56 protein-coding genes (2 of these 56 cut by a window edge) are annotated in these 56,058 nt (G+C 58.3%); 31 read left to right on the top strand and 25 right to left on the bottom strand.

Features of this window, described 5'->3' with window-relative positions; genetic code table 11:
- Together arsB and ACRY08_RS11900 are read right to left on the bottom strand one after the other, a co-directional pair.
- Positions 1-14: the 5' portion of an ACR3 family arsenite efflux transporter gene (gene arsB / locus ACRY08_RS11905; protein ID WP_432450145.1), read on the bottom strand. Its footprint begins 1,006 nt before the window's first position; only the first 14 of its 1,020 coding nucleotides appear in the window; the start codon lies at positions 12-14; the stop codon falls past the left edge of the window.
- Between the two features lie 63 nt (positions 15-77).
- Positions 78-1,901, bottom strand: coding sequence for an extracellular solute-binding protein (locus ACRY08_RS11900; protein ID WP_432450144.1), 1,824 nt, complete (start codon positions 1,899-1,901; stop codon positions 78-80).
- Positions 1,902-2,254: 353 nt separating this feature from the next.
- Here ACRY08_RS11900 and ACRY08_RS11895 point away from each other — a divergent pair, with 353 nt between their 5' ends.
- Positions 2,255-3,040: a 3-hydroxybutyrate dehydrogenase gene (locus ACRY08_RS11895; protein ID WP_432450143.1), complete on the top strand. Its 786-nt coding sequence runs from the start codon at positions 2,255-2,257 to the stop codon at positions 3,038-3,040.
- Here ACRY08_RS11895 and ACRY08_RS11890 read toward each other — a convergent pair.
- Together ACRY08_RS11890 and ACRY08_RS11885 are read right to left on the bottom strand one after the other, a co-directional pair.
- Positions 3,037-3,666, bottom strand: coding sequence for a LysE/ArgO family amino acid transporter (locus ACRY08_RS11890; RefSeq protein WP_432450142.1), 630 nt, complete (start codon positions 3,664-3,666; stop codon positions 3,037-3,039). The genes ACRY08_RS11895 and ACRY08_RS11890 overlap by 4 nt on opposite strands.
- Positions 3,663-4,406, bottom strand: a complete 744-nt coding sequence (locus tag ACRY08_RS11885) for a DUF502 domain-containing protein (protein WP_432450141.1) — start codon at positions 4,404-4,406, stop codon at positions 3,663-3,665. Before ACRY08_RS11885 ends, ACRY08_RS11890 begins: the two co-directional genes overlap by 4 nt.
- 188 nt (positions 4,407-4,594) lie before the next feature.
- On the opposite strand from ACRY08_RS11885, the gene ligA reads away from it, so the two are divergent.
- The 4 genes from ligA to ACRY08_RS11865 all read left to right on the top strand — a co-directional run bounded on the left by ligA (position 4,595) and on the right by ACRY08_RS11865 (position 9,235).
- On the top strand, positions 4,595-6,724 hold the full coding sequence (gene ligA / locus ACRY08_RS11880) for an NAD-dependent DNA ligase LigA (RefSeq protein WP_432450140.1): 2,130 nt from the start codon (positions 4,595-4,597) through the stop codon (positions 6,722-6,724).
- Entirely contained in the window at positions 6,724-8,814 is a 2,091-nt protein-coding gene (gene recG / locus ACRY08_RS11875) for an ATP-dependent DNA helicase RecG (RefSeq protein WP_432450139.1), read from the top strand. Before ligA ends, recG begins: the two co-directional genes overlap by 1 nt.
- A 130-nt stretch (positions 8,815-8,944) precedes the next feature.
- On the top strand, positions 8,945-9,067 hold the full coding sequence (locus ACRY08_RS11870; protein WP_432450138.1) for a hypothetical protein: 123 nt from the start codon (positions 8,945-8,947) through the stop codon (positions 9,065-9,067).
- A gap of 42 nt (positions 9,068-9,109) precedes the next feature.
- Positions 9,110-9,235, top strand: a complete 126-nt coding sequence (locus tag ACRY08_RS11865; protein ID WP_432450137.1) for a hypothetical protein — start codon at positions 9,110-9,112, stop codon at positions 9,233-9,235.
- Between the two features lie 86 nt (positions 9,236-9,321).
- On the opposite strand, the gene ACRY08_RS11860 is transcribed toward ACRY08_RS11865, so the two are convergent.
- Together ACRY08_RS11860 and ACRY08_RS11855 are read right to left on the bottom strand one after the other, a co-directional pair.
- Positions 9,322-10,740 (bottom strand): methyl-accepting chemotaxis protein, encoded by a 1,419-nt coding sequence (locus ACRY08_RS11860; RefSeq protein WP_432450136.1) that lies wholly within the window; start codon positions 10,738-10,740, stop codon positions 9,322-9,324.
- 48 nt (positions 10,741-10,788) lie between these two features.
- A complete protein-coding gene (locus tag ACRY08_RS11855; protein WP_432450135.1) occupies positions 10,789-11,229 on the bottom strand; it encodes an iron-sulfur cluster assembly scaffold protein in 441 nt (146 codons plus the stop codon).
- Between the two features lie 71 nt (positions 11,230-11,300).
- Between ACRY08_RS11855 and hisI the strand changes: the two genes are divergently transcribed.
- Positions 11,301-11,660 carry a phosphoribosyl-AMP cyclohydrolase gene (gene hisI / locus ACRY08_RS11850; protein ID WP_432450134.1) on the top strand — a complete coding sequence of 120 codons (360 nt, stop codon included), beginning with the start codon at positions 11,301-11,303 and terminating at the stop codon, positions 11,658-11,660.
- Between the two features lie 176 nt (positions 11,661-11,836).
- On the opposite strand, the gene gluQRS is transcribed toward hisI, so the two are convergent.
- From gluQRS to gyrA, 4 genes are all read right to left on the bottom strand, one after another.
- Complete coding sequence (gene gluQRS / locus ACRY08_RS11845) at positions 11,837-12,676, bottom strand: tRNA glutamyl-Q(34) synthetase GluQRS (protein ID WP_432450133.1); 840 nt, start codon at positions 12,674-12,676, stop codon at positions 11,837-11,839.
- 14 nt (positions 12,677-12,690) lie between these two features.
- Positions 12,691-14,037 (bottom strand): methylenetetrahydrofolate--tRNA-(uracil(54)-C(5))-methyltransferase (FADH(2)-oxidizing) TrmFO, encoded by a 1,347-nt coding sequence (trmFO, locus tag ACRY08_RS11840; RefSeq protein WP_432450132.1) that lies wholly within the window; start codon positions 14,035-14,037, stop codon positions 12,691-12,693.
- A 116-nt stretch (positions 14,038-14,153) separates the two neighbouring features.
- Positions 14,154-14,630: a hypothetical protein gene (locus ACRY08_RS11835; protein WP_432450131.1), complete on the bottom strand. Its 477-nt coding sequence runs from the start codon at positions 14,628-14,630 to the stop codon at positions 14,154-14,156.
- A 706-nt stretch (positions 14,631-15,336) separates the two neighbouring features.
- Positions 15,337-18,093 (bottom strand): DNA gyrase subunit A, encoded by a 2,757-nt coding sequence (gyrA, locus tag ACRY08_RS11830; protein WP_432450130.1) that lies wholly within the window; start codon positions 18,091-18,093, stop codon positions 15,337-15,339.
- 196 nt (positions 18,094-18,289) lie between these two features.
- Here gyrA and ctaA point away from each other — a divergent pair, with 196 nt between their 5' ends.
- The 3 genes from ctaA to ACRY08_RS11815 all read left to right on the top strand — a co-directional run bounded on the left by ctaA (position 18,290) and on the right by ACRY08_RS11815 (position 21,776).
- Positions 18,290-19,438, top strand: a complete 1,149-nt coding sequence (gene ctaA / locus ACRY08_RS11825) for a heme A synthase (RefSeq protein WP_432450129.1) — start codon at positions 18,290-18,292, stop codon at positions 19,436-19,438.
- Between the two features lies 1 nt (position 19,439).
- A complete protein-coding gene (locus ACRY08_RS11820; RefSeq protein ID WP_432450128.1) occupies positions 19,440-20,918 on the top strand; it encodes a carboxypeptidase M32 in 1,479 nt (492 codons plus the stop codon).
- 243 nt (positions 20,919-21,161) lie between these two features.
- Positions 21,162-21,776 carry a transglutaminase-like cysteine peptidase gene (locus ACRY08_RS11815; RefSeq protein ID WP_432450127.1) on the top strand — a complete coding sequence of 205 codons (615 nt, stop codon included), beginning with the start codon at positions 21,162-21,164 and terminating at the stop codon, positions 21,774-21,776.
- A 95-nt stretch (positions 21,777-21,871) separates the two neighbouring features.
- Here ACRY08_RS11815 and ACRY08_RS11810 read toward each other — a convergent pair whose 3' ends face one another.
- The 3 genes from ACRY08_RS11810 to ACRY08_RS11800 form a co-directional block, all read right to left on the bottom strand.
- The gene (locus tag ACRY08_RS11810; protein WP_432450126.1) at positions 21,872-22,759 is read right to left on the bottom strand and encodes a hypothetical protein; all 888 of its coding nucleotides are present in this window, start codon (positions 22,757-22,759) and stop codon (positions 21,872-21,874) included.
- A 294-nt stretch (positions 22,760-23,053) separates the two neighbouring features.
- Positions 23,054-23,296 carry a hypothetical protein gene (locus ACRY08_RS11805; RefSeq protein WP_432450125.1) on the bottom strand — a complete coding sequence of 81 codons (243 nt, stop codon included), beginning with the start codon at positions 23,294-23,296 and terminating at the stop codon, positions 23,054-23,056.
- 9 nt (positions 23,297-23,305) lie between these two features.
- On the bottom strand, positions 23,306-23,959 hold the full coding sequence (locus ACRY08_RS11800) for an alpha/beta hydrolase (RefSeq protein WP_432450124.1): 654 nt from the start codon (positions 23,957-23,959) through the stop codon (positions 23,306-23,308).
- Between the two features lie 186 nt (positions 23,960-24,145).
- Here ACRY08_RS11800 and ACRY08_RS11795 point away from each other — a divergent pair, with 186 nt between their 5' ends.
- The 10 genes from ACRY08_RS11795 (at position 24,146) to ACRY08_RS11750 (ending at position 32,194) form a co-directional block, all read left to right on the top strand.
- Positions 24,146-24,607, top strand: a complete 462-nt coding sequence (locus ACRY08_RS11795; RefSeq protein WP_432450123.1) for an Rrf2 family transcriptional regulator — start codon at positions 24,146-24,148, stop codon at positions 24,605-24,607.
- A gap of 69 nt (positions 24,608-24,676) precedes the next feature.
- Positions 24,677-25,720 (top strand): cysteine desulfurase family protein, encoded by a 1,044-nt coding sequence (locus tag ACRY08_RS11790; RefSeq protein WP_432450122.1) that lies wholly within the window; start codon positions 24,677-24,679, stop codon positions 25,718-25,720.
- 27 nt (positions 25,721-25,747) lie between these two features.
- Positions 25,748-27,271 (top strand): Fe-S cluster assembly protein SufB, encoded by a 1,524-nt coding sequence (gene sufB, locus ACRY08_RS11785; protein WP_432450121.1) that lies wholly within the window; start codon positions 25,748-25,750, stop codon positions 27,269-27,271.
- Complete coding sequence (locus tag ACRY08_RS11780; protein WP_432450120.1) at positions 27,271-27,462, top strand: hypothetical protein; 192 nt, start codon at positions 27,271-27,273, stop codon at positions 27,460-27,462. Before sufB ends, ACRY08_RS11780 begins: the two co-directional genes overlap by 1 nt.
- A 9-nt stretch (positions 27,463-27,471) precedes the next feature.
- Positions 27,472-27,783 (top strand): heavy metal-binding domain-containing protein, encoded by a 312-nt coding sequence (locus ACRY08_RS11775; RefSeq protein WP_432450119.1) that lies wholly within the window; start codon positions 27,472-27,474, stop codon positions 27,781-27,783.
- A gap of 11 nt (positions 27,784-27,794) precedes the next feature.
- Positions 27,795-28,553: a Fe-S cluster assembly ATPase SufC gene (gene sufC / locus ACRY08_RS11770; protein WP_432450118.1), complete on the top strand. Its 759-nt coding sequence runs from the start codon at positions 27,795-27,797 to the stop codon at positions 28,551-28,553.
- On the top strand, positions 28,550-29,839 hold the full coding sequence (locus ACRY08_RS11765) for a SufB/SufD family protein (RefSeq protein ID WP_432450117.1): 1,290 nt from the start codon (positions 28,550-28,552) through the stop codon (positions 29,837-29,839). The genes sufC and ACRY08_RS11765 overlap by 4 nt, the downstream gene beginning before the upstream one ends.
- An 18-nt stretch (positions 29,840-29,857) precedes the next feature.
- Complete coding sequence (locus ACRY08_RS11760) at positions 29,858-30,361, top strand: YIP1 family protein (RefSeq protein ID WP_432450116.1); 504 nt, start codon at positions 29,858-29,860, stop codon at positions 30,359-30,361.
- A 29-nt stretch (positions 30,362-30,390) separates the two neighbouring features.
- Entirely contained in the window at positions 30,391-30,960 is a 570-nt protein-coding gene (locus ACRY08_RS11755) for a YIP1 family protein (protein WP_432450115.1), read from the top strand.
- Positions 30,961-30,973: 13 nt separating this feature from the next.
- Complete coding sequence (locus ACRY08_RS11750) at positions 30,974-32,194, top strand: cysteine desulfurase (RefSeq protein WP_432450114.1); 1,221 nt, start codon at positions 30,974-30,976, stop codon at positions 32,192-32,194.
- A 12-nt stretch (positions 32,195-32,206) separates the two neighbouring features.
- Here the strand turns inward: ACRY08_RS11750 and ACRY08_RS11745 are convergent, their stop codons facing one another.
- The 8 genes from ACRY08_RS11745 to guaA form a co-directional block, all read right to left on the bottom strand.
- A complete protein-coding gene (locus ACRY08_RS11745) occupies positions 32,207-32,824 on the bottom strand; it encodes a TetR/AcrR family transcriptional regulator (protein ID WP_432450113.1) in 618 nt (205 codons plus the stop codon).
- On the bottom strand, positions 32,817-33,698 hold the full coding sequence (ppk2, locus tag ACRY08_RS11740) for a polyphosphate kinase 2 (RefSeq protein ID WP_432450112.1): 882 nt from the start codon (positions 33,696-33,698) through the stop codon (positions 32,817-32,819). Before ppk2 ends, ACRY08_RS11745 begins: the two co-directional genes overlap by 8 nt.
- A gap of 57 nt (positions 33,699-33,755) precedes the next feature.
- On the bottom strand, positions 33,756-34,694 hold the full coding sequence (gene metA / locus ACRY08_RS11735) for a homoserine O-acetyltransferase MetA (protein ID WP_432450111.1): 939 nt from the start codon (positions 34,692-34,694) through the stop codon (positions 33,756-33,758).
- Between the two features lie 46 nt (positions 34,695-34,740).
- Entirely contained in the window at positions 34,741-35,601 is an 861-nt protein-coding gene (locus tag ACRY08_RS11730) for an ATPase (protein WP_432450110.1), read from the bottom strand.
- A gap of 122 nt (positions 35,602-35,723) precedes the next feature.
- Positions 35,724-36,779, bottom strand: a complete 1,056-nt coding sequence (locus ACRY08_RS11725; RefSeq protein WP_432450109.1) for an OmpP1/FadL family transporter — start codon at positions 36,777-36,779, stop codon at positions 35,724-35,726.
- Between the two features lie 297 nt (positions 36,780-37,076).
- On the bottom strand, positions 37,077-37,928 hold the full coding sequence (locus ACRY08_RS11720) for a DMT family transporter (RefSeq protein ID WP_432450108.1): 852 nt from the start codon (positions 37,926-37,928) through the stop codon (positions 37,077-37,079).
- Positions 37,929-37,930: 2 nt separating this feature from the next.
- Complete coding sequence (locus tag ACRY08_RS11715) at positions 37,931-38,218, bottom strand: putative quinol monooxygenase (RefSeq protein WP_432450107.1); 288 nt, start codon at positions 38,216-38,218, stop codon at positions 37,931-37,933.
- A gap of 250 nt (positions 38,219-38,468) precedes the next feature.
- Positions 38,469-40,028 (bottom strand): glutamine-hydrolyzing GMP synthase, encoded by a 1,560-nt coding sequence (gene guaA / locus ACRY08_RS11710; RefSeq protein ID WP_432450106.1) that lies wholly within the window; start codon positions 40,026-40,028, stop codon positions 38,469-38,471.
- 183 nt (positions 40,029-40,211) lie between these two features.
- Here guaA and ACRY08_RS11705 point away from each other — a divergent pair, with 183 nt between their 5' ends.
- Entirely contained in the window at positions 40,212-41,750 is a 1,539-nt protein-coding gene (locus tag ACRY08_RS11705) for a trimethylamine methyltransferase family protein (protein WP_432450105.1), read from the top strand.
- A gap of 104 nt (positions 41,751-41,854) precedes the next feature.
- On the opposite strand, the gene ACRY08_RS11700 is transcribed toward ACRY08_RS11705, so the two are convergent.
- Positions 41,855-42,148, bottom strand: coding sequence for a DUF6477 family protein (locus ACRY08_RS11700; RefSeq protein ID WP_432450104.1), 294 nt, complete (start codon positions 42,146-42,148; stop codon positions 41,855-41,857).
- Positions 42,149-42,408: 260 nt separating this feature from the next.
- Here ACRY08_RS11700 and ACRY08_RS11695 point away from each other — a divergent pair, with 260 nt between their 5' ends.
- The gene (locus tag ACRY08_RS11695; RefSeq protein WP_432450103.1) at positions 42,409-43,527 is read left to right on the top strand and encodes a DUF6456 domain-containing protein; all 1,119 of its coding nucleotides are present in this window, start codon (positions 42,409-42,411) and stop codon (positions 43,525-43,527) included.
- Here ACRY08_RS11695 and ACRY08_RS11690 read toward each other — a convergent pair.
- Positions 43,524-43,892, bottom strand: a complete 369-nt coding sequence (locus ACRY08_RS11690; RefSeq protein ID WP_432450102.1) for a hypothetical protein — start codon at positions 43,890-43,892, stop codon at positions 43,524-43,526. The two genes, ACRY08_RS11695 and ACRY08_RS11690, sit on opposite strands and share 4 nt — an antisense overlap.
- A gap of 218 nt (positions 43,893-44,110) precedes the next feature.
- Here ACRY08_RS11690 and ACRY08_RS11685 point away from each other — a divergent pair, with 218 nt between their 5' ends.
- The 9 genes from ACRY08_RS11685 to ACRY08_RS11645 all read left to right on the top strand — a co-directional run bounded on the left by ACRY08_RS11685 (position 44,111) and on the right by ACRY08_RS11645 (position 53,033).
- Positions 44,111-45,160, top strand: coding sequence for an ATP-binding protein (locus ACRY08_RS11685; RefSeq protein WP_432450101.1), 1,050 nt, complete (start codon positions 44,111-44,113; stop codon positions 45,158-45,160).
- 172 nt (positions 45,161-45,332) lie between these two features.
- On the top strand, positions 45,333-46,385 hold the full coding sequence (locus ACRY08_RS11680; RefSeq protein WP_432450100.1) for a substrate-binding domain-containing protein: 1,053 nt from the start codon (positions 45,333-45,335) through the stop codon (positions 46,383-46,385).
- Between the two features lie 88 nt (positions 46,386-46,473).
- Positions 46,474-47,940: a phosphate ABC transporter permease subunit PstC gene (pstC, locus tag ACRY08_RS11675; RefSeq protein ID WP_432450099.1), complete on the top strand. Its 1,467-nt coding sequence runs from the start codon at positions 46,474-46,476 to the stop codon at positions 47,938-47,940.
- The gene (gene pstA, locus ACRY08_RS11670; protein WP_432450098.1) at positions 47,937-49,292 is read left to right on the top strand and encodes a phosphate ABC transporter permease PstA; all 1,356 of its coding nucleotides are present in this window, start codon (positions 47,937-47,939) and stop codon (positions 49,290-49,292) included. Before pstC ends, pstA begins: the two co-directional genes overlap by 4 nt.
- 26 nt (positions 49,293-49,318) lie before the next feature.
- Entirely contained in the window at positions 49,319-50,107 is a 789-nt protein-coding gene (gene pstB / locus ACRY08_RS11665; protein ID WP_432450283.1) for a phosphate ABC transporter ATP-binding protein PstB, read from the top strand.
- A 34-nt stretch (positions 50,108-50,141) separates the two neighbouring features.
- A complete protein-coding gene (gene phoU / locus ACRY08_RS11660; RefSeq protein ID WP_432450097.1) occupies positions 50,142-50,867 on the top strand; it encodes a phosphate signaling complex protein PhoU in 726 nt (241 codons plus the stop codon).
- Positions 50,864-51,556 carry a phosphate regulon transcriptional regulator PhoB gene (gene phoB / locus ACRY08_RS11655; RefSeq protein WP_432450096.1) on the top strand — a complete coding sequence of 231 codons (693 nt, stop codon included), beginning with the start codon at positions 50,864-50,866 and terminating at the stop codon, positions 51,554-51,556. The genes phoU and phoB overlap by 4 nt, the downstream gene beginning before the upstream one ends.
- Before the next feature lie 281 nt (positions 51,557-51,837).
- On the top strand, positions 51,838-52,290 hold the full coding sequence (gene aroQ, locus ACRY08_RS11650; RefSeq protein WP_432450095.1) for a type II 3-dehydroquinate dehydratase: 453 nt from the start codon (positions 51,838-51,840) through the stop codon (positions 52,288-52,290).
- Positions 52,290-53,033, top strand: coding sequence for a helix-turn-helix transcriptional regulator (locus ACRY08_RS11645; protein ID WP_432450094.1), 744 nt, complete (start codon positions 52,290-52,292; stop codon positions 53,031-53,033). Before aroQ ends, ACRY08_RS11645 begins: the two co-directional genes overlap by 1 nt.
- A 356-nt stretch (positions 53,034-53,389) precedes the next feature.
- Here the strand turns inward: ACRY08_RS11645 and tsf are convergent, their stop codons facing one another.
- Positions 53,390-54,265 (bottom strand): translation elongation factor Ts, encoded by an 876-nt coding sequence (gene tsf, locus ACRY08_RS11640; RefSeq protein ID WP_432450093.1) that lies wholly within the window; start codon positions 54,263-54,265, stop codon positions 53,390-53,392.
- A 101-nt stretch (positions 54,266-54,366) separates the two neighbouring features.
- The gene (gene rpsB, locus ACRY08_RS11635) at positions 54,367-55,140 is read right to left on the bottom strand and encodes a 30S ribosomal protein S2 (protein WP_432450092.1); all 774 of its coding nucleotides are present in this window, start codon (positions 55,138-55,140) and stop codon (positions 54,367-54,369) included.
- A 211-nt stretch (positions 55,141-55,351) separates the two neighbouring features.
- On the opposite strand from rpsB, the gene ACRY08_RS11630 reads away from it, so the two are divergent.
- Positions 55,352-56,058, top strand: the 5' portion of a protein-coding gene (locus ACRY08_RS11630) for a PfkB family carbohydrate kinase (protein ID WP_432450091.1). 181 nt of this gene lie beyond the right edge of the window; only the first 707 of its 888 coding nucleotides appear in the window; its start codon is at positions 55,352-55,354; its stop codon lies beyond the right edge, outside the window.

Raw genomic sequence — 56,058 nt, 5'->3', positions numbered from 1 at the left:
TCGAAAAGACCCATGGTGACCTCCGGGCGGGAAAGGGCGTTGTCTACGCGCTACACCCCGCCCGAAATCAGATCAAGTTATTCTTCCCACCACCACAGGTCAGGCTGGAAGCCCAGCCAGTCGCCATACATGGGCGGGGTGTCGGTGGGGTATTTCAACTCTTTTGCATGGGCGATGTTCGATGTTGCCGAATACCAGATCGGGATCACATAGCGCCCGGCGGTCAGGACCCGGTCCAGCGCCTTGGTGGCGGCATGGAAGTCTTCCTGACTTGTGGCGGTCAGCAGCTTGTCGATCAGCCCATCAACCGCTGGGCTTTCTACGCCCATCCAGTTGCGCGATCCCGGCTCGTTGGCCAGTTTGCTGCCCCAATAGAGCTTTTGCTCGTTGCCCGGAGAGAGCGACAATCCGCGCCGGTAATAGGCCATGTCGAAGTCAAACGCCGTGGTGCGTTCCTTATATTGCGCGCTGTCGATCACGGTGATCGTTGGCGTGATGCCGATCCGGTTCAGCGCGGCGGTGTAGATATCAATGATCTGACGGGTCTCGGTCGAGCCCATTTTCAGAACGATTTCAAAGGTAAAGGGTTGGCCATCCGCATTTTTCATCTGGCCGTCCTGAACCGTCCACCCGGCCTCTTCCATCAACTCCATGGCCCGGCGAATGCCGGCGCGATTGCGCTCAGACCCGTCTGATACGGGCAGGGTGTAGCCCTCGATCGCGCCCTGAGGCAGGTCATCCTTGAAGCCTTGCAACATGTCCAACACCCGGCCTTCGGCCGCTGTGCCCGGCGCCATGGCAAGGATCGAGTTGTGGAAATAGGACTGGATCCGGGGGCGGGTGCCGCCATTTACGGTCTTGTTGATAAATTCGAAGTTGAACGCGTGGATCATTGCATCACGCACGCGAATATCCTTGAACTGATCCGAGCGCGTGTTCATCACGAAGCCAAGAATGCCCGTGGGGCGTTTATGCGGGATTTCCGATTTCACCACGTCGCCCGATGTCACCGCGGGGAAGTCATAAAGCGTGGCCCATTTCTGCGCATTGGTTTCGCGATGCGTGTTGGCCTCGCCTGCTTTGAAAGCCTCAAAAATCACGTCGCCATCGCCATAATAGTCGAAACGAATTTCGTCCAGATTGGCTTTGCCGCGCATGAAGGGCAGGTCTTTTCCCCAGTAATCGGGGTTGCGTTTCAAGGTCAGGTAGCGGCCCGGCTCAAAGGCTCCGATCGTGTAGGGGCCCGAGGTGATCGGCAGAACATCGACGCCCGAGGCTTCGAAATCCTTGCCCTCCCACTGGGCTTTTTGCAGCACCGGGCGCATGCCCAAGATCAGGGGCAGCTCGCGGTCTTCGGTGTTGAAGGTGAACTTGACCGAACGTGGGCCGGTCTGTTCCATCGTTTCCACTTTGCCCCAGGCGCCGTGATAGCGCGGGTGCCCCTTGGTACCGAGTGTTTCATAAGACCACATCACATCGTCGATGGTGACGGGGGTGCCGTCGGAAAAACGGGCCTCTTCGCGCAGGGTAAATTCCACCCATGTGCGCGCCTCATTGGTGTCGATGCTTTCGGCCAGCAGGCCATAAAGCGAAAAGGGTTCGTCATAGCTGCGCCCCATCAGGCTTTCGGCCAGCATGAACCGCAACTGCCAGGGCGATGAGCCTTTGCGAATATAGGGGTGCAGCGAATCATACCCGCCCGCTTCGGCGAATATGATCTTCCCGCCCTTGGGCGCATCGGCATTCACATGGGGCAGAGACACAAAATCCTGTGGTAGGGCTGGGTCACCATACATAGCTATGCCGTGTTTCGGTTCTGCCAGCGCGGTGTGCGCTGCGACCAAGGCAACAGCACAGCCGCCTGCGGCGACGCGCAGCTTGTGGAAAATATCTGATCTCATTTGCGCAACAATCCTTCACATCCCTGATTTGTTTGATGAAAGCTTAGAGTGCGATTTTCATGAAGACAAACTTTTAGCTTGGATTGAGGCGCCGAACCGCTTATAAAGATTGCACTGCTCGATAGGTTTCTTGCCTGTATGAAACCTGCCTCAATAACTTAACGCCCGCTTCGTGCGGGCGTTTTTTTTATGGCGATGCGGACCCGGTCCTGTGGTTGGGCGGGGATGAAACACGGTGAGAGAATCGGTGATTCTCAATCGCGCATACCGTGTGTGGCAAATCTTCTGGCGTGGGGAGTGGAATTGACTATGCTGCGATGCAACATCGTTGCCGCAGAAATCGGAGTATCACCATGGCCATCACCACCTCGCTTGACGGAAAAACCGCGATCATCACCGGATCGAACTCGGGTATCGGGCTGGGCGTGGCGCGTGAACTGGCGCGGGCCGGGGCGGATGTGGTGCTGAACAGTTTCACCGACCGCGATGAAGACCATGCGCTGGCGGCGGGCATCGCCGATGAATTTGGCGTGGCGGCCCGATATATTCAGGCTGACATGTCCAAAGGGCAGGACTGCCGCGCGCTGGTGGAGCAGGCGGGGCGTTGCGACATTCTTGTGAATAATGCAGGTATTCAGCATGTGGCCCCGGTGGATGAGTTTCCGGGCGACAAATGGGACGCGATCATTGCGATCAACCTCAGTTCGGCCTTCCACACCACTGCAGCCGCCCTGCCGATGATGCGCGCGGCGGGATGGGGGCGCATCGTGAATATCGCATCAGCCCACGGATTGACCGCATCTCCCTATAAATCCGCCTATATCGCCGCGAAACACGGGGTGGTGGGCCTGACCAAGACCGTGGCGCTTGAAACTGCCGAGGAACAGATCACGGCCAATGCCATCTGTCCGGGCTATGTCTTGACCCCGCTGGTCGAAGCGCAAATCCCTGATCAGATGAAAACCCATGGGATGGAACGCGATCAGGTGGTGCGCGAGGTGATGCTGGCGCGTCAGCCTTCGAAGGAATTTGCCAGTGTCGAGCAGATGGGCGGCACCGCCGTGTTCCTGTGTTCGGACGCCGCGGCGCAAATCACCGGCACGACGATTTCCGTGGATGGGGGGTGGACTGCGCTTTAGTGCAGACTGCCGGACCAGACGCCCCACATAAGCTTGGCGGCAATCGCCCACATCACCACACCGATGATCACGTCCAAAACCCGCCACGCGGCGGGTTTTTGCATGACGGGGGCCAGGAATCGCGCGCCGTATCCCAGCGAAAAGAAGAACACGAAACTGGAGATGACAGCGCCGGCCCCGAAGGTGATCCGCGTGGTCCAATCCCCGTAAGAGGTTGAAATGGCACCGATCAACCCAAGAGTATCCAGATAAACATGGGGGTTGGCCCAGGTGAAGGCGGCGGCGATGGCCAGCGTGGCCCAAAGCCCGCGTGACTTTCCCTGTATTTCCATCGCGTAGTTGCCCTTGGCGGCGGCCAGAAACCGCATCGCCCCATAGACCAGAAGAAACCCGGCCCCGGCCAGCGCCATGATGGTGGGCAATGCGGGCAGCGCCTCGACCAGCGCACCAAAGCCCAAAACGCCCGCGGTGATCAAAGCTGCATCCGAGGTGGCACAAAAGAGGCACAGCCAGAACACATGTTGGCGCATCAACCCCTGACGCAGCACAAAGGCGTTTTGCGCGCCAATCGCCAGGATCAGGGAAAACCCTGTGGCGAAGCCGGTGACACCTGCAGACAGGCTCATTTATCTGTGATTTCAGGTGGTTGCGAGGGGTCCTTCGCGTTCGGATAGACCAAGCCTGCCGAGATGACCAGCTTGGCCGAATCCTCGACGCTCATGTCCAACTCGATCACCGAATGGCGTGGCACGAACAGCAAAAACCCCGAGGTCGGGTTGGGCGTTGTGGGCAGAAAGACCGAGATGATGTCCTCGTCCACCGGAATGCGCGCGTCAATTTCCCCCTTCGCCTTGGTGGAAATGAACGCAATCGCCCAGATCCCCTTGCGCGGATATTCCACCAGACAGGCTTTGTCGAACTTGGTCTCGCTGGACTGGCTGAAGACGGTTTCGGCAATCTGTTTGATGCCGTTGTAAAGCGAGCGCACCACAGGCATGCGGTCCACCAGACCTTCGCCCCAGATCAGGAACGACCGACCGATCAGGCCCTTGGTGATCCAGCCCACGATGATCGTGAACAGCAGGAAAACCACCACGCCAAGGCCACGCACATTCACGCGCACATCTTCGCCAAAGATCCATTTGAACCAGCTGCTGTCACCAAAGAACAGGTCGATCAGCGCATCGGGGTGATAGCGGGCAGGCACGAAGGGCAGAACCCAGCTGTCAATCCAGCCCACGAAGGTCCAGATCATCCACATGGTTACGGCGATCGGCACGACCACGACCAGGCCCGCAAGGAAGTTGTTGCGCAAGCCTGTAAAGGGGCGCCATTTGCGCCGGTGATGGTCGTCCTGTTCGGTCATGAAGATCGCGTCCCGAGTGTTCCGTAGCGGAACTTAGGCACTTGATGGCAGAACGGCAAGTGTTGGAAGTAGGTAAATCACCTGCAAATTCGTCGGCAAATCAGTTTGTTGGGATGATCTTCGACCAACAGCTCTGGACGGGCGCGCGGGCGCGGCCTATCACTTTTGAAAAGACTGTCGGGGAAATGATGCGCGAAACCTCTCTACTGGACATTGCCGAGCTGACCGAGACAGAGGCCACAGCCGAGCTTGCACGGCTCGCCGCGCTCTTGGCGCGCGCCAATGTTGCCTATCACACTGACGATGCGCCCGAGATTTCCGATGCCGACTATGACGCGGCCAAGCGGCGCAACGCGGCGATCGAGGCGCGCTTTCCGGCGCTGAAACGCGCGGACAGTGCCTCGGATCAGGTGGGGGCGGCGCCAGCTGACGGGTTTGGCAAGATCACCCACGAGGTGCGCATGTTGTCACTGGGCAATGCTTTCAGTGACGAAGACGTGGCCGAGTTCGACACCCGCATCCGTAATTTTCTGGGGCTGTCTGCAGAGGCCGATCTGGCTTATACGGCAGAGCCGAAAATCGATGGGTTGTCGCTGTCGATCCGCTATGAAGACGGGCGTTTGGTTCATGCCGTGACGCGCGGCGACGGCACGGTTGGCGAAAACGTTACGGAAAATGCGCTTACAATCAAAGACATACCGAAGGTGCTTCAAGATGCGCCTGCCGTCCTGGAGGTGCGCGGCGAAGTCTATATGTCGCATGAGGACTTCGCGGCGCTGAATGCCCGGCAGGCCGAACGAGGCGGCAAAAGCTTTGCCAATCCGCGCAACGCGGCAGCCGGGTCGCTGCGGCAATTGGACAGCAAAATCACCGCGTCGCGCCCCTTGCGTTTCTTTGCCTATGCATGGGGGGCCTTGTCCGCGCCGCTCGCAGACACCCAAATGGGTGCGGTGCAGCGGCTTGAAGCACTTGGGTTTCAGACCAATCCGCTCACAAAACGGTTCACTGACCTTGCCGATCTGTTGGCGCATTATCATGACATCGAAACCGCGCGCGCCACGCTGGGCTATGATATTGACGGTGTGGTCTACAAGGTGGATGCGCTGGATTTGCAGGCGCGGCTGGGGTTTCGTTCGACGACACCCCGCTGGGCCATTGCGCATAAGTTCCCGGCAGAAAAGGCCTGGACCCGGTTGGAGGCTATCGACATTCAGGTGGGCCGCACGGGCGCCTTAAGCCCGGTGGCGCGGTTGACGCCCGTCACGGTCGGAGGGGTGGTTGTGTCGAATGTCACCTTACACAATGAAGACTACATTGCCGGGCGGGACAATACGGGCGGGGTGATCCGTGATGGCAAAGACCTGCGTATTGGCGACTGGGTGGAAGTGTACCGCGCCGGTGACGTCATTCCGAAGATCTCGGATCTGGACCTGACAAAACGGCCCGAGGGCGCCGCGCCCTATGTGTTTCCGAACACCTGCCCGGAATGCGACTCCGCCGCGATCCGCGAGGAAGGGGACGCGGTGCGTCGGTGTACGGGCGGAATGATTTGCCCGGCACAAGCGGTCGAGAAGCTCAAGCATTTCGTTTCCCGCGGGGCGTTTGACATCGATGGTCTGGGCGCCAAACAGGTCGAGATGTTCTATCATGATGAGGTCCTGCCGATCCGCGAACCCGCTGACATATTCACCCTGAAATCACGCGATGCTGGCCAGCTTGCGCGGTTGAAAAATCGCGATGGCTGGGGGGATAAAAGCGCCGAAAACCTGTTTCAGGCGATTGAAGAACGTCGTGTAATTCCCTTGAATAAAGTGATTTTTGCGCTTGGTATTCGCCATGTGGGCGAGGTTGCGGGCAATATTCTGGCACGTCACTACGGCACGTGGCAGGCCTTTGAAACGGCCGTCACAGATGCCGCGCCGGGCACTGCGCAATGGGAGGAGCTGGTGTCCATTGACGGGGTCGGCGCGGTGATGGCGGGCTCTTTGGTGGCGGCATTTGCGCAAGACCGTGAACGGGCCTCCATAGATCGTCTGGCCCGTGAACTGGACATCCAGCCCGTTGAAGCCCCCAAAACAGACGGCAGCCCGGTTGCGGGCAAAGTGGTTGTTTTCACCGGCTCGCTGGAAAAAATGACCCGGGCCGAGGCCAAGGCCCGTGCGGAGGCATTGGGGGCGAAGGTCTCAGGCTCCGTATCTGGCAAAACGGACCTGTTGGTGGCCGGTCCGGGGGCTGGATCAAAGGCTAAGAAAGCGGCTGACCTGGGGGTTGAAACCATTGACGAAGATGGTTGGCTGGACCTGATCGGGGACCTCTGATGTCGACGCGTCCCGAAATCCTCTTTCCACTATTTGCGGCACTTGAAACGCTGGGAGGGATTGGGCCGAAAACCGCGAAGTCATTGGAAACGCTTGGTATAACCCTGCCGCGTGACCTTCTTTTCTGGTTGCCCACCGCCGGGATCGACCGCAAATTTCGTGCCTCGGTGACCGAGGTACAGGCGGGTGATATGGCCACGGTCGAGGTCGAGGTGGGCGCGCATCGCCCCGGCCGCACGCGCTCCGCGCCTTATCGGGTCGAGGTGCGCGATGCTCTAAGCACGTTCGAGCTGGTCTTTTTCCATGCCAGTTCCCGCTGGTTGACCCAGCAATTGCCCGAGGGCGCAAAGCGCGTGATCTCCGGCAAGGTCGAACATTTCGAAGGGCGGGTGCAGATCGTGCATCCCGACTTCATTTTGCCGCCGCATGAAGCCGATCACATCCCGGATTTCGAACCGGTTTACCGGCTGACGGCGGGGGTGACCGGGCGCACGATGATCAAGGGTATTGGTGACGCCTTGTCACGTTTGCCGATGTTGCAGGAATGGATCGACCCGGAGCTGAAGGCACGTGAGCATTGGCCGGACTGGCACCTGGCGATGTCTGCGGCCCATACGCCGGCGGGCCCGGATGATCTGTCTGCGCAAAACCCTGTGCGGCGGCGGTTGGCCTATGACGAGTTTTTTGCCCATCAATTGACCCTTGCGCTGGCGCGCGCACAGGTGCGTCGCGCCAAGGGGCGGGTCAGTATCGGGACGGGGCAGTTGCGCGACAAAGTTCTGGCGGCGTTGCCTTACAAGCCGACAGCGGCCCAGACCCGTGCCATTGGAGAGATCGAACAGGATTTGGGGGCAGGGCTGCGCATGAACCGGCTGTTGCAGGGGGATGTGGGCGCGGGCAAGACGCTGGTCGCTTTGATGTCTCTTTTGATCGCAGTCGAGGCCGGCGGGCAGGGAGTGATGATGGCCCCGACGGAGATCCTTGCGCGTCAACATCTTGAAGGCATCCGTGCGATGGCCGAGGTGGCAGGGGTTGTCGTCGAGATATTAACCGGGCGTGACAAATCGGCTGAACGGCGTCGCAAGCTTGCCGCGTTGAAGTCCGGAGACATCCAAATATTGATCGGCACCCATGCGGTTTTCCAAAAAGACGTGGAGTTTCAAGACCTTCGACTTGCGGTTGTGGACGAACAGCATCGTTTTGGCGTGGCGCAGCGTATGCAGTTGGGGGAAAAGGGACAGGCGTCCGACGTTCTGGTGATGACCGCCACACCCATTCCGCGCAGTTTGGCTTTGGCACAATATGGCGACATGGATGTGTCGGTGCTGGATGAGAAACCTCCGGGGCGAAAGCCCATTCAAACGGTTTTGGTGTCTGACAACCGGTTGGACGAGGTAGTTGAACGGCTGCGGCGTGCGATTTCTGACGGGGCGCAGGCCTATTGGGTCTGCCCATTGGTCGAGGAAAGCGAGGTCATGGATATGACCGCCGCCGAAGAACGGTTCAAACATCTGCGGGCCGCTTTGGGCGAGGGTGTGGTTGGGCTGGTGCATGGCCAAATGCCTGTGTCCGAAAAAGATGCGGCCATGGCGGATTTTGTCGCCGGGCGCACGCGCCTTTTGGTGTCCACAACGGTGATCGAGGTGGGGGTGGATGTGCCGGCGGCCTCTATCATGGTGATTGAACGGGCCGAACATTTCGGACTGGCGCAGTTGCATCAGCTGCGCGGACGGGTCGGGCGCGGCGAGGCGGCCTCGACCTGTTTGCTTTTGTACCATGCGCCGCTCACCGCGACCGGGGAAAAGCGCCTGTCGGTGATGCGCGACACCGAAGACGGATTTGTGATTTCCGAGGCCGACCTGGAAATGCGCGGGGCCGGGGATGTGTTGGGCACCGCTCAATCCGGGTTGCCACGGTTCTGGGTGGCGGATCTGGAACATCAGGCAGGCTTGATGGCGGTGGCGCAAAAAGATGCGCGTTTGTTGCTGCAACAGGACCCGGAGCTGACGTCACCGCGCGGGCATGCGGCGCGCGTGCTGTTGTGGTTGATGCGGCAGGATGAGGCGATCCGTTTGATTTCAGTGGGTTAGCGCGCGCGTTCTCAAAAGTTCACAAATGTTCTTAAAAAGTTCTTTACAGGTCGCGCGGAAATATGCGAACAAAGTGGCAACACGGATGCAGCGACACAGATTGCACCAGACAGAGAGCAGGAGCAAAACCATGATGAATGATGTGAAAACCGCCTTGTCCCGGTCATCGGATACACTTCTTTCCGATACGGTTGGCGCCTTGTCTTTGCTTGTGCTTTTGGTTGGTGCCTTGCATCTGCCCGGGGTGATCTGACCCTTTCAGTTTTCTGCCCGCGGACGGTCTGGCACCTGCATCATGTCCCAAATAAGCGATTTACCCGATCTGCTTGAAGATGCGCCCAGACGGTTCACTGCCCGTCGCCTGCCTGTTGGTGTGATTGCCTCTTTCCTGCACCGACTTCAGACAGCCCGATCCGCATAACTTCCGCCGCCTCCCTGTCAGGAGCGCGGCGGTTTTTTTTAGACGTTTCGAAATAGGCATGTGACTCAAGGTAATCTCGAAACGTTTTAGGCCGTGACCTTGTACCCCATGCGCAATCCGCCCCAATGGCGGCCTTTCACATGAATAGGCGCGGACAGGTCTTTCATCAGGACAAATGCCCCGCCACCCATGTCGCGTCGATAGACTTGCAACAGGAAGGGTGCAGAAGACTGCCCCGCTTTCAGACCAACGCGATCATCAAAAATACGTCGGTTTCGACAATTGGCGGTGTTCCAGACCGGATCACGCCCCTGCGGCTGCGAGAAAACCTTGTTATGGGTCGGAAGATAACCGCGCCGATCCACGGCGGCGCAGAACACCACACCCGGTGCGCAGGTCAGGGCGTCTTCCAGCAAGGGGGGCAAAAGCCGGTCAGTCAGAGCTGTAAAGGGGGACAAGACCTGTTGGGGGTTGGTGCCCGGAATGGGTTTGTAAGCGGTCGAAAACAGATCTGTTTGCGATATTTCGCCTCGATCAATGGCGTCTTCGAACATCTGGGCGATGCGCTTGGCGTCGGTTTGAACACGCTCGATATAGCTTTGATCGTTTGAGACGCCGCCAAGCGCCACGGATCCTTGCACCAATGCTTCGCTCAGATCGACCAATCCATGTGCTTTCTTGGTGACCTCGTGCACGTCGATGGCGGTGTCATGAGCGCTTTTTCCCAAGGACGAGAAAGCAGGTAGGAAATCCGCCACGGTTTGGCCCACCTTTTCCGCGTCATCCTGAATGCGCGCCGTGTCTTCGGCGTTTTTGCGTGCGCGGGTGGCCAGATCCTGGGTGGCGGTTGTGATGGCTTGAGAATCCTTCAGGACGTGATCTGCCTGATCAGCAACATCGGCAGATTCTCCGTTCAGTTCCAGCACGTTACCTGACAGGGTTTCGACGTCATTTGAAATGCTCTGGGCCGCCTGTGCGGTTTTGCCGGACAGCTCGTTGATCGCTTCTGCCACCACGGCAAAGCCGCGGCCAGCATCGCCTGCGCGGGCGGCTTCAATCTTGGCATTCACCGCCAGAATATTCACCTGCGACGCGATGCCGACAATCAGCTCGTTGCTTTTCTGAACATGTTCCAGCGCCTCTGCCATATCCCCCAGACGCGTGGCGACATGTTTTACCCAATCCGCAATCCGGGCAGAGTTCTGCGCGCTTTCTTCGACAAGTTTGGCGGCATTTTCGGCCGTTTCCCTGTTCTGACCCGTATTTGTCAGAAGCTCTTGCATGGTATCGCGGACATTTTGGTTTGATTCGAGCACCGCCTGAGCGGCGTTGGACAATCCGTCTATGGCGCGTTTCTGGGCCGCGGATTTCGCATCGACATCGTCGAGAAACCCTGAAACATCAACGATGTTGAAGCCCAGTTTGGCCGCGTTCCGGGCCAGTTCGGTCAGGCGGGGATCAACAGCGGTTTCGCTTTCAAAACTCTGGTTTTCTATCACGGGCACGGCTTTCCTTGTGTGCCCAACCATTAGCGCAGTGAAGTTACCGGAGCTTTAACCGTTCCCGAGCTTATCCAGCGCTGCGAGGGTTGCGGTAAAAGGCAAAAGGATTGACGCGTGACGGTTTTTGAACTCGCGGGCGGGCAAAAGCACTTCGTAGCCGTCAAACGGCGCGGATGGGGGCGGGGTGTTCTGGGTCAGCATATCTTTCAATGCATCCCGCCCGCGCAAGATCGTATCGTGGTCCAACCCAATCACCACCTTGCCCAGCAGCGCGGCCGAGGCCTGACCCAACGCGCAGGCTTTCACATTCTGCGCAAAATGGGTGATCTTCCCATTTTCGGTGCACAGGCTGACGGTGACGGTAGATCCGCAAAGTGGAGAGCGGGATTTGGCAGTAGCGTCGGGGCTGTCGAGCTCCCCCAGATGGGGGATCTCCGCGGCAAGGGCGAGGATCTGCTTTGAGTAGAGCTTGAGAAGATCGCTGTCGCTCATCTGCGGCACCTTTCGCTGGACGGGTTTCAGGTCTACATAGAAGCGTGGCGAGCCATTGAAAAGGACAGGCAATGAAATTTGATGCAAGCGGGCTGAAGTTTGATGACAAAGGGCTGATTCCGGCCATCGCTCAGGACGCGGCGTCGGGGGATGTGTTGATGATGGCCTGGATGAACCGCGAAGCAGTGGAGCGCACGCTGGAAACGGGGCGGGTGACCTATTGGTCCCGCTCGCGTCAGTCGTTCTGGATCAAAGGCGAGACCTCGGGTCACGTACAGGAACTGGTGGAGTTCCGGTTTGACTGTGACCGGGATTGCCTGCTGGTGCGGGTCAACCAGGCGGGAGCGGCCTGTCACACCAACCGGCGGTCGTGTTTTTACACAGCGGTTGAGGGCGGTGAAGAGATTGAGCTGATGGCGCCGATGGTTTGAGGCAGGCCGGGGGTTTTGCACCCCCGGACCCCCGCAAGGTATTTGCGACAAGAAAATAAGGGTTAAAGCGTTTCGAGATTAACTCCAGACACAAGTTGATTTCGAAACGCCCAAAACGTGGGTAGGCTCCGCGCGTTTCGTCTCATTGTTGTGCCTTAACAATAAGTCGAAATGCTTTAGAGGCCAACCATGCGGCGGATGTCGCCGGGCGTTTTTCCTTCGGCGCGATAGGTGGCGATGGCGCGCGCATCATCGCGTTTGGCAAGCCGTTTGCCCTGCGCGTCGCGGATCAGGCGGTGGTGGTGATAGGTGGGGGTGGGCAGGTTCAGCAACCCTTGAAGCAGCACTTGTAGATATGTGATTTGATACAGGTCTTCTCCTCGGACGATATGCGTCATGCCCTGCGCTGCATCATCAATAACCGCAGCCAAGACATATGAGACGGTTTCGATCTCTTTTCGTCCCAGAACGGCGTCCCCGATTTCACTGATCAGCCGTTGTGGATCAAGCTGATGACGCCCTTTATGGCGCTCTCCGTCCTCTTTGAACGAAAGCGCACCGACTTGCTTTACTGCTTTCGCCATGTCGATACGAAGCGCGTCACCGGGTTTGCGATCCGCCATAGGGCGATTGCGGCAGGTTCCGGGATAGGTTTGCGGGGATGCCACCCCTTCCTGTGGTGCAGAGAGGGCCGCGCGTATGTCGCTGCGTGAGCATGAACAGGGGTAGATCAGCCGCGCATCCGCCAGTGACATCAGGTGGTGCTGGTAGGTTGCCAGGTGCTCGGACTGTCGCAGCACTGGCGTTTCCCATGTCAGGCCAAGCCACTGCAAATCCTCATAGATCAGCTCCTCCCATTTGGAGCGGCAGCGATCAATATCCGTATCTTCGATCCGAAGGTGAAACTGTCCCCCGTTTGCGCGCGCCATATCATGTGCCAAAAGCGCGGAATAGGCGTGGCCAAGATGCAGGGGGCCTGTGGGGCTGGGCGCAAAACGTGTTATGAAATCCGTCATTTGCGCGCCTTTCTTCAGGTGAAACTGGCCAGCCAGCCTTGCCAGTCCGCCTTGGCGCGATCTGTATAGGCTTTGTAGCGATCCTTGCGGCCACGACGCCCGCCTTTCAGCCCATCAACCGGGCGAAACAAGCCGAAATTCACGTTCATGGGCTGGAAGGTTTTCGCTTCAGCGCCGCCGGTAATGTGGTGGATCAACGCACCCATGGCTGTGTCTTGCGGGACCTCTGGAAGGCTGATGCCAAGGATCTCGGCGGCGGCAAGGCGGCCCGCCAGAAGGCCCATGGCCGCACTTTCCACATAGCCCTCAACCCCAGTGACCTGGCCTGCAAAGCGCAGGTTGGGGCGCGATTTCAGGCGCATCTGATTGTCCAGAAGCGTGGGCGAATTCATGAAGGTGTTGCGATGAATGCCGCCGAGGCGCGCGAAAGAGGCATCTTCCAGGCCGGGGATCATCTTGAACACATCCGTCTGCGCGCCGTATTTCATCTTGGTCTGGAAACCCACGATGTTGAACAGCGTGCCAAGCGCGTTGTCGCGACGAAGCTGCACAACCGCATAGGGTTTGTTGTCGGGATCATGGGCATTGGTCAGACCCACGGGTTTCATCGGGCCAAAGCGCAGGGTCTCACGGCCGCGTTCGGCCATCACCTCGATCGGCAGGCAGCCGTCGAAATAAGTGGCAGTTTCGCCCTCGTGAAACTCGGTCTTGTCAGCCGCCAAAAGCGCGTCGATGAAGCCCTCATACTGGTCCTTGGTCATCGGGCAGTTGAGGTAAGCTTTGCGTTCTTCTTCCGTATCGCCCTTGTCATAGCGTGATTGCGCCCAAACCACGTCCATATTGATGCTGTCAGCATAGACAATGGGGGCGATGGCGTCGAAGAACGCCAGCCGCTCGGCGCCGGTCTCATGCGCAATTGCCTCGCCCAAAGCGGGTGAGGTGAGCGGGCCGGTGGCAAAGATCCAGTGTCCGTCCGTGGGCAGGTCGGTCACCTCGCCATAGTCGACAGATACATTGGGCAGGGCGCGCAGCTTTTCGGTCACGCCAGCACTGAAGGCATCGCGATCCACAGCCAGCGCGCCGCCTGCCGGCAGGCGGTGGGTATCGGCCATGGACATGATCAGCCCGTTTGCCGCGCGCATTTCCCAATGCAAAAGCCCAACGGCGTTTTGTTCGTCATCATCCGACCTAAACGAGTTCGAACAGACCATTTCGGCAAAGTCCCCGGTCTGATGGGCAAAGGTTTCCACCTTGGGGCGCATCTCGTGGATCACCACGTCAACGCCCATATGCGCCGCCTGCCAGGCAGCTTCGGATCCGGCGAGCCCGCCGCCAACGATATGCAATGTCTTGTCAGTCATGGCCCGCAGATAGGCGATTGCTGCACAAAAGAAAAGCCCGCCTTGGGGGGAGGCGGGCTTTGTGGTCCGGCGCTGTATTTGGGGGACGGCAGGGCCGGACCGGAAAAGGGCTCAGATCACTTTGTGTCCCTTATCTGGTCAAAAAGCTGATGCAGCTCTTCGGAGGGTGGGCGAAACGCATGGCGGCTACCACCCAGACCGGGGCGCATTCCGGCCGGGTTCAACGGCCTGTAGCTGGACCGTTTCGTGACTGGCAGACCGGGGCTGCGTATCAACCGGGCCCGGTCGCATGGCGGCTCCACCTTGGGCCGCTGGCGTGGGCGAATGACAGATTTTGCACAAAGCGCCAGCGACACGAATATTACAATGTCGAAGCTGAAGGACAGCAGGGAGGTGCTGTGCGGAAACTGGGTCACGCCGACGGTGATGGCCGCCAGATAAAGGGTCATCAGGCTGGCCGCGGCAAAACGTGCCAGCGCGCCAAACAGGATGAGGCCTGCGAAAAACACCAGACAAGCCGCAATAACCGTATCCACCTGAGACGGCACCACAAACATCCCGGCAAACTGTATCAGCGTGTGATTTGGGATCACGCCAGTGCCTGCCAGGGTAAGGTAAAACGCGACCAAAAAACGTAAACTTTGCCGCTCACCTGCGGCCTCACTCGTACGACACAAGTGGGAATGAACCCCATATGTCGCCAGATTTCTCATATCTCTGCCCTCTATCGCCTTCTGCGTGCCGTGTTCGGCTTTCGTGTTAACCTTCTGTTAACCTTGCGATCAGTTTAGGGCCAAATGTGGCGGGTTTTTGACTGGTCCGGGGAATTTCAACGCAGAGTTGGTGCAAAATGCAAAACATGTGTCAAAATGCACAACTTTTGCGCGGACTATTGATAATGCGCTGATTATAAATGATTATTATGTGATATTTGGTCTTTGAGCGCAGGTTTGAGTGGTTCTGTAAAGGGGCAATTCTCCTTTAGATTGCTAAAATGGCAAGAGCGAGCGCGATATCTCATCTCGTATTGCGTGCAAAATGAAATGCCGAAATCCGGCGGGATTTTTGTGCTGGAGCGGAAGATGTGACCGAGATCTCTCTGGGCAGTCCCTGAACATGAAAGCGGGGGGCGCATCCGCTGATCCGCCCCCCGTTTCAATCTAAAGCGTTTCGAGATTAACTTGAGACACAAGTTGATTTCGAAACGCCCACAACATTGGTAGTTTCTGCGCGTTTCGTCTCATTGTTGTGCCTCAACAATAAGTCGAAACGCTTTATGTTGGCCCTTGCAGATAGGGTTCAGTCTGCGCTGCCCTCTGCGGTGCCTGCGGTTTCGCCGCCAGCCTCCACGTCATCCTCTTCGGAGGTTTCGACGATACGCGCGACCGAAACGACCTCTTCACCCTTGCCGGTGTTGAAGACTTTCACGCCGCCTGCGCTGCGCGAGCGGAAGCTGATACCGTTCACAGGGCAGCGGATGGACTGTCCTTTGGAGGTCGCCAGCATGATCTGGTCCTCGATCTCGATCGGGAAGCAGGCCACGATATCACCGCCCTTCATCGCGCCCACACCCTGACCGCCGCGGCCCGACACCCGGTAGTCATGGCTGGTGGTCAGATTGCCGATGCCTCCGCGGTTGATCGTGACCAGAAGGTCATTGGCGGCCAGCATTTCCTGATATCGCTCCTCGGACAGATCGCCGGGTGTGTCTTCTGCAATGTCATCATCCCCGTCGCTGCCAAGTTCCGCGCGGAACCGCTTGATGAAGGCGGAACGCTCGTCGGGCGTGGCTTCAAAATGGCGGATGACCGAGGCCGACACGACCTCGTCGCCTTCATTGACCAGCTTGATGCCGCGCACACCGGTTGAGGCGCGCGAGTTGAACACACGCACATCGGTGACCGGGAAACGGATCGCCCGCCCGCCCGAGGTGACCAGCATCACGTCATCATTCTCGTCACAGATGCGGGCATTGATCAGGCGGGTGCCTTCGTCGTCGCCTTCGAACTTCATCGCGATCTTGCCGTTGCGCATCACATTGGTGAAATCCGACAGGCGGTTGCGACGCACAGAGCCTTTGGACGTGGCAAAGACGATCTGCAGATCATCCCATTCCGCCTCGGCCCGGTCGACGGGCAGGATGGCGGCAATCGAGACGCCCGTGGGGATTGGCAGGATGTTGACCAATGGCTTGCCCTTGGCGGTGCGGCCGCCCTGCGGCAGGCGCCAGGTCTTCAGCTTGTAGGCCATGCCGTCATCCGTGAAGAACAGGAGCTGCGTGTGCGTATTGGCGACAAAAAGCGTGGTGATCACGTCTTCGTCTTTGGTCTGCATGCCCGACAGACCTTTGCCGCCACGCTTCTGGGCGCGGAAATCGGCCAGCGGGGTGCGTTTGGCCCAGCCCGAGGCGGTGATGGTCACAACCATATCTTCGCGCTCGATCAGGTCCTCGTCATCCATGTCGCCGGACCATTCAACGATCTGGGTGCGGCGGGGCACAGCAAAGGCCTCTTTCACCTCGATCAGCTCATCCGAGATGATCGACATGATGCGTTCGCGTGACCGCAGAATGTCCAGATAGTCGCGGATTTTCGCAGCCAGCTCTTGCAGCTCGTCCGTGACTTCCTTGACGCCCATCGCCGTCAGACGTTGCAGGCGCAGCTCCAGAATGGCGCGCGCTTGCGTTTCAGACAGGTTATAGGTGCCGTCCTCGTTCATCTTATGGGTCGGGTCGTCAATCAGCTGGATGTATTCCGCGATATCGCCCGCCGGCCAGCGCCGTTCCATCAGCTTTGCGCGGGCATCTGCCGGGTCTTGGGATGACCGGATCGTGGCGACCACCTCGTCCACATTGGACACGGCCACGGCCAGACCACAAAGGATATGGCTGCGTTCGCGTGCTTTGCGCAGATCATAGGCGGTGCGACGCGTGACAACTTCTTCACGGAAGGTGATGAAATGGCTCAGGAAATCGCGCAAGGTCAGCTGTTCGGGGCGCCCTCCGTTCAGCGCGAGCATATTGCAGCCGAACGAGGTCTGCATCTGGGTGTAACGGAAAAGCTGGTTCAACACGACCTCGGGGGTCGCATCGCGTTTCAGTTCAACGACCACGCGTACGCCAATACGGTCACTTTCATCCTGCACGGATGAAATGCCCTCGACCTTCTTCTCGCGCACAAGCTCGGCGATCTTTTCGATCATCGAGGCCTTGTTCACCTGATAGGGGATCTCGTCCAGCACAATGGCGTAGCGGTCTTTGCGGATTTCCTCGACGCGGGTCTTGGCGCGGGTGATCACGCTGCCACGGCCCTCCAGATAGGCTTTGCGGGCACCCGAACGGCCCAGCATCACGCCACCTGTGGGGAAATCGGGGCCCGGGATATAGTCCATCAGGCCTTCCGAGGACAGGTCCGGGTCCTTGATCAGGGCCAGCGTGCCGTCGATCACTTCGCCCAGATTATGCGGCGGGATGTTGGTGGCCATGCCAACCGCAATACCGCCAGCGCCGTTGACCAGCATATTGGGGAAACGTGCGGGCAGGACGGTGGGTTCCAGGTCCTTGCCGTCGTAATTGTCCTGAAAATTGACCGTGTCTTTTTCAATATCGGCCAGAAGCGAGGCGGCGGGCTTGTCCATCCGCACCTCGGTATAACGCATGGCCGCCGGGTTATCGCCGTCCATCGAGCCGAAGTTGCCCTGACCGTCCAGAAGCGGCAGCGACATGGAAAAGGGCTGCGCCATGCGCACAAGCGCGTCATAGATCGCGGAATCACCATGCGGGTGATATTTACCCATCGTATCGCCCACCGGACGGGCCGATTTGCGATAGGGTTTGTCGTGACCATTATTGGTTTCGTACATCGCATAAAGGATGCGCCGGTGCACCGGTTTCAAACCGTCCCGCAGATCGGGGATCGCCCGGCTTACGATCACGCTCATCGCATAATCGAGATAGGAGCTTTTCATTTCCTCTTCGATGGCGATTTGCGGCCCGTCATACTGGGGGCGTTCGGGCATTTCGCCCGTGTTTTCCGGGGTGTCAGGAGTATCGTTCACGTTGTCCGCCGTTTTTGTGCGTTTCACACTATATATAGGTCACGCCACTCTAGCAGAACGCCTGATATGGGGGCAACCAAAAGGGCACCTTCGCTGACGTTTTGGAGCAGTTTTTTGCGCGTTTTTCATCCCCTTGCCCCCTTGGCAATCGTGCCCAAGTAAAGGAATATCGCCCAAACCCGAAACGGAGAGCCAGATGAGCAAGCCCCGCAGCATTTTCGAGGATGTCACAAGCGACAGCCCGCTATCCAAAGATGCGCCCAAAGCCGGCGCGATTGAACGTGGATCAGGGGGCGGCGGCGCGCGCGGGGCGGTACGTCTATGGTTGATGCTGCTCTTTGCGCTGGTGGCTGTGATGGTCGTCGTGGGCGGTCTGACCCGGCTGACAGATTCGGGGCTGTCGATCACCGAATGGGCGCCCATCACCGGGGCCATGCCGCCGATGGATCAGGCCGCGTGGGAGGCCGAGTTCGCCAAGTATCAGCAAATCCCCGAGTTCCAGCTGCAAAACAGCCATATGGACCTTGAGGGCTTCAAGTCGATCTATTGGTGGGAATGGGGGCATCGTCAGCTGGGCCGGGTGATCGGGCTTGTCTGGGCCATCGGCTTTTTCGGCTTTCTGGCCGCGCGCAAAATTCCGAATGGCTGGACCGGTCGCCTGCTGCTTCTGGGCGCGCTTGGCGGGCTGCAGGGCGCGATTGGCTGGTGGATGGTGGCCTCTGGCCTGACGGGCGAGCGGGTCGATGTGGCGTCTTACCGTTTGGCCGTGCATCTGGGGCTGGCCTTCGTGATCCTCGGCCTGATTGCTTGGTATATGCTGCTGCTGGGCCGCAAAGAGGCCAGCCTGATGGCCGCACGCCGTCTGCGCGAAGCCAAGCTTTTCGGCATGGGCACGGGGCTTTTGCATCTGGCGTTTTTGCAAATTTTGCTGGGCGCTTTGGTGGCGGGCATTGATGCGGGGCGGTCCTTTGTGGACTGGCCGTGGATGGGCGGGCAGTTCTTCCCGCCCGAGGCTTTTGACCTGACACCCATTTGGCGTAACCTTTTTGAAAATGCGGGCCTTGTGCAGTTCATGCACCGGATGGTGGGTTACCTGCTTGTGATCTTTGCCATCGTGGTCTGGCGGGTCTCGCGCAGGTCTGGCAACCAGATGGTGCGCATGGGCTTCACCCTAGCCTGCGTCATGATCGGTGCGCAGGCGCTTTTGGGCATCACCACGGTGTTGCAAGCATCGCCCCTGCATGTGGCGATCACACACCAGATCGGCGCAATCCTGACATGGGTCCTGATCCTGAACGCCCGTTTCCTTGCGGGCTATCCAACTGAGCAAACTATTCGGAGCTGACATGAGCGCGTTCAACAAACTGATGGAGTTCGCCCGCGACACGCAAGCCTTGGGCGAAGTGGCCGGCCGCTTGGGCTGGGATCAGGAAACCGTCATGCCTGAAGGGGCAGGGGCGCAGCGGGCCGAGGAAATGGCCGCGATGGAGAAGGTGCTGCATGCGCGGCGCAATGACCCGCGTGTCAGCGACTGGTTGGCGGAGATTGACGAGGACGCGCTGGACGATGTGGCGCGCGCGCAGATCCGTGAAATCCGACGGGCGCGTGACCGGGCTGACAAAGTGCCGATGGACCTGGCCGCTGAACTGGCCCGCGTGACCTCGGCTGCGCAAGGCGCATGGGCCGAGGCGCGCGGCAATGACGATTTCGCCGCCTTCCGTCCCGTGCTGGAAGATGTCGTGCGTCTGCGCCGCGAGGAAGCGGCCGCGCTGGCGGATGGCGGTGATCTCTATGATGCGCTGCTGGATGATTACGAGCCGGGCATCACCGGTGGCGAAATCCAGACGCTGTTTGACGCCATGCGCCCGCGCCTTGTGACCCTGCGCGACAAGGCGCTTGGGGCGTCACATCAACCCGAGATGCTGGTGGGCAACTGGGCTGCGAAAAAGCAGATGAAGCTGTCGGGCAAGCTGGCAAAGACCTTTGGCTATGACCTGACGCATGGGCGTATTGATAAGGCGGTGCATCCGTTCAGCTCTGGTTCGGGGCTGGATGTACGCATCACCACGCGCACCAATGAAGCAGACCCGTTCAACTGTTTTTATTCGACCATCCACGAGGTCGGCCACGCCTGCTACGAGCAGAATGTGGACCGCGCCTATCTTCTGACACCGATTGGCCGGGGCGCCTCGATGGGGGTGCATGAAAGCCAGTCGCGGATTTATGAAAACCAGCTGGGCCGGTCGCGTGCTTTCACAGGCTGGCTCTTTGGCCAGATGGAGAAGCGCTTTGGCAAGACGCCCGCCAGTGATGCGGATGCGTTCTATGGCACGGTGAACCGGCTGCAGAAGGGCTATATCCGAACCGAGGCGGATGAGGTGCAGTATAACCTTCACGTGATGCTGCGGTTTGATCTGGAGCGGCGCGTCATTGGCGGCCAGCTGGATGTTGCAGACCTAGAGGCTGCGTGGAATGAACGTTTCGCGGCGGATTTCGGGTATGAGGTGGATCGCGCCTCGAACGGTGTGCTGCAGGATGTGCATTGGTCGGTGGGGCTGTTTGGCTACTTCCCAACCTATGCGTTGGGCAATGTCTATGCGGGCTGTCTGCACGAGGCGCTGCGGGCGAATCAACCTGATCTGGACGCCGCTCTTTCCGGCGGAAATACGGCCCCGGCAACTGATTGGTTGGCAGAAAACGTTCAAAAACATGGCGCGCTGCGCACGCCAAACCAGACAATTGTCGCAGCCACGGGGCGTGCTGTCAGTGTCGAGCCGCTTCTTGCCTATCTGGAAGCCAAATTCGCTGAAATCTACAAACTCTAGCATTCCCAACCGGTTGCGTGTCCTGTCGCCGATCCAACCCGCTCCATGACGGGGTGGGGATCGGCGAAATCCCGCACGCATCGAAAGGTGAGCTATGAAATTAAGGGGTTTCAGGGCAAAACGCCTTTCACAGGTCAGTATTTGGTCATGATTTCCGGCTAGCGTTGTGCCCACTGGGTGTTCCGAACCTGTTTCATCAGAAGGCAGGTCGGTTGTGGGCGACAACCGAAGAGGTGCAGTGAAATGACAGGCAAGACAGTTTTGTCTCGAAAAATGAAACGCGCGATGACGGGCACGTTCAGTGCCCTGGCCCTGACCGGGTCTTTGGTGCTTGCGATGCCGATGCAACTTCAGGCCGCAGGTGGCGCATATATCCCGTCACGTGGGCAGGCTTCAGCCCCGCCCGGTGCGCATGGGCTTTGCGGAATCTACAGCTGGGCCTGCTCGGGTCGTGGTGGGGCGTCGGTCGTCTCGGCGCAACAGATGAGCACGATCCGGGCCGTGAACAGCCAGTTGAACCGGGCCATTCGGCCGGTGGAAGATGTGCAGCAATATGGCATGCGCGAGTTCTGGTCGATGCCGACCGCACGCGGTGGTGACTGTGAAGATTATGTGCTGGCCAAGAAGCATGCGCTGATCCGGCAGGGCATCAATCCCGCAAACCTGCTGATTGCCACGGTTCTGGACCGCAAACGCAATCCGCACGCGGTGCTGGTCGTGCGTTCGGCGCAGGGCGATTTGGTGCTGGACAATGTCACCAATCAAATTCGCAGCTGGCGCGCCACGCGCTACGTGTTCTTGCGCATGCAAGACCCAAATAGCCCCTCGCGTTGGATGAACGTTTCTGCCGGTGGCTGACAGAAATGAAAAGAGCGCATCCATCGGATGCGCTCTTTCCTGTTTCTCAGACGAGGGACGTCATAGATATTTCCGTCCGGCTGAGTGATATGAGGTCATTTGGGGTCGCGTGACTTATCGCAACGACCTTTGCTGCTTTGCGATCCCTGGTCAGAACAGCCTTTCTTACCTTTCTTCTTACCTTTCTTTTTCTTCTTCTTTTTCTTCTTCTTCTTCACGCATTTGCCTTCGCTGCTGTCTTGGCCTTGTTCACTGCAGCGGCCTTTTCTCTTTTTCTTCTTTTTCTTTTTCTTTTTCTTCACGCATTTGCCATCACTGCTGTCTTGGCCTTGTTCACTGCAGCGCTTTTTCTTTTTCTTTTTCTTTTTCTTCTTTTTACATTTGCCGTCGCTGCTGTCTTGGCCTTGTTTGCTGCAACCTTTGCCGCCGCCATCACCGCCGCCGCCATCGCCGCCGCCGCCATCACCGCCGCCGCCATCACCGCCGCCGCCATCGCCGCCGCCGCCATCGCCGCCGCCGCCATCGCCGCCGCCGCCATCACCGCCGCCGCCACCAGAGCCGCCGCCATCTCCGCCACCAGAGCCGCCACCGCCGCCGGGTTCACCGGAAGCGCTTGACGAACCCGAAGAACCCGATCCGCCACTTGTCAACTGGGCAAACAGGCTTGGTACATCACGCTGGCGCGTGCCTCGAGAGGGGGGTGTTGGAATTGTCGCGGTTGGAAGCGAGCTTAGGACTTCGGCGAATGCCGGGCATTCTTCGCTCGTCCGTGCAAGAATTTCGACGATGTTGTCTTGTCGCTGAAGATATCTGAGCATGGAGCGCGTGACGCTTTTGCACTCGCACAATGTCTCGGTTGATGTCGAACTCATGGCGGTGCTGAGCGTACAGGCTGAACTTTGCGCTGTCGCTGCCTGTCCTCCGACAAGCCAGATCATACTGGCTGCGGCAACAGTCGCCACCTTTTGGCGTAGTCTGTTCATGTTTGAACTCCCCTAATTTGGCATTCGGGGACAGAACCGGAAACGTAAAACAATCTTATCTGAAAAAAGCTGTCCCACTACCCACAGGAGATTACTTAACACATATTTACCAAAAAGGCGAATCGACGCGGCGTTTGGGTTGACAGGCTCAAAAAGCCAACTGTTCCACCCCCATAGGGGGTGGAAGGTGATTCTACTAATTGGAGAAACCCTTAAAAAACAGGCCTCGCGGACGAATCGATTCGCTCTTGGGCAAATCAGATCGAGCGATTCGGTTTGGCGTAGTGCCTGGGGTTATGATCCCGGCGTGGTGCCGCGGTTCTGCGTGTGCTGCGCCAGAAGCTGTTTCAGCAGTGCCCGGCCACGGGCCTCGGCACGTCGGATGCGCACGGCTGTCATGAAGGCTTCTTCCAGCGTGGTCGACGAGGATCCGATGGATTTCTTCACCTCGTCCACAAGGTCTTCATTGCCGGTCAGGCGCACGGCCTCGAGCACTTCCTGCGCCATCTTGTCGGCCACCTGTTCCAGCAGATCCATCGGCGTGCCTCAGCGGGTGGTTTCAGTCAGGCGGCGGCGCACATATTCATCCACATGGGTGATCATCGTATCCATATGATCATCCTCGAAGAAATGGCCCGACCCATCAACCTCGGTATGGGTGATGGTGATGCCTTTCTGTTCGTGAAGTTTGTTCACCAGCGCATGGGTGTCAGCGGGCGGGGCCACGCGATCTGCCGTGCCGTTCAGGATCAGGCCCGAGCTGGGGCAGGGGGCCAGGAAGCTGAAGTCATACATGTTGGCCGGCGGGCTGACGGAGATGAAGCCGGTAATCTCGGGCCGGCGCATCAGAAGCTGCATGCCGATCCAGGCCCCAAAGGAGAAGCCCGCGACCCAGCAATGTTTTGCGTTCTGGTTCATCGACTGCAGATAATCCAGCGCCGAGGCCGCATCGGACAATTCGCCGACGCCCTGATCATATTCACCCTGGCTGCGCCCGACGCCGCGGAAATTGAACCTCAGCACATTGAAGCCCATATTGTGGAAAGCGTAGTGCAGGTTGTAGACAACCTTATTGTTCATCGTGCCGCCAAATTGCGGATGCGGATGCAGAATGATGGCGATCGGCGCGTCTTTTTCCTTCTGAGCGTGATAGCGGCCTTCAAGGCGCCCCTCGGGGCCGGGAAAAATCACTTCGGGCATAGGGTCTTGGCCTCTTGCTTTTCTTGGGCGGGTCGTCTGGCGGGCCGGGCACCGGCTTTCTTGACGCGTGCGGACCCGCACCATAATACGGTTGTGGTGATCGGGCAGGGCCAAGGCCCGCTGTCACCGCTTTAAGTGACCTAGTGGGCGCTGCTCAAAAGGTCAATGTTTTTACGGGGGTTCGAGATGAAGCTGTCAACAAAGGGACGCTATGCAATGGTCGCTCTGGCTGATTTGGCCATGCAGGATCAGCAGGCGCTTTTGTCGCTGACGGATTTGTCAAAACGGCAAGATATTTCGCTGCCCTATCTGGAGCAGCTTTTTGTAAAGCTGCGCCGGGCCGGGCTGGTGGACAGTGTGCGCGGGCCGGGGGGCGGGTATAAGCTGGCGCGCCCTGCATCGGAAATCAGGGTGTCGGAAATCCTTGAAGCCGTGGATGAAACCGTGTCTGCCATGCACAAAGGAGCAGGGGCGTCTGGCGCATCCTCGGGGTCGCGCGCGCAGTCGATGACCAACCGTCTTTGGGAAGGTCTGTCGGCACATGTCTATGTCTTCCTGCACCAAACGCGCCTGTCTGACGTGGTCAAGAACGAGCTGACGCCATGTCCTGCGGTTCCAACATTGTTTGCCGTGGTGGACGAGGACTAAGCCGCTTCGCGGCGATTTGAGGCCTCTGGCAGAGGTATTTTGAACAAGAAAATGAAAGAGGCGCACCCCGTGAGCCGAACCTATCTGGATTGGAATGCCACGACGCCTTTGCGGTGTGAAGCGCGCGACGCCATGGTCGCGGCGATGGAACTTGTGGGCAATCCGTCGTCGGTGCATGCCGAGGGACGTGCCGCCAAAGGGCTGATCGAGCGGGCGCGAAAGGATATTGCGGCGGCGTTGGGGGCTGAAGGGGCGGATGTGATTTTCACCTCGTCCGCGACGGAAGCGGCTGCGTTGTTGTTGGCAGGGCGTGATGTTCATTGTGCGGGCATTGAACATGATGCGGTGCGGTCGTGGTGCGTCGAGGATCTGAAAATCTCGGCAGATGGGGCCGTTGTTGTCGACGATCCGAAGGCAAGCACCCTGCAGCTGGCGAATTCGGAAACCGGGATCATCCAGGACTTGCCGGACGGTGTCTTCTTGACGGATGCAACGCAGGGTTTTGGAAAAATTCCGTTTGCTTTCAATTGGTCCGGCGCCGCGGCTGCGATTGTTTCAGCACATAAGCTGGGCGGGCCAAAAGGGATTGGCGCGCTGGTCGTCAAGCGCGGCACAGAGATCGAAGCCCGGATCAAGGGGGGCGGTCAGGAAATGGGCCGCCGGTCGGGCACAGAGAATGTGATCGGCATCGCGGGATTTGCGGCGGCGGCGGTTGCAGCGCAACGCGATCTGGAGGCGGGTGTCTGGACGCGCGTGTCGAAACTTAGAAAGATTCTAGAAAACACCATTGCCGAATCTGTAAATAATACTATTTTTGTAGGGATTGATGCGAACAGGCTTCCCAATACCTCGTGTTTCATCACGCCTGGCTGGAAGGGTGAGACACAGGTCATGGTGATGGATCTGGCTGGATTTGCGGTTTCCGCAGGTTCGGCATGTTCATCCGGGAAGGTGAAATCCAGCGCCGCGCTTGCGGCAATGGGCTTTGACCGGGACCAAGCGGGATGTGCGTTGCGCGTCTCACTAGGGCCTTCGACGAGTGAGGATGAGGTGCGGGCATTTGCGGATGCCTGGCTTCGAGAATACGAAAAATTTCGGGCGCGTGGCGGGTAAACCGTGCGGGTCGGATGAAAGGACAAAATGGCCGGTGTTGATGAGCTGAACGTCAAGGATGGCGTTGAAGAAGAAACCGTTGAAGCGGTAAAGTCGCTGGCCGGCACGTATAAATACGGCTGGGAAACCGAGATCGAGATGGAATACGCCCCCAAAGGCGTAAACCCCGATATCGTGCGTCTAATCTCGGAAAAGAACGAAGAGCCCGAATGGATGACCGAATGGCGTCTTGAGGCGTTTGCGCGTTGGGAACAGTTGGAAGAACCGTCCTGGGCGCTTTTGAACTATCCCGAAATCGACTTTCAGGATCAGTATTATTACGCGCGCCCCAAGTCGATGGAAGAAAAGCCCAAGTCGCTGGACGATGTGGACCCCAAGCTTCTGGAAACTTACAAGAAACTGGGCATTCCGCTGAAAGAACAGATGATCCTGGCCGGTGTCGAAGGGGCTGAAGATGCACCTGCGGAAGGCCGCAAGGTTGCGGTCGATGCGGTGTTTGACTCTGTCTCCGTGGGCACCACGTTCCAAAAGGAGCTGAAAGAGGCGGGGGTGATCTTCTGCTCGATCTCGGAAGCCATCCGCGAACACCCGGAACTGGTGAAGAAGTATCTGGGGTCGGTCGTGCCCGTGTCGGACAACTACTATGCGACGCTAAATTCGGCTGTCTTCTCGGACGGGTCGTTTGTCTATATTCCGCCAAACACCCGCTGCCCGATGGAGCTTTCGACCTATTTCCGCATCAACGCAGAGAACACCGGCCAGTTCGAACGCACGCTGATCATCGCCGATAAAGGCAGCTATGTCAGCTACTTGGAAGGCTGTACCGCGCCGCAGCGCGACACTGCTCAGCTGCATGCGGCCGTGGTGGAAATCATCGTCGAAGAAGACGCCGAGGTGAAATACTCGACCGTGCAGAACTGGTTCCCCGGCGACGAGGACGGCAAGGGCGGCATCTATAACTTCGTGACCAAGCGTGCGGATTGCCGCGGGGATCGGTCGAAAGTGATGTGGACGCAGGTGGAAACCGGATCGGCCGTCACCTGGAAGTACCCGTCCTGCATTCTGCGTGGGGCGGAAAGCCAGGGCGAGTTCTACTCGATCGCGATCACCAACAACCATCAGCAGGCCGATACCGGCACGAAGATGGTGCATCTGGGGCGCGATACGAAATCGCGCATCGTGTCCAAGGGCATCTCGGCAGGGGTGGCGCAAAACACCTATCGCGGGCTTGTATCGATGCACCCGAAGGCCAAGAACTCGCGCAACTATACGCAGTGTGACAGCTTGCTGATCGGCGACAAATGTGGGGCTCATACGGTGCCTTATATCGAGGTGAAGAACAACTCGTCGCGCGTCGAACACGAGGCAACCACGTCGAAGGTGGACGAGGAACAGATGTTCTATTGTCGCCAGCGCGGCATGGACGAAGAGGAGGCCGTGGCCCTGATCGTCAACGGCTTTGCCAAAGAGGTTCTGCAAGCCCTGCCGATGGAATTTGCCATGGAAGCTCAACAGCTTGTGGCTATTTCACTTGAGGGGTCGGTGGGCTGATGTCGACGCTTGCCACAGTGGAGCGCGTGTTGCCTTACGTGCTGCCGGCGATCGGTGGTGCGGCTGGGGTCATTTGGGTGAACACCCATAAAATGGACCAGCTGAACCCGATGATCTGGATCGGCGGCGGCATTCTTCTGGGCTTTGTCACCGCAAAACTGGCATTGAGCCTGCTTTCACGGATCGGATAGGAGCGCGCCATGATCATCACAACCACCCCGTCAGTTGAAGGCCATCCCATCACCAAATATCACGGCATCGCCGTGGGGGAAGCCATCTTGGGGGCCAACGTATTCCGGGACGTCTTTGCGGCGATCACGGACATCGTGGGGGGGCGCTCGGGCGCTTATGAACAAGAGCTTGGCAAGGCCCGTCAGGTGGCCTTGGACGAATTGGAAGAGCGCGCCCGCGACATGGGCGCCAACGCGGTCGTGGGTGTGGACCTCGACTATGAAGTGATCAACAACATGCTGATGGTGTCGGCCTCGGGCACGGCTGTCACTGTTTCGTAAGGACGATAAAGATGCTGAAAATCAACAACCTGCACGTCAAACTTGAAGAAGAAGATAAGCAGATTCTCAAGGGGGTCGACCTTGAAGTGCCCGCAGGCAAAGTACATGCGATCATGGGGCCGAACGGCTCGGGTAAATCCACCCTGTCATATGTTTTGTCGGGGCGTGACGGGTATGAAGTGACCGAAGGCGACGCCACGTTGGACGGCGAAGAGCTTTTGGACATGGAACCGGAAGAGCGCGCGGCGGCGGGTCTGTTTCTGGCCTTCCAATACCCGGTTGAAATCCCCGGTGTGGGCAACATGACCTTCTTGCGCACGGCCGTGAACGCTCAACGCAAGGCGCGTGGCGAAGAGGAAATGTCGGCAGCCGACTTCCTGAAGTTTGTGCGTGCCAAGGCCAAGGACCTGAAAATCGACGCCGACATGCTGAAGCGCCCGGTGAATGTCGGCTTCTCGGGTGGCGAGAAAAAGCGCAACGAAATCCTGCAGATGGCCATGTTGGAACCCAAGATGTGCATTCTGGACGAAACGGACAGCGGTCTTGATGTCGATGCGATGAAGCTGGTGTCCGAAGGGGTAAATGCTCTGCGCAATGAAGGTCGCGCCTTCCTTGTGATCACCCACTATCAGCGCCTGCTGGACCATATCAAACCCGATGTCGTGCATATCATGGCAGCTGGCCGGATTGTGAAATCCGGCGGGCCTGAATTGGCGCTTGAGGTCGAACAAAACGGCTATGCGGATATTCTTGCGGAGATCGACGCATGAGCACAGCTGAGAAACAAAACGCTGCCGTGATTTCTGCTTCCGCGCGCCCCGGCTCGGGCGTTTGGGCGGCAGATGCGCGCGAACAGGCAGCTGCGCGACTGGCGCAAATGGGTCTGCCGACACGCCGTGACGAATATTGGAAATGGACCCGTCCAGACAGCCTGATCGCGGCGGCTCCCAGCCCGGCCAAGGTGTTTGACTACGGCGGTGAATCCCCCGTGTTTGACGACGTTGATCGGTTGAAAGTCGTCTTTGTCGATGGCGTGTTCGATCCCGATGCCTCTGACGAGTTCGACGGGGAAGGGATTGAAATCGAACGCCTTTCGGACGCGGCGGCCAAAGATATCCATTGGGCCAAAGACCTCTATGGCGTGTTGGAAGCGGCTGGTCAGACACCTGTTACCCGCCCCTTGGCCGCCCATAACACGGCGATGGCCAGCGATGGGGTTGTGATCCGCGTGACTGGTCAGGTCTCGCGCCCCGTCAGCCTGATTTACCGCCACGAGGATGCAGCATCTGACGCGAGCCTGCACCATGTGATCAAGCTGGAAGAGGGCGCAAAGCTTACCTTGCTTGAAAACGGTGCCGCCGCGGCCCGCTTTTCCAGCGTGACCGAGGTCGATGTGGCCGCCCGGGCTGAATTCCACCATGTACGCGCGCAGGGGCGCGATCATGAACGGCAGGCCGTCACCCATATGTTTGCGCGCCTGTCAGACAAATCGGTTTTCAAAAGCTTCACCATGACGGTGAATGGCAGGTTGACCCGCAATGAATGTGTGCTGGAGCTGTTGGGCGATGACGCCATCGCGCATGTGGCCGGGGCTGCGTTGGGGGATGGGGCCGCGGGTGATTTTCACCACGATGATACCGTTTTCATCACCCATGACGCCGTGGCTTGTGAAAGCCGGCAGGTCTTTAAGAAGGTGCTGAAAAACGGCGCAAAAGGCGTGTTTCAGGGCAAGATCCTGGTCAAGCCGGACGCGCAGAAAACCGATGGTTACCAGAAGTCTCAGTCGCTTTTGCTGGACGACGATGCAAGCTTTCAGGCCAAGCCAGAGCTGGAAATCTATGCCGATGACGTGATCTGTTCACATGGCTCGACCACCGGTGCGATTGACGAAGAGGCGCTGTTTTATTTGCAGTCGCGCGGCGTGCCGACCCCCATCGCCACCGATCTTCTGGTGTTGGCATTCCTTGCCGACGCGATTGAAGAAATCGAAGACGAAGGGATTGCAGAAGAGATCACGACCCGGCTGGAAGGCTGGCTCGCGCGGCGCAGGGGCTGAACGCCAAAGGGGGCCGGCATGTCGGTTTTTCAGGATGTGCTCAGAAGCTATCGCACACCGCGTCGCGTTTTTCGCGAACGGCTTGGTGTGGGCACGCGAGAAGACCGCGCGCTGGCCATCTTGATGTTTGCCTGCCTGCTGGTCTTTGCTGCCCAGATGCCCCGATTGGCGCGGCAGGCGCATGAAACCGGCGAGGACTTGAATATCCTGCTGGGGGCTGTGCTGCTTGGCTGGGTCTTTATCATGCCGCTTGTGCTTTATGCGCTTGGGACGGCGACGCATGTGATTGCAAAGCTTTTCAAAGCCAATACCACCAGCTACGGCGCGCGGTTTGCGCTGTTCTGGGCATTGCTTTGCGCCACGCCGCTGTGGCTGCTTTGGGGGCTTGTGGCCGGGTTTATAGGGCCGGGCGTGCAAATGAGCCTTGTGGGCCTGATTGCGCTTTCCGTGTTTGTATTGTTCTGGTCGCTCAACCTGCGCGAAGCCGCGCGACCAAACCCTGTTGTGACCGAGGCCGCCTAATGCGATTTGAACCGGGATATCTTTTTGGGATGGCGCTTCAAACGCTGCCCGAACCGCGCAAAGTGGCCCGCGATCTGTTTGCGCTTGGGCTGGCACGCGCGACCCTCTGGACCGCGCTTTTGTTGCTGGTTGTTCTGGCCACTGCCTTTTCGGTCCTGACCGATCTGCTCTTTCCCACGGATACCAAGATGTTCGGCCCGGTCATGTCCAGCCCGATCACCATGGGACTGCTTGAGGCCTGGTTCATGTTCGGGCTGGCATGGGGGATCTTTGCCATTGGCCGCCTGTTTGGCGGGCAGGGCACGCTGGAGCAGGCCATCACAACGGTGATCTGGATGGAATTTCTGTTCCTTGGGCTGCAAATTGGCACAGTCATCCTGTCACTTTTCGCGCCCGGGCTTGCCCTGATCCTTATGATGGCCTCGATGTTCATCTTTTTCTGGGTCCTGAGCCATTTCACCGCCGAAAGCCATGGGTTCCAATCCACCGGGTTGGTTTTTGCAGGGATACTGACCTTCCTGATCCTGGCGGTTTTCGCGCTTTCTTTTGTGCTTGTGCTGGCGGGCGTTGAACCTGTCACCCTGCCTGTCGCCAATTGATCGGACCGAGAAGATGTTTGATATCCAGAAGATCCGCGCCGAGTTTCCGATCCTGTCACGAGAGGTGAACGGCCAGCCGCTATGTTATCTTGATAACGGTGCATCGGCGCAAAAGCCGCAGGTGGTCATTGATGCGATCACACGGGGATACGCCGAAGAATATTCGAATGTTCACAGGGGTTTGCACTATCTTTCCAACCTGTCGACGGAACGCTACGAGGCCGTGCGCGGCATCGTTGCCCGCTTTTTGAACGCAGGCTCGCAAGACGAGATCATCTTCAATTCGGGCACCACCGAGGGCATCAACCTTGTGTCCTACGCATGGGCCGCGCCGCGCATGCAGGCAGGTGACGAGATCATCCTGTCGACCATGGAGCATCACGCAAATATCGTACCGTGGCATTTCCTGCGCGAGCGTCAGGGTGTGGTGCTGAAATGGGTGGACCCGGCGCCTGACGGATCGCTTGATGCTGATGCGGTTCTGGCAGCAATCACCCCGCGCACAAAGCTGATCACGGTCACGCATTGTTCCAATGTTTTGGGCACGGTTGTGGATGTGAAAGCGATCTCGGCCGGGGCGCGGGCGCAGGGTGTGCCGGTTCTGGTGGATGGTTCGCAGGGGGCAGTGCATATGCCCGTGGATGTGCAGGATATCGGCTGTGATTTCTACGCCATCACCGGCCACAAGCTTTATGGACCCTCGGGGTCAGGTGCGATCTATATCCGCGCCGATCGACAGGCAGAGATGCAGCCGTTCTTTGGCGGTGGTGACATGATCAACGAGGTAACAAAAGAGGCGGTCACCTATGCGGCCCCACCGCTGAAATTCGAAGCCGGCACGCCGGGCATAGTGCAGACCATCGGAATGGGGGCAGCCCTTGAGTATCTGATGGATTTGGGCATGGAGGCTGTTGCGGCGCATGAAGCGGATCTGGCTGCTTATGCGCAGGACCGGTTGTCGGGGCTGAATTGGGTGAACGTGCAGGGGCACGCGCCGGGCAAGGCCGCGATCTTTTCCCTGACGATGGAGGGGGCGGCGCATGCTCATGATATCTCGACCATTCTGGACAAGAAGGGCATCGCCGTCAGGGCCGGGCATCACTGCGCCAAACCGTTGATGGAGCATCTTGGCGTCGCGGCCACGGCGCGCGCCTCCTTTGGGCTTTATAACACCCGGGACGAGGTGGATCGTCTGATCGAAGGGCTGGAGCTGTGCCACAAGCTGTTGGCTTGATGGCGCCTGTGATCACCCATCTGGTTTGATTAACCCAAGCCCGCGCAGGTAGATGCCGATGCCGCTTTCCAGCAGCTCGTCGGGGGGGAAGGGGCTTTTTTGCCCCGGACTGCCGCGCCCGAACAGCTCGACCACGCCGTGGCTCATGGCCCAGATATGGGCGCTGACCATACGCGCCGGGGGGCGTTGATCTTCGGGCATGTTTTCGGTCAGTTTTCCTGCGGCTTTTTCCAGCACGCCCATGGCGCGCGATGACACCATGGCAAGCTCTGGCGAGTGATTGACCGAAATCCCGCTTTCAAACATGGAAATATAGTGACCGGGATATTTGCGGGCGAAGGCCAGATAGGCGCGACCGGTGGCCTCGAAACTGGCCAGTGCCGAAGGTTGGCCTTTGTCATAGGCAAATTCCATCAGGTCGGCAAAAATCTCATACCCCTGGCGGGCGGCCTCGGCGATCAGATCTTCACGCCCGGCGAAATGCCGATAGACAGCGGCGGGGGTCACGCCCGCTTGTTTCGCGGCCTCGGACAGGGTGAAGCCGGTGGGGCCTTTCTCTTCAATCAGGGAAAGGGCCGCATCAACCAAAGCCTGACGCAGATTGCCGTGATGATAGCCGCGCTTAGCCATCGTCGCCGCCGGTCCAGATCTCGGGTCCGCCACAGATCAGGCTGTCTGGAGCTGTTGCAACATTCCCGTCTTTACCCGCGTAATCAATGCCTTGAAGGACAGCTTTCAGCGCAGACAGACGCGCGCGCCGTTTGTCGTCAGACCGAATGACCGTCCAGGGGGCGACGTCGCGATGGCTATTGTCAAAGGTTTCGCGGATGGCGTCGGAATAGGCGTCCCAGCGGTTCAAACCTTCGACATCAATCCAGCTAAGCTTCCATTGCTTCAGCGGGTCTTTTTCGCGGGCCAGAAAGCGCCGCAGCTGTTCGGCCCGACCGACATTGAGCCAGATCTTGACGAAATGGATGCCCTCGTCGACCAGCATATCTTCAAACTCGGGCAATTGGCGAAAGAAGGCTGCGCGTTCTTTGTCCGTGCAGAAGTCAAAAACCTTTTCGACAACACCGCGATTATACCAGCTGCGGTCAAACAGGACGATTTCACCTTCGGTGGGCAAATGTTTGACATAGCGTTGAAAATACCACTCGCCCGCTTCACGGTCAGACGGTTTGGACAGCGCCACGATCCGTGCGACCCGCGGGTTCAGGTTCTCGCGAAAGCGCTTGATCGTGCCACCCTTTCCGGCCGCATCGCGCCCCTCAAACACCACAACGACCCGTTTGCCCGTGGCTTTGACATCTGCCTGCAGTTTCACAAGTTCCAGCTGAAGGGCTTCCAGCTCGTCTTCATAAAGGCCTTTGTCCATCGGGGCATCATAAGGGTAGTCCGCCGCCAGGATGTCCTTCTTTGACGCCCCCTTGATGGCCGCGCGCACCGCTTTCGGGGCGGTGTCGTGATAGAACTTTGAAATGGCACCATCAAAGGGCAGAGACATACGCAAACTCCTGATTTCACGCCATTATGCGTGAGGTCACCCGTTTTGGCAATCGCCTCAGACCCGGCGGTCCTTGACCGTTTTGCCAATCTGGCTGATGTCATATGGCGTGGTCAGATACATCTCGCTGATCCAGTTCTGGTAAAGCAGATGAGCATGACTGCGCCAGCGATTTTCGGGCGTTTTGCTGGGGTCATCGTCGGGATAGTAATTCATCGGCACATTGATCGGCGCGCCCTTGGCCTTGTCGCGGTCATATTCGCCTTTCAGGGTGCCATCATCATATTCGAAATGATTGAAGATATAGAGCGCGCGATGGGCTTTGTCTTCGATCAGACACGGGCCGGTTTCGTCTGACCCAAGCAAGGTTTTCAAACCCTCTGCTGCATCAACTTCGGCTTGTTTCATTTCCGTCCAACGGCTGACGGGAACCACGCAACTGTCTGAAAAGCCGCGAAGATAGGGCGAAGACGTGGCCAGGTTCTTTTGCGGAAAACAGCCAAATGCCTTGGCATCCAGCATATGTTTCTGAACCCCGTGGAAGTGATAGATCATCGCCATCCCGCCCCAGCAAACGCCGAAGGTGGAATGCACATTGGTCTGGGTCCAGTCCAGAATTTGGGTCAGCTCATCCCAATAGGTGACCTTCTCAAAGGGCAGGTGTTCGATGGGCGCGCCGGTGATGATCAACCCGTCGAACTTCTGATCCTTGACCTCTTCCCAGGGTTGGTAGAAGGCGCCGATATGCGCTTCGCTGGTGTTTTTCGAGATATGCTCCGACGGGCGCAGCAATGTCAGCTCAATCTGCATCGGATGCGACCCGATCAGACGGGCAAATTGCGTCTCGGTCTCGATCTTCTTGGGCATCAGGTTCAAGAGCGCAATCCGCATCGGGCGGATGTCCTGCTTGGCGGCCTGATCCTCGGGCATGACCATCACGCCTTCGTCCTTCAGCACATCCACGGCTGGCAGGGTCGAGGGGATCTTGATGGGCATGGTCTGGGTCCTTTTACGAGATGACTAGGAAATAGATGGGTGGTGATCAGGCGGCGTCAATAGCGGCAGCAATCATCCGGTCGAAATCGGCCGCGGTTTTTATCTGGGCGACCTCGTGAGCACAGAGTGACACCCCGTAGCGCGCCATGTGGCTGTAGAGCGGCTGACGATGCGCCAAGGCCTGAGCATAGGTCCAGCGGATGAAGCTGTCAGGATCAACGTCTTCCTCTTTCATGCTGAATTCGCTTAGATATTTATCCCATGCCTGCACAAGGAACTCCGGCTGATAGGCCATGGGCTTGGGCGCGCGGTCAAAGCGACGGACCAGCTCTTTCGTATGAGCGTCGTCGCCTTTCAGCCAGACCAGAAGGCAGTGTTTCGACAGCTCTTTGATCAGGGGATCGTTTTCACCCAGAGCCGGGTCGATCCACTCACAGATCGAACCGCCGCTGTCGCAGATGAAATGCGCATAGCCATAGATGCGCTCTGCACGATCAATGAAGCTGGGCGTGTCCATCAGCGCGGCGATTTCAGCCTGTTTGAACTGCTCCTGCCGGCGGCGGTATTCACCTATCGGAAGCCCACCTTTGGCAACATCGCCGGGCTTGCCCAGATAGGTGGCCACGGGGGTGAGGTTGTCAAAGCTGATTTTCGAGCTGATGCGGATCGAATCCGTCATCAAAAGCTCGCGCAGGAAGGGCACTTTCATGGCCTCGGCCTTGAAGTTATCCGCGATATGCTCGCCCATATAGCGGGTGCCGATGCGATAATCCGCAGAATAGTGAAACCAGTCGCCTTGGTCGCGCAGCAGGTTGGACAGATAGGTTTTGCCCAGACCTGACATGCCAAAGAAAAGCACGCGTTTATGCGTGGCTGAATTCCAATCTGATGCGGTTTTGTAAAGCATGGCCGACCTCGGGCTGTTTCAGCCTTTGGTAAAGGGCGCGGCTGGGCGGGTCAAACCCTAGACGACAAAAAGAAAACGCCCCGCGCGGGGGCAGGGCGTTTTCAGCATTTTCATTGAGAGGATCAGAAGCCGATCCCGATGCTCAGACCTGCCGAAAGCGCGTTGCCTTCGAAGGGCACACCGTTGACCACTTTCTCGTCAAAGACCGTATAGCGCACACCGCCCGAGATTTTCATGTTCTCATGGGTGTAGGTTGCGCCCAGACCGATTGACTTTGACGACCCGGCAGGTGCCAGGAAGGTGGTGCCGGTGGAGGCGCCTTCTTCGTAGCCAAGGGTCATGGCGATCGACCAGTTGTCATTCAGCTTGCGACCGATACCCAGCTCGTAGCTGGTCACGTCGTCCACGAAGTTCACCCAGTTTACAGTGCCGAGCGCGCTGGTGGTGTTGAGCGAGATGCCATCATATTTCGCGTGACGGATCGAACCGAACAGCAGCGTGTTTTGTGCAATGCCGGTCTGGAAATCCAAGTTGAACGCTTCGGGCATGGACACTGTTCCAGTGGCGGCGGTCGAAATGCCAGCCGGGAACAGCGGGTGCGCGCCGGGCGGCAGCGCATGGGTGCCGGTCAGCGTGTGGTCGATGCCCGAGAAATAGGTCAGGGCGACACGCAGAGCGATTTCGGGCTTTTCATAGGCCACACCGGCCACGCCACCCCATTCACGATCGCTTTCTGCTTCCAGAAGACCGCTGCCGGTCAGAAGGCTGCCAGAGAGTTTCTGGCCGAACACACCACCATGAACCGAAAAGCCGTTGCCCAGTTCATAGCGCAAAAGGCCTGTGATCTGCTGGCTGTCGATAAAGGCATAGCCGCCAGCCACGGGGCCATCAATATACTGGATGTCCGCGCCATAGGGCTGGTCATAGATCAGCGCAAAGCTGAGCTTTTCGTTGAATTGCTGTTTATAGCCGAACGAAAAGGTTGAGAACGACGTCGCGGATTGCGAGGTGTTCGTTACATCGCTGGTGATGTCAGGGCTGACATTGGCAAAGCTGAACTTGAAGTGATTGCCTTCCTCGAACAGGACAGAGATGTCCTGGCCCGAGCGGTCAATGCCTGCGTGCGCCCCGGTTGCCGCAGCGGTCACGAGAGCGGTCGTGAGTGCGAGTTTTTTCATTTTTCCTCCCCTTGGAACTGGTACCACATGCTTGATGCACATGTGCAATGACAGAAACCGTAGGGGGCGGCTTGGAATTGGGTCAATATTTACCTTGGGTAAGGAGTTCCCGACCCCCTTTGTGACGTTACGATAGATGTGAAATTGCAACGAAATCAGGCTGAATTTGGTGTTTTGACGCTTTGCGGGCTTATAAACCCTAAAGCGTTTCGGTTTTAATCTGGGACAGGGGAAAACCGAAACGCGGTAAGAGACATCAATGTCGTGGGCGTTTCGGAATAAGCACGTGCCTCAAGTTTATCCGAAACGCTTCAGATTGATCAGGTTGCCTGCAATGATCAGGGCCGCGCCCAAGGCAAGGCTCCAGCCCACAGATTCATCATAGAACAGCGCGCCCACAAGCGCGATCAACGGCAATCTTGCGAAATCAATGGGAATGACAATCGACGCCGGGGCCAGTGTCAGCGCCCGCGTCAGGCATGTATGTGCGATCAATCCTGCCAACCCGATCAACACCAAAAGCGGGGCTGTGTGGGCCGTTGGCAGGGTGATATTGCCATCCCAGCCCGCCATAATGCCGCCCATGACAAGCTGGCTGCCGGTCAGCCATGCCAAAATCACCAATAGCCCGTTTGTCTGGGTGAGTTGCCGGGTGAATATCGCGGTCAAGGCGAAACAAATCGCGGCAAGCGCCACATAGACCGTGCCTGCAGACAGGCTGCTGGCGCCGGGTTGCACGATCACCATGACGCCTGCAAAGCCCAAAAGCACCGCAATCAGGCGGCGGCGGGTCAGATGGTCTTTGATCAGCAGGGGCGATAAGAGCACCACCCAGAGCGGCGAGGTAAACTCCAGCGCGAAAACCTGTGCCAATGGGATCAGGGTGACGGCCAGAAACCACAGGTTCTGTCCGGTGAAATGTGCTATGTTTCTAATGAGTTGCAGGCGCCAGTTCATGCAAAGCTCGTGCAGTTTGACGCGCTTTGCAAACAGCAGGGGGAAGACGATGAGAACCCCAACGGCAGAGCGGTAGAACATAAGCTCGAACGTATCGACCACGCCGCCCAGCTGGCGTCCGGCCACCGCCATGGCCGAGAAAGACAGGATAGAGCCAAGCATCCAGAGCGCGGCTTTCAACGTGGCAGGCATCGCTACAGTTCAGAGATCGCGTAGTGGCGCGCGAGCCCCGCGGTGATGTCCGCCCATGGCGAGGCGCCGGTGCGGGTCTGGTGGGCATCGAAAGCGTCCTTGTCCACAAACCGTTCGGAAACCGTAAACCGTCCGGGCACTTGCGGGTCTTCGTGCACCTCAAAAGACAGGCAGCCCGGTTCGGCACGGGTCAAAGCCACATGGTCGGGCAGGGCGGCGCGCACCGCGTCCAGCCGATCGGCAGGCACGTCGATATACCCGGTTAAAACAATGTTTGGTTTCCTGCTCATGACCAAGGGCTAGCAAGCCGCGCCCGGCTTGGCGAGGGGAAAAAGAAAACGCCGCCCACCTGGACGGCGTTTGCAATTCTGTAGCGCAACGGTTCATCAGGCAGAAGCCTTATCCCTGTGGGTCAGTGAGGTCGGTGCTGCAAATCGCACTACTGGATCAATTTTAGACCGTCCAACCTTCAGGCAAAGCCTTCAGGTGTTCGCCACTTGAATTTGTCCACTGGACAAATTCATCCCTGCGGGTCGTGGCTCACTCCCATTCAATCGTGCCGGGCGGTTTCGAGGTTACATCATAGGTGACGCGGTTGATGCCCTTCACCTCGTTGATGATGCGCGTGGCGGTTTCACCAAGGAACTCATGGCTGAACGGGTAATAATCCGCCGTCATCCCATCCACGGAGGTCACGGCACGCAGCGCGCAGGCATAGTCATAGGTGCGCCCGTCGCCCATCACGCCCACGGTGCGCACGGGCAGGATCGCAACGAAGGCCTGCCAGATCTCGTCATAGAGACCATGCTTGCGGATCTGGTCGATATAGACCGCATCCGCTTCGCGCAGGATATCGAGCTTGGCGCGGGTGATCTCTCCGGGGCAGCGGATCGCCAGACCCGGACCGGGGAAGGGATGGCGGCCGATGAAGCTTTGCGGCAGGCCAAGTTCGCGCCCCAAGGCACGCACTTCGTCCTTGAACAGCTCACGCAGCGGCTCGACCAGTTTCAGGCCCATCTTTTCAGGCAAGCCACCCACATTGTGATGCGACTTGATGGTCACCGAAGGACCGCCGGAAAAGCTCACCGATTCAATGACATCGGGGTAGAGCGTGCCTTGCGCCAGGAACTCGGCCCCGTCAATCGTGTCTGCGTGTTTCTGGAACACGTCGATGAAGAGCTTGCCGATGATCTTGCGCTTGGTTTCAGGGTCCGATTGCCCGTCCAGCTCGCCCAGAAACAGCTCCTGCTCATCCGCGTGAATGAGCTGCATGTTGTAATGGTCGCGGAACATGGTGACGACCTCTTCGGCCTCGCCTTTACGCAAAAGCCCGTGGTCAACAAAGACGCAGGTCAGCTGATCGCCGATCGCCTCGTGGATCAGGACCGCCGCGACCGAGCTGTCAACGCCGCCCGACAGACCACAGATCACCTTCTTGTCGCCCACCTGTTCGCGGATCACGCGAATGGCTTCCTCGCGGTAAGCGCCCATGGTCCAGTCGCCTTTGAAACCGGCCAGTTTTACGAATTGCTCGTAAAGCTTCGCGCCATTGGGCGTGTGGTGCACTTCGGGGTGGAACTGAACCGCATAGAAATGCCGGTCCACATCCGCGGTGATCGCGAAGGGGGCGTTGGGAGAGGTGCCATAGACCTCGAACCCCGGTGCGATTTCGCTCACGTGATCGCCGTGGCTCATCCAGACCTGTTCGTCACCATCCTCGAACCAACCCTCCAGCAGGTCCAGCTTGGCCTTGGGCGTCACATAGGCGCGGCCAAATTCGGCGGTGCCATGTCCGCTTTCCACTTTGCCCCCAAGTTGGGTCATCATGGTCTGCTGACCATAGCAGATGCCCAGGATCGGCACGCCATAGTCGAAGATTTCCTGCGGTGCGCGGGGCGATCCCTCGCGGGTCACGCTGTCAGGCCCGCCCGAGAAGATCACCGCTTTGGGTGCCATCTCGCGCACGAAGTCCATCGTGACGTTCTGATAGGGGTGGATTTCGCAATAGACGTTCAGCTCGCGAAGGCGGCGCGCAATCAGCTGCGTCACCTGGCTGCCAAAGTCGATGATAAGAAGGCGGTCGTGGCTCTGATCTGTCATGTTGACCGATTAGGGCAGGGGGCGGGTTTGCGCAAGGGTGTGCGGGGCAAACAGAAGGCAAAATGTGAAATTTCCGACAGGATGCTGCGGAATGTCGTTTTTGGTCCTGCATGGCCGCTTGGGGACAGACTTGGCCCGTCACGCAATCTATCAAGGTTTCAACAGGACAAATGGAGGTTTCCCATGGCCGAGGCCCGGACGCGTCGTCGCGGAGGCGGTGGCGCTGCACGTCGCGCAGAACGCACTGCAGTGAAGATCGAATGCGCGAAATATATCACGCGCAATATCCCCAATCTGGAGATTCTCAACGAAGAAGCGATGGAGATCATCGAATACAACGCCGAAACGGTGTTGGAAGAGATCGGTGTGAACTTCGTCGAAAATCCGGGGGCGCTTGCGCGCTGGAAAGAGGCGGGCGCAGATGTTGATGGCGAACGCGTGCGTATCCCGCGTGGCCTGGCGCGTGAGCTGTGCAAAACGGCACCTTCAAGCTTCACCCAACATGCGCGCAACCCAGAACGCAATGTCGAAATTGGTGGCAAGAACCTTGTGCTTGCGCCGGTCTATGGCCCGCCCTTCGTGCGTGATGCGGATGGTGGTCGTCGCTATGCCACGATCGAGGATTTCCGCAACTTCGTGCGTCTGGGTTATATGTCCAAATACCTGCACCATTCCGGCGGCACCGTGTGCGAGCCGACCGATGTGCCGGTCAACAAGCGCCATTTGGACATGTTGCACGCCCATATGACCCTGTCAGACAAGCCCTTCATGGGCTCGGTCACCGCGCCCGAACGCGCGCAGGACAGTGTTGATATGTGCGGTATCCTGTTTGGTCAGGATTTCGTGCAGCAAAACACGGTGATGACCTCGCTGATCAACATCAACTCGCCGATGCAGTTCGACGATGTGATGATGGGCGCGATGGAAGTGTTTGCCGCCAACAATCAGGCCTCGATCATCTCGCCCTTCATCGTGGGTGGTGCCATGGCGCCGGTGTCAGTGGCCGGCACGCTGACGCAGGTTCTGGCCGAGGTTCTGGCAGGCGTGGCCTATAGCCAGCTGATCCGCAAAGGCGCGCCCGTTGTGGCGGGTACCTTTGTCAGCTCGATCGACATGAATTCTGGCGCGCCGACCTTTGGTACACCCGAGGCGGCCAATGTCACCTATGGCGCGGGGCAGCTCTTCCGCCGTCTTGGTTTGCCTTATCGTTCGGCCGGGTCGTTCAACGGATCGAAACTGCCCGACGCTCAGGCGGCCTACGAAACCGCAAACAGCCTGAACACAGGGCTTCTGTCAGGTGTGAACTTCATGCTGCATTCGGCGGGCTGGCTGGAAGGCGGTCTGGTGGCGTCCTTTGAAAAGTTCGTGATGGACGCCGATCAGCTGGGCGTTTTGCATGGCATCGCCAAAGGCGTTGAAGTGGATGTGAACGGTCAGGCCATGGACGCCATTCGCGAGGTCGGGCCAGGCGGTCACTATCTGGGTTGCGAACACACGCAGGCGAACTTCAAATCCGCTTTCTGGCGCTCGGAACTGCTTGACTACAAGCCCTACGAGACATGGGAAGAGGAAGGGGCCCGCGACACGCAGGCGCTTGCCAAAGAGAAGGTCAAGAAGATGCTGTCGGACTACCAGGAGCCGTCCCTGGACCCGGGCATTGCCGAAGGGCTTCGCGATTATATCGCTGAGAAGAAGGCCTCGATGCCGGATGCATTCACCTGATCTGCCATGCAACTGGGGGTGTTCCACCTTCGTTCACATTGGTTAACCGGTTGGTAAGGGGGCTTAACGGCCCCCTTAGCTTTTTTATGGCATTTGGCGCGAAATCAGCCGTGCAAACCCTTCTGGGGCAGCAAACGCATCTCTGCCATCAGGGCGATCAGCACCTCGACATGGCGTGAAACGGAATAGCCTGCATCCCCCGCGCGACGCGTGTCTTCCAACCGGGCCTCTTCTTCCAACAGGCCGTCGACCGCATGTTCTGGGCTGGGGGTGAACGTGGATTTCATGAGCTTTTTCAGGTCTCTATCCCGATTGTAGTCGACCAGGCCAAAGCGTGCGGCGCGGACCAGAAGACGGGGGCGGCGCAGCTGGCTCAGAAGGTTCGATGCGTTCGACATTGGGGTATCCTTTCGCTGATTCCCCATCATCATGACTCAACCAGTGCGGGTGTTGCGCCGGACTGCCTTAATTATGTCAAAAGCCTTAATAATTGTTGATGAAATGGAAACTAATATTGTTTGCCATACGCTTAGTTAACCATCCGGTAACCAATCAGATGCTAGCCATTTGCTGCATCTACTCCACCCGTGGTTGCGCTGGCATGTCGTGCTGGGGATGTGCGTCAGGCTCTTGCGAAGCCAAACGAAAAGGACTGCGAATGCCTAATACTGCGCTGTCGATAGCTGAAAGTGACGCGTTACTGCACTGGCTGCCCGATGATATCCGGCTGTATCTTCGGCACACTGAAGCCGGTGTTCCCATTCGTGCCATTGCGCGCGATCGGGGGGTGCATGCCTCGACTGTTTTGCGTCAGGTGCGCAAGACAGAAAGCCGTCGCGATGATCCGCTTGTCGATGCGCTTTTGGCACGTCTGGGCGCGCGTTTGCGCGATGTTGAGACAGGCGACGGCGCGGCCAAGCCACTGCCCCTGGCAGAGGATGATCCGGTGGCCCCGCAGATCTTGCGTTGCCTGCGCGCCATGGCCGTGAACGGCGCGTTTACGGTGGTCAGCCAAGGGGTGGATACGGCGGTTGTGCTGCGCCCGAATGGCGATGGGGACCCTGTTGCGCAAGCCAAGGCCCCCAGCTGGGTGATCGAGATGATGGCGCTGCAAGGGTGGATCGAAGGAGAAGCCAAGACCCGCCTGTCCAAATACCGCATCAGCGCCGAGGGCCGAAAAGCCCTGAACCGTATGATGGCCGAGGCCGAAGGGCGCGCGGTCGGGTTCGCAGAGGCACCCGCACGGTTTGACATGGCACCATCAAAAATCGGTGGCGCCCGTGGGCAAGGGGCTGGAAAGCGCGCGCCTGGGCAGGCCGGCGGTCGCAACGCGCGCCCTGCCGGTGCCGACAGCCCGGTGCGGGTGCTGGGCCGCGCGAAGGGTCGCACCAAACCCTATCTGAGCGCGGATCTTGTGGCCTCGGCAGAGCGATTTCAACGCGATTTCGCACTAGGTCAGTTCGACGTGGCCGCACGCGGTAGCTGGGATGCGATCATGTCTGCGCCCAAAGATCAGCAGGGGGCTCAATCGCATGAAACCGGCGTCGGCCGCCAGATCGATGCACGTAAACGCCTGACGGATGCCTTGCGCGCAATGGGTCCCGAACTGGGTGAAATCACGCTTGCGGTCTGTTGCCACGAAAAGGGTATGGAACGGATCGAAGCTGAACTGGCGATGCCTGCGCGGTCTGGAAAATACATGTTGCGCGTGGCGCTGAACTATCTGGATCGACACTATAAGAGTGTTGGTGGGGATGATCACGAATTGGTCTATTAAAGCGTCTCGCTTTTCAAACCTTCCGGAAGGCGGCCTTCGGACAATATTTCGAAGTTCAAAGCCGGGCAAATCGTGCGCATTTCTTTGTGGATGATCTGCGGATTGGGCAGGTTATCTGCCAAAACGTAGTAGGTGCCGGGAAAATCCACCTGACATAATTTCTGCGCCATATCCAAGCAGTCAAACTCCAGCGAGATCAGTGGAGAGACAACAAAATCGGGCGCAATATGCTGAAATTCCGGGGCTTCCATGGATAGAAATTCAAAGCAGGAAATCCGCACCATCTGCTCTGGCAGCGCCTGATCACCTTGCGGAAGAGCCCCCACAACAAGCACTTTCGCCTTCTTCGACGCAGCTTCTTGCATGCGCGATTCCCCTTCGCCTCTTTGACATCTGCCCGACATTGGACGCTTCTTCAGAGCGTTCCAATCACTGGAGTTTTTAAACACATATAAGGCGATGGGCGAATTGGCAATTCCACATTGGCGGGAATATTGGCCTGTTTTTAGCTTTCTGCCATCTTCATGTTACGTTTAAGTCACCTTATAGGGGCTTTGAGAGCTGTCCGAAGGATTGGGCGAAGATGATGGAAGAACTGCTCAGGGGAATCCCTTTGCCCGCGCTTGTGATCGGGGCAAACCGGCGCGTTCTGGCCGCAAATGAGCTGGCAAATGGTGTTCTGATCGACAGTGCCGCGGTTGGGCGTAATTTCATTTCTGTTTTGCGCAGGCCGGCATTGGTCGATCTGGTCGAGACATGTCTGTCCACCCGCGAAAACGGCAAAGTCAGGTGTTCGGTCGAAGACGCAAATGGGGAAGTGCTCTATGACGCTCATGTGTCCGCGATGGGCGCGAAGGGGCCGTCCGACATGGGAGTTATTCTGTGTTTTGTCGACGTCACACCGAATGAAACTGCGGGGCAAATGCGGTCTGATTTCGTGGCCAATGTCAGCCACGAGCTGCGCACGCCACTGACGGCTTTGACAGGGTTCATTGAAACACTGCGCGGCCCGGCCCGCGATGATGCGGCGGCGCAGGCGCGGTTTTTGGATATCATGGATCGTGAAACCCAGCGTATGAACCGTCTTGTCACCGATTTGTTGTCGCTAAGCCGTGTCGAGGATATGGCCCGTCTGGCGCCGCGGGATCATGTGGATGTGGAAGAGTGTTTGAACACGGTCTTCAGCAGTGTGATGCCGCTGGCAGAAGAAAGCCGCACGGAATTGCAGCTGATCTGTGATCTGGATGTGCCCGCGCCGGTAACAGGCGATCCGGACCAGTTGCAGCAGGTGTTTACCAACCTGATCGAGAACGCGATCAAATACAGCGGCGGCGACAACGCGGTGCGTGTACGCCTGTCGCGCCAGGACCATGTTGCGGCCTTTGCCGGGCCGGGGCTTGTGGTTGAGGTGATGGATGAAGGGGATGGCATCGATCCGAAGCATCTCAGCCGTCTTACCGAGCGGTTTTATCGTGTCGATGGTCATCGGTCGCGGGAAAAAGGTGGGACAGGGCTGGGGCTGGCGATTGTCAAACACATCATCAACCGGCATCGGGGGCGGTTGAAAATCACCTCTGAGATCGGCGCAGGCAGTGTTTTTTCAGTCTATCTAAGACTGGCTGACCCTGCATGAAAAAACGCGGGAAACCGCTCGGGCATCATGTCTTTTTCTGGCAAATCGGAAATTGTCACACGGCTGTTACACTAGTTTCACAAAAGCTTTGATCAACCGCCCTAGGAACGCGGCAAGTCACCTGTGCCGGACCAACCGGCAGGGCGACAAAATGATCAAACAGGAGTTATCCATGTCTTTCGTGAAACTGACCGCCTCTGCTCTGGCGATCTCTGCCGTTTCCGCAACCGCTGCTGCCGCCCGTGATCAGGTGCAGGTGGCCGGGTCTTCCACCGTTCTGCCCTATGCCTCGATCGTGGCGGAAGCCTTTGGCGAAAACTTTGACTTCCCGACACCGGTTGTTGAATCGGGTGGCTCTTCGGCTGGTCTGAAGCGGTTCTGCGAAGGTGTTGGCGAAAACACCATCGACGTGGCCAATGCCTCGCGCAAGATCAAGGACAAGGAAATCAAAGCCTGTGCCGAAGCCGGCGTCACTGACATCGTGGAAGTGCGCATCGGCTATGACGGCATCGTCTTTGCCAGCCAGATCAACGGCCCGGATTTCTCGGCCTTTGAACCGGCCGACATCTACAACGCACTGGGCGCTCAGGTGATGGTGGACGGCCAGCTGGTCGACAACGCCTATAACCAGTGGGCCGAGTTCAACGCAAACCTGCCCGCCGTTGACATCGCCGCCTTCATCCCCGGCACCAAGCACGGCACCCGTGAAGTGTTCGAAGTGAAGGTGATGGAAGCTGGCTGTAAGGCCACCGGCGCTTACGACGCATTCCTGGCCGTGGCCGAGGGCGACAGCGACAAGGCGAAAGCCAAAGCCGCTGCCAAAATGTGCTACAAAGTGCGCACCGATGGCAAATCGGTTGATATCGACGGCGACTACACCGAAACGCTGGCCTCGATTGACGCCAACAAAGACGGTATCGGAATCTTCGGCCTGGCGTTTTATGAAAACAACACCGACACGCTGAACGTCGCCACCATGTCAGGCATCGTGCCCTCGACCGAGAGCATCGCCACCGGCGAATACCCGGTGTCACGCCCGCTCTATTTCTACATCAAGAAGGCGCATATCGGCGTGATCCCCGGCCTGAAAGAATATGCTGAGTTCTTCGTCGCGGACGAGATTGCAGGCCCCGACGGCCCGCTGGCCGAATACGGTCTGGTCGCCGATCCTGAACTGGCGGCCACCCAGGCATCGGTTGCTGACGAAGCGGTTCTGACGCACTAAAAACGCGGGCGACGCGGGGCGCTTGGGCTTCGCGTCGCCACCCTCCCTTCGGGCATCACGCCCGTTTGCTGCTTTGAACGAGATTGACATGTCTGCACTCTGGCTCTTGGTGATCGTATTGGCGCTGGCCCTTGTCGGGTTCCTTGTGGGGCGTGCGCGCGCGCTGGCAACGGTTGGTGGTGATCGCCGCAAGCTTCATTCGCTGCCCAATTATTACGGCTTCAATGTCTCCATGCTGGCCCTTGTGCCGGCTCTGCTGGTTCTGGGGCTGTGGGTGGTGATCCAACCCATGGTGATCAACGGGTCCGTGTCCACGATGATCCCGCCTGCGCTTTACGACGATGCAGGTCAGCTGAACCTGATCATGAGCGATGTGAACCGCGTGGCCGATGGTCTGGATGCGGTGCAGCGCGCAGGGGTGATGAGCGAAGACGAGTTGGTCCAGCTTGACCCCAATACCACGGATCTGCGTGGCCTTTTGGGCAGTGTAGGCGTGGCGCTTGGCGCGGATGTCAGTTCTGATACCCTGTCCGCCGCCCATGCCTTGCGGGCCAAAACGGCGAGTGGCGGGCTGGCCATGACCATCGTGGTGCTGGCCATCGCCGCCGCCGGGTTCCTGGTGGCCCTGCGCATGACACATGGCGATTTTCGCGCCCGCAACAGTGTTGAACAAGGCGTGAAGGCGCTGTTGATCGCGGCGGCCTCGATCGCGATCCTGACCACAATTGGCATCGTCTTGTCGCTGATTTTCAACACGATCACCTTCTTTGGCATGTTTCCCGCAGGCGACTTCCTTTTTGGCCTCACATGGAGCCCGGAAGGGCGGGGCGGGTCCGAGCATCTGGGCATTCTGCCGCTTTTGTGGGGCACGCTTTATATCTCGCTCGTGGCGCTGCTGGTGGCCGTGCCCATCGGGCTTTTTGCCGCGATTTACCTGTCGGAATATGCAAGCAACGCCACCCGCGCCGTGGCCAAACCGCTGCTCGAGGTGCTCGCGGGCATCCCCACCATCGTCTACGGCCTGTTTGCCCTGACCGTCGTCGGCCCGCTGCTGGTGAACTTCTTCGGCGCCGACGGCCTTGGCTGGATGCAGGGCGCGCGCTCGGTCATGACGGCAGGATTGGTCATGGGCATCATGCTCATTCCCTTCGTGTCCTCGCTGTCTGACGACATCATCAACGCGGTGCCGCAGGCGATGCGCGACGGGTCTTATGGGCTGGGGGCCACGCAATCGGAAACCGTGCGGCAGGTTGTTTTGCCCGCGGCCCTTCCGGGCATCGTCGGTGCAGTGCTTTTGGCGGCCTCTCGCGCCATTGGTGAAACCATGATCGTGGTGATGGGGGCAGGGGCCGCGGCCCGGCTTGACCTGAACCCGTTCGAAGCCATGACCACCGTAACCGCCAAGATCGTCAGCCAATTGACGGGTGACAGCGATTTCGCCAGCCCCGAAGCGCTGGTGGCCTTTGCCCTTGGCATGACGCTTTTCATCCTCACCCTGGGCCTGAATGTCCTCGCGCTTTACATCGTGCGCAAATACCGGGAGCAATACGAATGAGCCACGCAAGCCTTTCGGATCAGCCACAGCCGCGCGCCAAGAGCTCGCTTCTGACGCTGGATGACCGCACCCGACGCCGCAACGCCGCCGAGAGCCGCTTTCGCGCCTATGGCATCACCGCCATCGCCATCGGTCTGGTCTTTCTTGTGGTGCTGATCACCTCGATCTTTGCCAAGGGGGTGGGCGCGTTCCAGCAGACCTTCATCACATTGGACGTGGAGCTTCTTGAAGCCAAGCTGGACAAATCCGGCACCCGCGACATCGAGAAAATCAAGAAGGTCACGACTTTTGGTTATAACCCGCTGATCGAAAACGCGCTGAAAGCCGCGATGGAAGAGGCGGGTGTTGAGAACCCCTTTGCCAAGGGAAAGGACCTGCGCAAAATGATGAGCGCGGGCGCGGCCTCGCAAATCCGCGCCTTTGTCGTCGACAACCCCGACCGGATCGGTGACACGGTCCAATTTCGCTTGTTGGCCAGTTCGCGCGTGGATGGATACCTGAAGGGCCGCGTGAGCCGCGAAAGCCTTGCGCGTGATAAGAACCTGACGCCGGTTCATCTTGATCTTGTGGATGCGCTTCGCGACGCGGGCGTGGTTGAAAAACGCTTCAACCTTGGCTTCATCACAGGCGCGGATGCCTCGGAAAGCCGTCCGGAGCAAGCGGGGCTTGGTGTGTCGATGCTCGGCAGTTTCTACATGATGCTGGTGGTGCTGGCCTGTGCGCTGCCCATCGGCGTGGCGGCTTCGATCTATCTTGAGGAATTTGCGCCGCAGAACTGGGTCACGGACCTGATCGAGGTCAATATCTCGAACCTCGCCGCCGTGCCCTCCATCGTCTTTGGTATCCTTGGCCTGGCCGTGTTCATCCAGTTTGCCCATCTGCCGCAATCGGCCCCGCTGGTCGGTGGTCTGGTGCTGACGCTGATGACGCTTCCGACCATCATCATCTCGACCCGCGCCTCGCTGAAATCCGTGCCGCCCTCGATCCGCGAGGCCGCCTTGGGCATTGGTGCCTCGAAAATGCAGACGGTGTTTCACCACGTACTGCCGCTGGCCATGCCCGGCATCCTGACCGGCACCATCATCGGGCTTGCGCAGGCACTAGGCGAAACTGCACCGCTGCTTTTGATCGGCATGGTGGGCTACATCGCCTCGAACTATCCCGGTGGGATTATCGAGGGTTTCATGTCGCCCAATTCCGCCATGCCCGCGCAAATCTATGAATGGGCAAAACGCGCCGACCCCGCTTATTATGAACGCGCCTGGGGCGGCATCATCATCCTTTTGGTGTTCCTGATGACCATGAACATCATTGCCATTATCCTGCGTCGTCGCTTTGAACGCCGCTGGTAACCCGAAAGACCGAGCCGATGAAAGATATGACGAAACCCGAAGGGATCACCGCGATGAATGACATCAAGTTCTCAGCGCAGAATGTGCAGGTCCACTATGGGGACACCCATGCGATCAAAGATGTCTCGGTCGAGATCGAAGACAAGACCGTGACCGCCTTTATTGGCCCGTCAGGCTGTGGCAAATCCACCTTCCTCAGGTGCCTGAACCGGATGAACGATACGATTGATATCTGTCGGGTCGAAGGTGATATCCTGCTGGATGGCGAAGACATCTATGACAAGCGTGTCGACCCGGTGCAGCTGCGCGCGAAAGTCGGTATGGTGTTTCAAAAACCCAACCCGTTTCCAAAGTCGATTTACGACAATATCGCCTATGGCCCGCGCATTCACGGGTTGGCCAGAAACAAGGCCGATCTTGATGATATTGTTGAGAAATCCCTGCGCCGTGGAGCAATCTGGGACGAGGTGAAAGACCGCCTTCACGCGCCCGGCACGGGCCTGTCGGGTGGCCAGCAACAACGTCTGTGCATCGCACGTGCCGTGGCAACCGAGCCCGAGGTTCTGTTGATGGACGAGCCGTGCTCGGCCCTTGACCCCATCGCCACCGCGCAGGTGGAAGAGCTGATTGACGAGCTGAAACAAAGCTATTCGGTGGTGATCGTCACCCACTCGATGCAGCAGGCCGCACGTGTCAGCCAGAAAACCGCGTTTTTCCATCTGGGCAACCTTGTGGAGTTTGATGACACCACAAAGATCTTCACCAACCCAGAAGATCCGCGCACTGAAAGCTATATTACCGGCCGGATTGGCTGAGGATTGACCGCCCGTAAGGGCAGGGGAGACTGAGATGATTGACCAACATATCGCATCCGCCTTTGATCGCGACCTTGAAGATATTCAGGCGCTGGTGATGAAAATGGGCGGGCTTGTAGAAGATTCCATCCGCGAAGCCGCGAAGTCCCTGAAGCAGCGTGACGAAGAGCTGGCCGATACAGTGCGCCGCAATGACAAGAAAATCGACGCGCTGGACATGCAGATTTACGAAGAATGCGCCCGCGTTCTGGCCCTGCGCCAGCCGATTGCGTCGGATTTGCGCACGGTTCTGACGGTGATGAAAGTGGCCGCGAACCTGGAACGGATCGGGGATTATTCGAAAAACCTGGCCAAACGCACCACGGTGTTGGTGCATATGCAGCCCATCGACGGGGCCTCTGGCGCGATCAAACGCATGTCGAAAGAGGTGCAATTGATGCTGTCGGATGCGCTGGATGCTTATATTCGGCGCGACGAAGCCTTGGCCCATGATGTGCGCCAGCGTGATATCGAAATTGATCAGATGTATAATGCGCTGTTTCGCGAATTCCTTACCTTCATGATGGAAGACCCGCGCAACATCTCGTCCTGCATGCATCTGCATTTCATTGCCAAGAACATCGAACGTATGGGCGATCATGTGACCTCGATCGCGGATCAGGTGATCTATCTGGTTTCGGGCGAGCTGCCCGATGAAGCCCGCCCCAAAGGCAATGCGCCCAATTATGAACTGCCTGAAAGCGGGTCCGAGACACCATGAGCAGCAAGACCAATCCCTGCGTTCTTCTGGTCGAGGATGAACCGGCACAACGCGAGATATTGCGCTATAATCTCAGCGCGGAAGGCTATGACGTCGCCTTGGCAGAGGATGGTGACGTGGCCCTGATCATGGTCGACGAGCTGATGCCCGACCTGATCTTGCTCGACTGGATGTTGCCGGGTGTATCGGGCATCGAGATCTGTCGGCGCATCAAAACGCGCAAGGAAACCCGCGCGATCCCGGTGATCATGCTATCGGCCCGATCAGAAGAGCTGGACCGGGTGAGGGGGCTTGAAACCGGGGCTGACGATTACGTGGTGAAACCGTTCTCGGTGAACGAATTGATGGCGCGCATCCGCACGCAATTGCGGCGCACACGTCCGGCCTCTGTTGGGCAACAGCTGGAATACGAAGACATCCGGCTGGATGGCGAAAGCCATCGCGTCACGCGCGCAGATGAGCCGGTGAAGCTTGGGCCGACGGAGTTTCGTCTGCTGTCGACTTTGATGGAGAAACCGGGTCGGGTCTGGAGCCGTGAGCAACTTCTGGATCGTGTCTGGGGTCGTGATGTCTATGTCGACACGCGCACGGTGGATGTTCATGTGGGGCGTTTGAGAAAAGCGCTGTGCCGCGCAGGTGGGGAAGACCCGGTGCGAACCGTACGTGGCACCGGATATGCATTGGGTTAAAGCGCAATCAGTTATACGCATAATTGGTATTATGTTAATATAATTGCTGCGCAAACGCGAGCAACTATATCAACTATAGTTCGCATCTATATGATAACTATACCAATTTTTGATGCGTAAGTATTATCCGAATTTTGACTGCTCCCCCCGGTTCCCTGTAATCGCAGCCCAAACCTCGCACCTAGGCAACAGAGTTTGCGCAATCACCAGATCCACCTGTTCGTTTTGCTCGACAAAGGGAAGCAAACGTCGCAAATATGTTTTGAGTGAGAGGAAACACTATGACGTCTGTTTTGGTCCTGAATGGCCCCAATCTGAATTTGTTGGGTCAAAGACAACCCGAGACCTATGGGCATACCACCCTGGCCGAGGTTGAAACACTGTGCCGTGAAACAGCGCAATCGCTTGGTGTTTCGCTTGGTTTTGAACAATCCAACCATGAAGGCGTTCTCATTGACCTGATCCATGCAGCGCGCGGTGTTCATGATGGGATTGTGTTGAACGCTGGCGCCTACACGCATACGTCAATTGCACTGATGGATGCGATTTCATCCGTGGATTTGCCGGTGATTGAACTGCATCTGTCCAACATTCATGCGCGTGAAAGCTTCCGCCACACATCTTATATTGCGAAGGTTTCTGTCGGTCAGATTTGTGGCTTCGGACCTTTTGGTTATGCGTTATCTATCAGGGCGCTATGCGATCATCTTAATGTCAGCGCTGGACGCAAGTGATGCTGGATTACGTCAAGTCGATCTGTAACAGTCAGGCGCTTGATGAAGTCTGGAAAATTCATTGTGATGCAATGAAGAGCTTTGGCTTTGATCGGCTGATCTATGGGTATTCTCGATTCATGCGGGAAAATGGGCTGAGTCCGCGCGAAGACAGCCTGTTTTTGACCATGCATGACCCCGCCTACATCAAGCGCTACATCGAAGACGAAATGTACTTTGATGCGCCCATGGTTTATTGGGCCTATCAGAATGTCGGGGCAATTGGTTGGGATTGGGTGAAAAACAATCTCGACCAGATGAACGAGCGTCAGCTGGAGGTGGTTCGTTTCAATCAGGAAATGAACGTCACTGCGGGCTATACGATCTCTTTCGCGGAAAGCTCACGTAGATCAAAAGGATCTATTGCCTTGACGGCCGAGGCGGGCACCGATCAAGCACAGTTGGACGAGATGTGGCGTGAACACGGTGAGCAGATCATCGCGATGAACAATGTGGCGCATCTGAAAATCATCTCCCTGCCCCACGACACGGCCCGTTCAAAGCTTTCAGCGCGCCAGCGCGAAGTGTTGGAGTGGGTCGGAGACGGCAAAACCAATCAGGACGTGGCCACGATCATGGGTGTTACGCCTGCGACGGTCGAAAAACACCTGCGCATTGCGCGGGAAAAACTGGGTGTGGACACCACCGCTCAAGCGCTTCTGAAGATGTCCCTTTTGAATCAAATCTATACGCCGAAAGAATAAGAAACACGCCGGTTCATCGGATCTGTTAACATATTACGTTTTCGGTATGGATTCCCTGACTACCAGAAATTGAACCTTCACGGCATATTAATCATGTTCCGTGAGTGGTGGCCTAAGGCCTGGGAACTTGGGGTGGTGGTTCTGATATTACAGATGACACATCATTCTGCCGGGAAACCGGAGCTGGCGTCATGTTCGAATTGCGATAAGTGGCGCCAGCACTTACGGGTCTTCTTTCTATAGTCAGACAGTCGTCGAAGAGCGCTTCGCGACGCGCTTATTTAGTATTGGCACAAAAAGAAAGGGGCCACGCGGCCCCTTCCCCATTATCTTGATCCGGCGCGCAGGCCGAGCGCTTAGCCCTGAACGGCCGCAGCAACTTCAGCAGCGAAATCGACTTCTTCTTTTTCGATGCCGTCGCCAACTTCCATGCGCACATAGCCCAGGATTTCAGCGCCTGCTTCTTTGGCAGCCGCTTCCACGGTCAGGTCCGGGTTGATCACGAAGTCCTGTCCCAAGAGGGTGACTTCGGCCAGGAATTTCTTCATGCGGCCTTTGATCATGTTCTCGATGATGTTCTCGGGCTTGCCGCTTTCACGGGCCTGCTCGGTCAGAATGTTGCGCTCTTTTTCGACCACGGCCGCGTCCAGAGCTGCTTCGTTCAGCGCCTGCGGGTTGGCAGCGGCGATGTGCATGGCAACCTGACGGCCAAAGGCTTCGTCGCCGCCTTTCATCGCAACCAGAACGCCGATTTTACCCATGCCGTCGGTGGCCGCGTTGTGGATATAGGTCACAACGGTTTCGCCTTCGACAACGGCCATACGGCGCAGCGACATGTTTTCGCCGATGGTGGCGATTTTGTCGGTGATGGTCTCTGCAACAGATTTGCCGCCCAGATCGGCAGCGTTCAGCGCATCAACATCAGCAACATTCAGAGCCGCCGCGGCGATGCCGCCAACCATGTCCTGAAATTCGCTGTTCTTGGCAACGAAGTCGGTTTCCGAGTTCACCTCGACAGCAACGCCCTTGCCGCCTGCAACAGCCACGGCCACCAGACCTTCAGCTGCGGTACGGCCCGCTTTCTTGGCGGCTTTCGCGAGGCCCTTGGTGCGCAGCCAGTCCTGAGCGGCTTCCATGTCGCCGTCGGTTTCGACCAGTGCTTTTTTCGCGTCCATCATGCCAACGCCGGTGGATTCACGCAGTTCTTTGACGAGTGCAGCAGTGATTGCCATGTCTCAACTCCTTGGGGTCTCGGGCGCAGGGTAACCTGCCCCGGTATCAATTCGGTGACGGATATGCGGGCCAGTCCCCTGCCCCGCATGTCGTCTTGTGCTTACTCGGCCGGTGCGGCTTCTTCAGCGACGGCTTCCTCGACGGGCGCTTCTTCCATCGCACCCAGGTCAACGCCAGCGGCGCCCATCTGAGCGGTCATGCCGTCCAGCGCCGCGCGGGCAGCCAGGTCGGTGTAAAGCGCGATGGCGCGGGCTGCGTCATCGTTGCCGGGGATGATGTAATCCACGCCTTCCGGCGGGCAGTTGGTGTCGACGACGGCCACAACCGGGATGCCCAGCTTGTTGGCTTCGGCGATGGCCAGAGCTTCTTTTTTCACGTCGATGACGAACAGAAGGTCAGGCACGCCGCCCATTTCGCGGATCCCGCCCAGCGAAGCCTGCAGCTTGGCCTGGTCACGTTCCATGCCCAGACGCTCTTTCTTGGTCAGGCCTTCGGCGCCAGCGCCCAGCTTTTCGTCGATCTCTTTCAGACGGTTGATCGACTTGGACACGGTCTGCCAGTTGGTCAGCGTGCCGCCCAGCCAGCGGTGGTTCATGTAATACTGAGCCGACTTTTCAGCCGCATCTGCGATGGCGCCAGCGGCCTGACGCTTGGTGCCGACGAACAGAACGCGGCCACCTTTGGCAACGGTCTCGCGCACAGCATTCAGGGCTGCGTCAAGCATCGGCAGGGTCTGCGTCAGGTCAAAGATGTGGATCCCGTTACGCTCGCCATAGATGAACGGACCCATGCGCGGGTTCCAGCGTTGCGTTTGGTGACCAAAGTGAACACCAGCTTCAAGCAGCTGGCGCAGTGAGAAATCAGGCAGAGCCATGTTCTTTTCCTTTTCCGGTTTCAACCTTGGCAGCGCGTTTCGAAGGAAGCCCTTCAACCGGTGGACATATGGGGATGTCTCCCCCATAGGCCCGCACGCCGCCTGTGGATTAGTAGCGCGCGTATACAAGTCCGCGAGACAGCGCGCAACCCCTAAGTTTTCTGCCCTGCTCTGGCTTGTCCTTGCCGCCAAAGCGCGGCAAAGAAGGGGTATGACACATGATATCCTTTGTATCGGATCGGTCCTGTGGGACGTGATCGGGCGCACCCCGCACGAGATGCGCGTGGGGTCGGATGAACCGGGCCGCATCACCCGGCTGGCGGGGGGCGTGGCGATGAACATCGCCATGACGCTGGGCCGCTTTGGGCTGAAACCTGCGCTGTTGACGGCCATCGGACAGGATGCGGAGGGGGACGCGCTTTTGGCAGAATGTGCGGCACTGGGCATGGTGACGGACTATGTGCTGCGTCCAGACGGGTTGCCAACGGACCGGTATATGGCGATCGAAAGCCCCGCGGGGCTTGTGGCTGCGGTAGCAGATGCCCATACGCTGGAGGCCGCCGGTGACGCGATCTTAGCCGCACTTGAGGATGGACGACTGGGCTCTGCTCATGCGCCTTACGAGGGTCTGATCGCCTTGGATGGCAACTTGACGGAAGCGCTGTTGACCGATCTTGCCGAGAGGCCAAGCCTGTCGCGCGCAGATTTGCGCGTGGCGCCGGCCAGCCCCGGCAAAGCGCGGCGATTGGCGCCCCTGATGTCTCATCCCGGCGCCACGCTTTATGTCAATCGAGAAGAGGCCGGGTATTTGGCGGGGCAGTCTTTTGCGACCGCCGCCGAAGCTGCCAAGGGGCTTTTGCAGGCAGGGGCCACCCGTGCGGTTGTGACCGATGGCGGCAGCTTTGCTGCGGATGGTCA

It is taken from the genome of Aliiroseovarius marinus (genome assembly GCF_050881025.1).
GTDB lineage: Bacteria > Pseudomonadota > Alphaproteobacteria > Rhodobacterales > Rhodobacteraceae > Aliiroseovarius > Aliiroseovarius marinus_A.
The sequence above is the reverse complement of the archived record's forward strand: the minus strand, read 5'-3'. Positions and strand labels throughout refer to the sequence as shown.

Bases quoted from the DNA above. Each gene is read 5' to 3' on its own strand.
- ACRY08_RS11900 (WP_432450144.1), bottom strand. From the start codon at position 1,901: ATGAGATCAGATATTTTCCACAAGCTGCGCGTCGCCGCAGGCGGCTGT.
- ACRY08_RS11895 (WP_432450143.1), top strand. From the start codon at position 2,255: ATGGCCATCACCACCTCGCTTGACGGAAAAACCGCGATCATCACCGGA.
- ACRY08_RS11890 (WP_432450142.1), bottom strand. From the start codon at position 3,666: ATGAGCCTGTCTGCAGGTGTCACCGGCTTCGCCACAGGGTTTTCCCTG.
- ACRY08_RS11885 (WP_432450141.1), bottom strand. From the start codon at position 4,406: ATGACCGAACAGGACGACCATCACCGGCGCAAATGGCGCCCCTTTACA.
- ligA (WP_432450140.1), top strand. From the start codon at position 4,595: ATGCGCGAAACCTCTCTACTGGACATTGCCGAGCTGACCGAGACAGAG.
- recG (WP_432450139.1), top strand. From the start codon at position 6,724: ATGTCGACGCGTCCCGAAATCCTCTTTCCACTATTTGCGGCACTTGAA.
- ACRY08_RS11870 (WP_432450138.1), top strand. From the start codon at position 8,945: ATGATGAATGATGTGAAAACCGCCTTGTCCCGGTCATCGGATACACTT.
- ACRY08_RS11865 (WP_432450137.1), top strand. From the start codon at position 9,110: ATGTCCCAAATAAGCGATTTACCCGATCTGCTTGAAGATGCGCCCAGA.
- ACRY08_RS11855 (WP_432450135.1), bottom strand. From the start codon at position 11,229: ATGAGCGACAGCGATCTTCTCAAGCTCTACTCAAAGCAGATCCTCGCC.
- hisI (WP_432450134.1), top strand. From the start codon at position 11,301: ATGAAATTTGATGCAAGCGGGCTGAAGTTTGATGACAAAGGGCTGATT.
- gluQRS (WP_432450133.1), bottom strand. From the start codon at position 12,676: ATGACGGATTTCATAACACGTTTTGCGCCCAGCCCCACAGGCCCCCTG.
- trmFO (WP_432450132.1), bottom strand. From the start codon at position 14,037: ATGACTGACAAGACATTGCATATCGTTGGCGGCGGGCTCGCCGGATCC.
- ctaA (WP_432450129.1), top strand. From the start codon at position 18,290: ATGAGCAAGCCCCGCAGCATTTTCGAGGATGTCACAAGCGACAGCCCG.
- ACRY08_RS11820 (WP_432450128.1), top strand. From the start codon at position 19,440: ATGAGCGCGTTCAACAAACTGATGGAGTTCGCCCGCGACACGCAAGCC.
- ACRY08_RS11815 (WP_432450127.1), top strand. From the start codon at position 21,162: ATGACAGGCAAGACAGTTTTGTCTCGAAAAATGAAACGCGCGATGACG.
- ACRY08_RS11810 (WP_432450126.1), bottom strand. From the start codon at position 22,759: ATGAACAGACTACGCCAAAAGGTGGCGACTGTTGCCGCAGCCAGTATG.
- ACRY08_RS11805 (WP_432450125.1), bottom strand. From the start codon at position 23,296: ATGGATCTGCTGGAACAGGTGGCCGACAAGATGGCGCAGGAAGTGCTC.
- ACRY08_RS11800 (WP_432450124.1), bottom strand. From the start codon at position 23,959: ATGCCCGAAGTGATTTTTCCCGGCCCCGAGGGGCGCCTTGAAGGCCGC.
- ACRY08_RS11795 (WP_432450123.1), top strand. From the start codon at position 24,146: ATGAAGCTGTCAACAAAGGGACGCTATGCAATGGTCGCTCTGGCTGAT.
- sufB (WP_432450121.1), top strand. From the start codon at position 25,748: ATGGCCGGTGTTGATGAGCTGAACGTCAAGGATGGCGTTGAAGAAGAA.
- ACRY08_RS11780 (WP_432450120.1), top strand. From the start codon at position 27,271: ATGTCGACGCTTGCCACAGTGGAGCGCGTGTTGCCTTACGTGCTGCCG.
- ACRY08_RS11775 (WP_432450119.1), top strand. From the start codon at position 27,472: ATGATCATCACAACCACCCCGTCAGTTGAAGGCCATCCCATCACCAAA.
- sufC (WP_432450118.1), top strand. From the start codon at position 27,795: ATGCTGAAAATCAACAACCTGCACGTCAAACTTGAAGAAGAAGATAAG.
- ACRY08_RS11765 (WP_432450117.1), top strand. From the start codon at position 28,550: ATGAGCACAGCTGAGAAACAAAACGCTGCCGTGATTTCTGCTTCCGCG.
- ACRY08_RS11760 (WP_432450116.1), top strand. From the start codon at position 29,858: ATGTCGGTTTTTCAGGATGTGCTCAGAAGCTATCGCACACCGCGTCGC.
- ACRY08_RS11755 (WP_432450115.1), top strand. From the start codon at position 30,391: ATGGCGCTTCAAACGCTGCCCGAACCGCGCAAAGTGGCCCGCGATCTG.
- ACRY08_RS11750 (WP_432450114.1), top strand. From the start codon at position 30,974: ATGTTTGATATCCAGAAGATCCGCGCCGAGTTTCCGATCCTGTCACGA.
- ACRY08_RS11745 (WP_432450113.1), bottom strand. From the start codon at position 32,824: ATGGCTAAGCGCGGCTATCATCACGGCAATCTGCGTCAGGCTTTGGTT.
- ppk2 (WP_432450112.1), bottom strand. From the start codon at position 33,698: ATGTCTCTGCCCTTTGATGGTGCCATTTCAAAGTTCTATCACGACACC.
- metA (WP_432450111.1), bottom strand. From the start codon at position 34,694: ATGCCCATCAAGATCCCCTCGACCCTGCCAGCCGTGGATGTGCTGAAG.
- ACRY08_RS11730 (WP_432450110.1), bottom strand. From the start codon at position 35,601: ATGCTTTACAAAACCGCATCAGATTGGAATTCAGCCACGCATAAACGC.
- ACRY08_RS11725 (WP_432450109.1), bottom strand. From the start codon at position 36,779: ATGAAAAAACTCGCACTCACGACCGCTCTCGTGACCGCTGCGGCAACC.
- ACRY08_RS11720 (WP_432450108.1), bottom strand. From the start codon at position 37,928: ATGCCTGCCACGTTGAAAGCCGCGCTCTGGATGCTTGGCTCTATCCTG.
- ACRY08_RS11715 (WP_432450107.1), bottom strand. From the start codon at position 38,218: ATGAGCAGGAAACCAAACATTGTTTTAACCGGGTATATCGACGTGCCT.
- guaA (WP_432450106.1), bottom strand. From the start codon at position 40,028: ATGACAGATCAGAGCCACGACCGCCTTCTTATCATCGACTTTGGCAGC.
- ACRY08_RS11705 (WP_432450105.1), top strand. From the start codon at position 40,212: ATGGCCGAGGCCCGGACGCGTCGTCGCGGAGGCGGTGGCGCTGCACGT.
- ACRY08_RS11700 (WP_432450104.1), bottom strand. From the start codon at position 42,148: ATGTCGAACGCATCGAACCTTCTGAGCCAGCTGCGCCGCCCCCGTCTT.
- ACRY08_RS11695 (WP_432450103.1), top strand. From the start codon at position 42,409: ATGCCTAATACTGCGCTGTCGATAGCTGAAAGTGACGCGTTACTGCAC.
- ACRY08_RS11690 (WP_432450102.1), bottom strand. From the start codon at position 43,892: ATGCAAGAAGCTGCGTCGAAGAAGGCGAAAGTGCTTGTTGTGGGGGCT.
- ACRY08_RS11685 (WP_432450101.1), top strand. From the start codon at position 44,111: ATGATGGAAGAACTGCTCAGGGGAATCCCTTTGCCCGCGCTTGTGATC.
- ACRY08_RS11680 (WP_432450100.1), top strand. From the start codon at position 45,333: ATGTCTTTCGTGAAACTGACCGCCTCTGCTCTGGCGATCTCTGCCGTT.
- pstC (WP_432450099.1), top strand. From the start codon at position 46,474: ATGTCTGCACTCTGGCTCTTGGTGATCGTATTGGCGCTGGCCCTTGTC.
- pstA (WP_432450098.1), top strand. From the start codon at position 47,937: ATGAGCCACGCAAGCCTTTCGGATCAGCCACAGCCGCGCGCCAAGAGC.
- pstB (WP_432450283.1), top strand. From the start codon at position 49,319: ATGACGAAACCCGAAGGGATCACCGCGATGAATGACATCAAGTTCTCA.
- phoU (WP_432450097.1), top strand. From the start codon at position 50,142: ATGATTGACCAACATATCGCATCCGCCTTTGATCGCGACCTTGAAGAT.
- phoB (WP_432450096.1), top strand. From the start codon at position 50,864: ATGAGCAGCAAGACCAATCCCTGCGTTCTTCTGGTCGAGGATGAACCG.
- aroQ (WP_432450095.1), top strand. From the start codon at position 51,838: ATGACGTCTGTTTTGGTCCTGAATGGCCCCAATCTGAATTTGTTGGGT.
- ACRY08_RS11645 (WP_432450094.1), top strand. From the start codon at position 52,290: ATGCTGGATTACGTCAAGTCGATCTGTAACAGTCAGGCGCTTGATGAA.
- tsf (WP_432450093.1), bottom strand. From the start codon at position 54,265: ATGGCAATCACTGCTGCACTCGTCAAAGAACTGCGTGAATCCACCGGC.
- rpsB (WP_432450092.1), bottom strand. From the start codon at position 55,140: ATGGCTCTGCCTGATTTCTCACTGCGCCAGCTGCTTGAAGCTGGTGTT.